This window comes from Aequoribacter sp. (genome assembly GCF_965659035.1).
GTDB lineage: Bacteria > Pseudomonadota > Gammaproteobacteria > Pseudomonadales > Halieaceae > Aequoribacter.
The window spans coordinates 1-57671 of sequence record NZ_CBFHWH010000005.1 but is presented as its reverse complement, the minus strand read 5'-3'; the positions used below and the strand labels follow the sequence as shown (position 1 = coordinate 57671).

Below are 57671 nucleotides of genomic sequence, written 5' to 3'. Positions count from 1 at the left end.
TGTTGTTGCCTGGCGAATACACCATTTTAGTCGCAGCAGCAGGATTTCAGACCGCAGAAATTGCCTACACGGCAACACGAGACGACAGCCAACAGCTTCAGGTCGAGCTAAAAGCACTCCCTGGTAGAATCACCCTTAACCTGAGCCCGACCAACGCGACAGTGCAGCTCAATGGCGAGCCAATCACCGAAACAACGCTGGAGCTCGAACCGGCCACCTATGAGGCACTCGTTCAAGCTGACCGCTATCAAGATAAAAACGTGAGCATTGAGGTCGAGGGCAAAGGCATAACCCAAGAGTTCGCCATCTCTTTAGATCCCAATTGGGCTGCCATTACCATTCACTCAGAACCGGCGAACGCCGAGGTTTACCTGAACAATATCCGCCTTGGTACCACACCTCTTACGGCTGATATTCTTGCGGGCCAACATGAGCTGCGTTTGGAGAAACAAAGTTATCAACCAACAACACAAACGCTAGAAGTTTATGCTGGCGCCGACAAGAGTTTACCAAAGATCGTACTCGATGAAGCCAACGGTCAATTCAAAATCGAATCAGACCCAATCGGTGCTACCGTCATGCTCGATGGTCGCTACAAAGGCCTTACACCGGTTTCGTTAACACTTGAACCGGGGCAAGAGCACAAAATCGCATTGACAAAACCGGGCTTTCAGGCAACGGAAGTCATACGCAAACTTGCGGCCGGTGGCTCTGCTAAAGAAATGTTTAACCTGAAACCCATGCTTGGCCGAGTTACTTTTGCCATTAGCCCTGCAGATGCCTCAATTACGGCTAACGGTCGCAAAATAGGACAGGGATCGACCACCCTTGATCTTCCACAAGTCGAGCAGACGGTCGTTATCAGCAAGCCGGGATATGAGCCTTTTTCCACGGTCATCACGCCTCGGAATGGGATCGCACAAACGGTTACGGCAACATTGATGACTGAAGCGGCGGCCCGCAAAGCGCGACTTCAACCTATCGCCAAAGACCCCACAGGCGCAGAGATGGTTTTAATTGACCCTGCCGGCAAGGGGGCCTTTACTATGGGCAGCTCAAGACGAGACTCAGGCCGACGTGCCAACGAAACAGAGCGAAGTGTGCAGCTAACGCGCGCGTTTTACATGGCCAAGCAGGAAACCACCAATGCGCAATTTCGATTGTTTGAAGCGTCCCACGATTCCGGAGTCACGGCGGGCAACTCCCTAAACCGGCAAACCCAACCGGCTGTTAAGGTCAGCTGGCAACAAGCGGCGCAATTTTGCAACTGGCTCAGCCGTCGAGAAGGTCTACCCCTGTTTTACAAAGAGCAAAACGGGATTATTGTTGGCTTTAATCCACAAGCGTCAGGTTACCGACTCCCCAGTGAAGCCGAGTGGGAATTTGTGACCCGCGTGACCGAAGCCGGTGAACGTCGATTCCTTTGGGGCGAGACCTTCCCTCCCGCCAATAACACGGAAAACTTCGCGGATGCCAGCAGCGCCCACGTCACCGGACGCATTGTCGCTAATTATCAAGACGGCTACGTGGCTACCGCTCCCGTGGCTAGCTTCAATCCAGGCCCTTACGGCTTGTTCGACTTAGCGGGCAACGTGGCAGAGTGGGCACACGACGTGTATGAAATTCGTACGCCATCTGAACAAACAGAGACCAACCCACTGGGTAAACAGGTAGGCGACAACTACGTAATAAAAGGCGCAAGCTGGTCACTTTCTAAGCTGACCGAGCTGCGGTTAAGCTACCGCGATTACGGCGCGCGAGGTCGCGACGATGTGGGGTTCAGGGTGGCGCGTTATGCCGAATAAAACCTATAGTTTGCTTGCCTGCGGTTTAGCGGCGACTGTTCTGGGCATAACAACGGCGCTTGCTCAGACGGACGCTCCGCAGACAACAGACTCGGCGTCGACTCAGACTGAGGCGCCCGCAGCCAGCGATGTAACGACAAATCCCAGACCATCGCAAGCAGAAGCCGCACCCAAACAGGCTCAGCCTTCGCCTAGCACAAAAACCGTACTAGACTACGAAGCTTCCGAACAGATTTCAGAAGACTTTTCCGTCTCGTTCCCAATAGACATATAGGACACCTCATGCATTGGTTTACTCGCAATGAATTTTTGTTCCAGTTGGCCTCTCTTTTGATAGCCGTCATTCTCGTGCACGGGGTCTACGTGGGTTTGGTCAGGCCTAATGCCGATGCCCACTTAGCGGCACAAGCCGCACTGCAGGCCGCCAGCGGCGACTTCACACCCACACGCAGTCTGTATGTCGTCATCCGAGATTATGAGCAGGAAGCGTGCTTTATTTTGTTGTTGTGGGCCCTAGCGATCATGGGGTTCAAACTGAAACGTAATCTTGCGGAGCGCGCTCTGACCCAGAAAGGTTTGATTGCGATCCCAGAAGGCACCAGTGTATTGCCCAGTGACGCTCGCGCCTACAGCCGCCCCTTGGAGGCCCTACCCGAAGAGCAACAAGATTATTTGGTCGCCAGGACCTTAGCCGCGGCGTTACAACGCTACGCAACAACCGCCAGCATTCCCGCTGTTGCAGACACCGTGCGCGAGCAATGTGAAACGGAGGCGGACCGCTTAGACTCAGAGTTATCGATGGTTCGTTACATTGCTTGGGCGATTCCCTCAATCGGCTTTATTGGCACTGTGCGCGGCATCGGTGATGCTTTGGGACAAGCTTACAAAGCCGTCGAAGGTGACATCTCTGGCGTAACAGTGAGTCTTGGTGTGGCATTTAACAGTACCTTTGTCGCCCTCGTATTGAGCATTGTTATTATGTTCTGTTTGCATCAGTTACAGCACTCGCAAGAACGTTTGGTACTCGAGTGTCAGCGTTACACCGATAAAAACCTGCTTCGATTTCTGGTAACACCCTAGCTATGACTTTACACCTACTCGACATCAACGATTGCAAACTAGGCTTTGGCACGAGCCAACAGCAAGACTTTCACCCGGGAATTGCCTACTGGGACGGCAACAACTACATCTTTGGCGAGCCCGCGAGGCCAAAACTCAAGCGCTGCCCGACCGATATGCTACACCGCTACTGGATGCAACCCGCGCTAGAACCTTTGACACCACCCTTGGGGCACGCACGCCACAACGCCGACTTGGTTCACGCGCAAATCGACCAGATTACTCAAGGCCATGTCGCCGAGACTTTGATTGCTGTACCGGGTCACTACAGCGACGAACAACTCAGTTTGATATTGGGCATTTTGCAAGCGACGAAACTCGAACCTGTGCGCCTGATTCACCGAAGCATTGGCATTAGCTACTCCCAAGCAAAAGCGCCAAGAGTTTTACACCTCGAACTCCAACTACACCAATTGGCAGCTACTGAGCTGCATATCGTTGACCGCGAACTGACGGTAAAACGCACAACGACAGTCGCTGGACAGGGTTTATTTGCGTTGCGCGACCGTTTGCTACAGGTCATTAATTCCGTGTTTATCGATCAAGCTCGATTTGACGCATTACGCTCGGGCAAAGACGAGCAAGACCTCGCAGATCAAATCGACAAATTGCTAGCGGCAAACCCTACTTTCGAGGCCGAGTATTATTTTCACTGCCAGGGGCATACCGTCGCTTTAGATCACGAACAGCTTCGCCCTGCCTACCAGCCGATTATTGACGCCATTACTCGTTTTGGCCCCGCCCAGGCGCAATGCCTCATTGAAGACCACAACTTTAAGGTGAGTCACTTTTGCCCAACCGCTTGGACAACCGAAACGGTGGATTCACGTACTTTATTTGACCAGCTTACGGCGTGGGTTGAACTCACGCCAAACAACGATGCATTTACCCTAATCGACACACTGCCCTGTGAGCCTCAAGAAGAACAAGCTCAGGTTACACCTTCAGGTAGCGTTCAGACCCTGCCTTTTGGCTTATCGAACTATAAAGCCATACCTCTAAAACAGTGGCTAAAACATCAAGCCCCCAGCGCCTCCTTGGATGGATGGGCCCTGACACTCAGCAGCAATGCACCTGAGTTAATTACGGTCAACGGCCGCTTAGTGAGCCGCCAACAAAAACTCACACCGGGTGACACCATCAATATTAACGGGTCGGTCATGACGCTGATCGAGATCGGCGGGTAGGCAATGGCCAGGGCACGGCGCCGCTTTACCACCTTTAACCTAAGCTTCTTAGATATTATGTCGTGCGGCTTTGGCGCAGTTGTCCTGGTGTTTTTAATTATTGATCATGCCATCGAGCGAGAGGCAGATGCGATTAATGCGGATCTGCTATCCGAAGTTAGCCTGTTAGAGGAAGATATCCGCGAAGGGCAAGCGGGCCTGGTCAAACTCAAAAATACGCTCGACACGGTGAGCTTAGACGTGGTTACCGCCGAGGGTCGCGCTGATCGAATTCGCAAGGAAATAGATGAAATCAACGCTCTGTTAGCAGCCCTTGATGAGGATGGCGCCAGCAAGGAGTCAATCATCGATACCCTCAAAGGCGAGTTGAGCCAACTAGAATCAGAGGTTGAACGACTGCGTGCCACGGCAGAGAAGAACGCGGGCAAAAGTGCTCGTGACTACGTTGGCGATGGAAATCGCCAGTATTTAACGGGTATGAATTTGGGTGGACGACGAATTCTGATTCTGCTCGATGCTTCTGCCAGCATGCTAGACCATCGCATCGTCAACATTATCCGCTTACGCAACATGTCAGAACAAGTGCAAGCGCAAGCGCCCAAATGGCGTCGCGCAACCAATACAGTGCGCTGGCTGACCGCTCAGTTACCACCATCCTCTCAATACCAAGTGGTGTACTTTAATACCGAGGCAAAGGCCGCCCTCCCTGAAACCGAGGGCCAATGGCTTGATGTCTCAAACCGCAGTCAATTGGAAGCGGTCGGTGACGCGGTGACAAAACTCTTACCCAGCGGGGGCAGTAGCTTACACGCCGCCTTTGACGCCATGGATAAACTACCCCTGCGCCCTGATAATATTTTTATTATTACCGACGGCCTGCCCACGCAAGGCGACAAAAAACCCAAGGCGACCACCATCTCTGGAGCCGACCGAGAAAAACTGTTTCGCGAGGCCGTCAAGAAGCTACCCAAGGGTGTGCCCATAAACACCATTTTGGCACCCATGGAGGGTGACCCAATGGCCGCAGCTTACTACTGGCAGTTGGCCTTAGGCACTCAGGGGTCTTTTATCAGCCCATCAAAGGATTGGCCGTAATGAGACGACAACGCCGCGAGGCAGAGGGATTTTCTTTATCGTTTTTGGATGTGATCTGCTGCGGTTTTGGCGCTGTGATTTTGTTGCTGATGATCACCAAAACCGTACAGCCCCAAATTCTTGAGCAAAGCACAGTCAATCTAGAAGGACGTATTGCCGCCCTACAAAAACAGCTGTTTGAATTGCGTGGTGAAACCGCAATATTCAATCGTGATTTAAACGCCAAGCAAGAACAATTGTCAGAGTATAAAGAACGCATCGCTCGCTTATCCGGTCAACTCGCTGCCTTGCGCAGTCGATTCGAGGAAGAGCAGGTTGCTAGTACAGGCGACAGCATCATCGTTGAGCAACTCGCCGAAGCCAAACAACGCCTCACCGAGGAGATGCAGCGCCTGTTGGGTTTACAGTATCAAGCCAAGAATAATTTAATTGCTGGCATACCGGTCGACAGCGAATATATCATTTTTGTGATCGATACCTCGGGCTCGATGTTCTCTTACGCTTGGCCGAGGATGCTGCAAGAAATGGAGGCTACGTTAAGCATCTACCCCGAAGTAAAGGGCATTCAAGTCATGAATGACATGGGCAACTACTTATTTTCTCGATACCGAGGCGAATGGATTCCCGATACCCCAGGGCGGCGGAAAATCATCCTAGATAACCTGCGTACTTGGAATCCATTTAGTAACTCAAGTCCGGTAGAGGGGATAACACAAGCTATTCGGGGCTTTTATGATCCACAAAAAAAGATTAGCGTATACGTATTAGGTGATGAGTTTTCTGGGGACTCAATCGCCTCGGTAGTTGATACCGTAGACACGATCAATGCCGAGGCAGCGGATGGCTCGCGTAAGGTTCGCATTCACGCCATCGGCTTCCCTGTACAATTCTCGCCAGATGCATACACTAACGTAACGGGTATACGGTTTGCCACGCTCATGCGTGAACTGACCTACCGAAACGGAGGCACATTTGTTGGGCTCAACGACTATCGATAAGCAGGATTCACAGCTCAGAGCAACAGCTCTAGCGTTATGCTTATTGTTTCTGTCGGCCTGCGGTGCCAACCAAGTCATTGTCGAGAGCCAGTTCCCACAACCCGCGCTTGATCCTATCCCGATGACAGTAGGGGTTTACTTCAGCGAAGACTTCAAAACGCACACCTTTGTTGATGAACCCGAGGCGGAGACCGAGCGAGGCTGGGTGGTCGAGACCGGCGCTGCACAAATGAGTCTGTGGCAAACCATTCTAAACGCCATGTTCGAAAAGGTCGTTTACTTGGAAGAGGCACCATCGACAGAGACACCCAATACCAAGGTCCAATCCGTATTAATACCCACCATCAGCGACTTGCAATATGCAATCCCAGCACACACCAATACTAAAGTGTTCGAGCTGTGGCTGAAGTATGACATCGCCTTGACCGATCATACGGGCGACTCACTTGCCGAATGGTCGATGACAGCTTACGGCAAGACCCCCGAAGCTTTTATGCAAAGCAATCAAGAGGCCGTCGGTGCAGCAGCCACTGTTGCGCTGCGCGATGCCGGCGCCAATTTTGCGGTGAATTTCCCCAAAGTACCCGCCGTGAGCGAATGGTTGCAGCGAGCTAGAGATGGCATATCTTCACGGGAGGCTACGCCATGAACACCTCCAAAATAACTCAAGTCATCTGTCTGACGGCGCTGACATTGTTAGTGCAAGGTTGCGTCACGGCCAAAGTCGATGAAATGACCTATAACCCGCCAGAGGCGGGGGTTGGTGCATCATCGGTTGTGCTGCTAGGCCGTCGCCATGCCAGCAACTACGACACCGAGCGCGACTTTGTACAATGTGTCAGGAGCCATATTCAAGGTAAAGACGACACCATTGAAATTATTGAGGAATCACAATTTTTGGACGCGCTCTACCCCTGGTTTGAGCCCAGAACGGCACCCATGCACCCCGGTGCTATTCGCGAGTTACTCTCCCAACCCGCCGTCGCCAGCAAAATCCAAGCGCTGGACACGCAGTACATGATCTGGATTGACGGCAACACCGAACGCACCGGCGCCTCTGGCTCTATGACCTGCGGGGTGGGTCCCACCGGTGCAGGCTGTTTTGGCTTCGGTACTTGGAGCGACGAATCGAACTACGAAGCGGTAATCTGGGATTTTAGCAATCAGGCGGAGGTAGGACGCATCAACACCAGCACTAGCGGTCAGTCTTATATGCCCGCTGTCGTAGTACCCATCCCTATCATCGCCCCAGTGCAAGGCACAGCCTGCGACGGCATTGGCGAACAATTACTGCAATTTTTATCGGCTAAGTACTAAAACCATGCCTTATTTTGTTGCTTTACTGACGTTAACTGCGGCACTGATCATAACGGGCTGTTCAAGCAACCCAGCCACAGGTGGCAGTAGCGTCGTATTTACCAGCGCCAGCAAAGAAAAAGAAATTGGCCAAACAATGTACGAGCAGTTAAAAGAGCAAGGCGGATTTTACGAGGATCCCGAACTTCAGGCGTATATCAATCGAGTTGGGCAAAAACTGGTCGCTGTGAGTGACATGCCAGACCTAGATTTTACCTTTACGGTCATCGACAACCCAGCAATCAACGCGTATGCCACGCCAGGAGGCTATGTATACGTCAACCGCGGATTGCTCGCCTATCTCGACACCGAAGACGAACTAGCAGGCGTTATGGCGCACGAGATTGGTCACGTTACCGCTCGCCATTCAGCCCGCCAAAAAACCGCACAAACCACCAGTAAAGTTCTGGCCGTCACGACCTACATCTTGACCGGGAGCGGCGACCTCGCTGGCGCTGCTGATACCTATGGCGCTCAACTTATCTCGGGCTACGGCCGTGAAATGGAACTTGAAGCCGACAGTTTAGGGGCAAGATATATGCACAAAGCGGGCTACGATACCGATGCCCTGCTCGCTGTTATTGGCGTCCTCAAAGACCAAGAGCGCTACCAGAGAGCCAAAGCCGCTGGCAAGGCAACAGGGTCTTACCATGGACTTTATTCCACCCATCCACGCAACGATAAACGCTTGCAGCAGGTCATCCGCACCGCGAGCCAGCTCGATGATGTCCAAAACCGCTCGCTCGAACCACCAGAACCTTTGCGCAAACATTTGCAGGGCCTTGTGTGGGGCGAGAGCATTCAGAGTAAGCGCGAGGACAACCGTTTTTACCACAACAAACTGGGCTTTACCTTCGCACACCCAGAAGGCTGGAACGTAAGCACCAATGCCGATAAGATTATCGCCAGCGACGCCTCTAAATCCATGACCTTGACGCTCACGCTTTCGCGCGAACCTAAAGATCAGGCGCCGCAGGCATTTTTAGAATCGCAGGTTAGCGGCGCGCTGTCTGCCAGCAAAGCCTTGGAACAGGCTGGCTTACAGGGCTACACCAGTATCGTGAGCGCCCAAGGCATCAGCAAACGCGTCGCGGTCATTTATTATAACGGCCTGGCGTATCGCTTCGAGGGTGAGGCCGAAGATTTTAATAGTGGTGACGCCTTGATTTTGCCGATGATCGAGAGCTTTCGACCGATCCATCCCACCGAGAAAGCAGTGGGAGATGGTCAATTCATCGAGTTTACCCAGTTCCCCCGCGGAGCTACGTTGGCATCTCTTGCCGAGCAAATAGATATTCCTGATGCGGAAAATCAGTTGCGTCTAATCAATGGACTTTACCCCAGTGGTGAACCTCGAGTGGGTGATTGGATTAAAATTATTCGTTAAGCCTCGCACGTTAATAACTAAAATAACGAGATTACAATGCACCGTATTCGTACCCATTTACTATTACCCTTGCTGTTGGCGACACTTCCAGCACAAGCCTTAGACCTCGCCATTATTGGCGGCCGCGTGATCGACCCCGAAACACACACCGATAAGGTGCTGAATGTGGGTGTTCAAGATGGCCGCATTGTCGCTCTGACAACTGATTCGCTTGAGGCTGACCGAGTGATCAATGCACAAGGTCGCGTTGTAGCCCCCGGGTTTATCGATATCCACTCCCACACACCGACCCCTTTTGGTATTCGATTGAACATTTTGGATGGCATTACCACTGCGCTTGACACCGAAGCAGGCGCCTACCCCGTCTACGAATACGGCGACGCAATTAAAGATAATGCGCTTGTGAATTTTGGTGCCTCAGTTGGGCATTTCGCAGCAAGAATTCAAGTCATCGAAGGAAAATATCAACCTTATTTCTTTCACAAAGACACCTTCGCCGGCATGAGCTCTGCAGCTTTTGAGCAACCCGCTACGGACGAAGAAATCGAGGAAATCCGCCAGCATTTAAACCAAGGGATTGCGCAAGGGGGTTTGGGGATTGGCCTGCTACTCGACTACATGCGCGATGCCGTTACCGATAAAGAGCTGCGCATGATTTTTGAAGTCGCGGCCGATCACGACGTACCGGTATTCACGCATGTGCGGCGCAACCTCCCGGGTGATCCCAGCGGTTTAATCGAGATTTTAGGGCTAGCCAAGTCGACTGGCGCTGCGGTATTTATTTGCCACATTACGCACAATGCCATGGGTTCGGTAGGCGACTGGCTCGACACCATTGACCAAGCCCGCGCAGATGGCGTTCGCGTGACCACCGAGACATTAAGTTATCTAGCCGGCGGCACTTCGATTTCTGCCGACGTCTTTCGTAAACGCGACTGGCAAGCCATCTTTGATATCACCTACGAAGACGTCCAGTGGGTCGCAACCGGTGAATGGCTGACCGAAGAAACCTGGAATTACTATGCCAAGCATGAGGGCTCGGGCGCCGTGAATCATCATTACGTAAAAGAACCTTGGCTGCACACGGCGCTTCGCTGGCCCGATATGATGATTTCAACCGATGCCTTACCCGCTTTCACGCATGAGCAATTCAGCAACCCTAATATTGCGGGCACTTTCTCGCTGGTTTTGGGTCGCTACGTACGTGAGCAAGGTATTCTTACCTTGTCAGATGCGCTCTCGCGTATGAGTCTGAAGCAAGCGCAATGGCTCGAGCCATTTGCGCCGGCCTTCAAACGCAAAGGTCGCATCCAGCTAGGGATGGATGCCGACATCGTAATATTCGATGCAGATACCGTAGCGGCCACAGCGGATTACGGCAAACCCTATGACGCACCCACTGGCATTCACTGGGTCATTGTGAACGGCCAAGTGGCGGTCGTTGATGGAACCATCCAAACGTCTATAGCGGCCGGTAAGCGGCTGACGACTCTCGCAGATTAAGAGACGCCATCGCATGAAAACCTTATTGACCGCGACCTTTGCTCTACTTTTTTCTTTGGCGAGCTACGCCTCTGAGATCACAATTTATACCGCCCAATCCATCATAACCATGGAGCCATCGCAGCCGCGCGCCACGGCTGTGGCGGTCCAGAACGGTCTGATTGTTGGAGTTGGCACCGAAGCCAGCCTAATGCCATGGGTCGACCGCTTTGGGGGTAAGATTGACCGACAATTAGAAGACATGACCGTGATGCCGGGCTTCATCGACCCTCACGTTCACCCCAGTCTGCCCGCGATTTTAACACAACTCCCCTTCTTGGCTCCTGATGACTGGAGCTTGCCCACTGGCGAATTCCCCGGCGCCCTGACACCCGAGGATTACAAAAGCAAACTGATCGCGCTAGAAGCCAACCACGCTGACAGATCCAAACCCTTTGGCTCCTGGGGCTACCACGAGCTTTGGCACGGTCATGTCCGCCGCGCGGAACTCGATGCTTGGTTTGGAGACCGCCCCGTGTTTATCTGGCAACGATCTTTTCATGAAGTCATCTTTAATACCGCAGCACTTGACCACTTTGGTATTACCCAAGCCGATGCAGAAGCGGCACACGGCGAAGCCAATTGGGACGAGGGGCATTTTTGGGAAAACGGCCTGTTCGCAGTATTTCGCAACTTGGGCTATTTAATCGAGCCGCACAACTACATGCGCGGCACCCAAAACTTTCTGGACATGGCGCATCAAGGTGGTGTGACGACCGCGGTTGATATGGGTCTGGGAATTTCCAGCGACCCCGACATCGAACTGCAATTGCTGAGTGGCATGGTGCAGCAGGCCAAAGCGCCTCTGCGGTTAGTGATGACTCCCATAATTTCGAAGTTTATGCAGTCAGGAAAAACACCCGAACAAGCCCTAGAGCAGGTCAAACAATGGCAGCAAACTTACACCGGTCAAGTGTCGGTGCGAGATCATTTCAAGCTTATGGTGGATGGCGCCATTTTCTCGGCACTGGCGCAATTTAAAGCGCCGGGCTATTTAGACGGACACGAAGGCGTCTGGCTCGTGCCCGAAGCCGCACTTAAGGAATATGCCGAGGTATTTTGGCGCGCAGGCTTTCAGCTTCACGCCCATTCCAATGGCGACGCCGCGACCGAACGCACTTTGGATCTGGTAGAGTCACTGCTAACACACTTCCCGCGCCGAGATCACCGCTTTGCCATCGAGCATTTCGCGTATGCGACCTCGGACCAAGCTAAGCGAATAAAAGCCCTAGGCGTGATCGTATCAGCCAACCCCTACTACCATTACATTCTGTCTGACAGTTACGGCGAGCATGAAATCGGGCCATCACGCGCCGAGCAAATGGTGCGCTTGGGTACCTTAGAACGTTTGGGCGTGCCCTTTACCCTGCATTCGGATACACCCATGGCACCACTCAAACCGCTAACGCTCGCTTGGAATGCGAGCAATAGACAAACCATTAATGGCCATCTGACTGGGCAAAATGAACGCGTATCACTGGACGCCGCACTGCGGGCAATTACCATAGATGCCGCTTGGGCTGTGGGCATGGAGACAGAGATCGGCAGTATAGCGGTCGGCAAAAAAGCGGACTTCACGGTTTTGGCGCAAGATCCCTATGAAGTCGGTGCATCTGGCCTAAAAGATATTGAGATACGAGGCACTATATTCGAGGGTCGCTTCGCCCCCGTCCACTAAGCCAAGTTTTTGTGCTGCACCAAGATCCACGGTGCTGCGACCGTCACCCAAAGCGTTTGATCGTTTTCGTACCACACAAGCGCCTGCTCGTCGGTCGCGGGTGCGATGAAACCTTGCTCTATCCAAGCGGCAAACTGAGCGGAGTTATCCAAACCTAACTGCACCGCCACTGCAATCAAATCGAGCTCTGCGGACACAACAATCACACTGCCGCGAGCGTAATAGGTTTGCATCTCGCGCCAAGGCATTTTTGCCGTTTGCTTTAAAAACTCGGTTTGCAGCAGTTGCTCGCGCTCGGAGGTAGTCAGGCTCGCCAGATCGACATCCGGCACATCAAAAGAGGGCTTATCAGACACCGAACTTACCCGTAGCGCGAATCAGCAACGAAAGGGTTCGTCTGACGCTCTTGCCCAAACGTGGACGTTGGCCCGTGACCCGGTACAAAGGTAATGTCATCGCCCAGCGGAAATAACTTGTCTCGGATAGAGTGGATAAGATCATCGTGCTTGCTCATTGGGAAATCAGTGCGACCGATTGAGCCCTGAAAAATCACGTCGCCCACCCAAGCAATACGGTTTTCGTCACTCACAAAAACCACATGTCCTGGTGTATGCCCCGGACAGTGGATAACCTGCAGTTCGACCTCACCCACTTTTACCGTGTCACCGTCGTGTAGCCAGCGATCAGGCGTAAATGCATCGGCATGAGGAAAGCCCGCCATTTTGCAATATTCGGGCAGTTGATCAATCCAGAACTTGTCGGCGGCTTCTGGCCCCTCGATAGGTACTTCGAGTTTATCGCGCAGCTCAGCGGATACACCGCAATGATCCAAATGCCCATGGGTTAAGATAATTTTTTCGATCGTGGCACCCATTTGCTCGGCCGCTGACAAAATACGATCGATATCACCACCTGGGTCAACAACTGCGGCTTTACCGGTCGCTTGACACTGAATAATCGAGCAGTTTTGTTGGTAAGGGGTTACCGGCACCACCGAGACTTTAATCGACATAGTTACTAACCTTGTTGTTCATACTAAGCTTCACGAGCGTCTAGCGTGTCTGCAGATGCGTGGTAAATTTCCTGATCGAGCTGACCCTCAGATTTTGCCACAACCACACTCGCCACCGCATCACCCGTGACATTAATTACGGTTCGAATCATGTCCAACAAACGATCTACCCCAATAATTAGGGCAATACCCTCTACCGGCAAACCGGCCTGCTCAAGCACGAGTGCAAGAGTGATCAAACCCACGCCGGGTACGCCTGCTGTGCCAATCGAGGCCAAGATAGCAGTGACCACAACGCCAAAAAGGGCCGCCATCGACAAATCGATACCATACACTTGAGCAATGAATATAGTGGCCACGCCTTGCATGATGGCTGTGCCATCCATGTTTATCGTGGCTCCCAGCGGGACCGTAAAACCTGCAACCGAGTTATGCACACCCAAACGGTGCTCGACTGTGCGCAGTGTCACGGGGATGGTCGCACCCGACGATGAAGTACTGAACGCAAAAGCCCATACTGGGCGCATTTTCTGCAGCAACACAACGGGAGAAAGCCCCGCAAGTACACGCAGAAGCGTTGGGTAAACCACCAGACCATGAAATACAAGTATGGCGGCTAGAGTAAAGAAGTAACCCGCTAAATCCAGAATCGCGGAAGCCCCCATGCCGGCAAACAGCTTACTCAAGAGAGCAAAGACACCGTAGGGCGCCACTTCCATCAAGATCGACACCATGCGCATCACTACGGCTTCGGCATCGCGGAAAAAACCTGTTAACCGCCGACCTGGCTCACCGGCGTGTGACATGGCGTAACCGAATAACAGAGCAAATACGATAATCTGCAACATGTTCGCTTCGGCCATGGCTTTGACCGGGTTGGTTGGAAAAATATTCACAATCACATCGGTCAGTGGCGGCGCAGGTTTAGGCACAAACTCCGCACTCGTTTGCAAATTCATACCCTCGCCCGGCGCTACGATCGATGCGACCAGCAAAGCAATGGTCACCGCCAAGCCGGTGGTAAATAAGTAAAACGCGATGGTTTTACCGGCAATAGGCCCCATGCGCGCGCTGTCGCCTAAGGCACTAGCACCACAGATCAGGGAGACAAGGACTAAAGGGACAACCAAAAGCTTTAGAGAGGCGACAAAAATTCGTCCCAGAACATCAAATACGCCATCTACTAAATAGGTTTGTATTGCCGCACCAAAACTTGTCCCCAACGCATTGGTACTCAACAGTAAATTCAGCAGTGATCCCATGGCGATGCCCAAAACCATCGCCAGTAAAATTCTATTGGTTAAACTCATAGTCCATCCTTTTTTTGTGCCCCATTGCAACCCTTGCATCGCCAGATTGCAAGCCCTGGATCGGCTTTAGCTGTTGTCGCCTACTGCTTTGGATAAGCGAGGACAACAAAACAGCCGCGTAATGACATCGTCAAGGTCATCCGTCAGCGTAATCAAATCGAGATCCAAGGGACCGATATAGTGCTGACGTACCATCTGATCACGGACGAACTGTAATAGGGGGTCAAAGAATTCAGTGCCCACGAGGATAATCGGACGCTTATCCAGCTTACCCGTCTGCATCAGAGTTAATAACTCGAATAACTCATCGGTTGTACCAAACCCGCCCGGAAAAGCCACAAAGCCCAACGCATAGCGAATCAGTAGAAATTTTCGGGTAAAAAAATAGCGAAACTCCAAACCCATACTCAAGTAAGGTTTGGGGTGCTGCTCTTTGGGCAGCGTAATATTTAAACCCACACTCAAGCCACCCGCCTCAAGCGCACCGCGATTAGCGGCCTCCATCACACCGGGACCACCTCCGGTAATCACGCCAACACCCCGCTCTGCCAAAGTTTTGCCAAGTGCGTAAGCGCTAACATACTCCCATGACTGCACCGATGAGCGCGCCGAGCCAAATACCGTAACAGCAGGGCCAATTGACTGCAGTTCGCGGATACCGTGCTCTAATTCTGCCTCAATGCGATCGAGTCGCTGACGCTCGTCGTCACTGAAATGATGTTGGGGGTCGACAAAATCGATCGGGCTCATGGTGTATTGCGTCCAAAGGCCCGTTTGCGGCCTTCTATATCAGGGATTTTTTGCCATTATCGCGCATCCACGCTTCGAATGCATCGACCGGCAAAGGTCGAGAAAAATAATACCCCTGAATGTAATCGCAACCGAGCGCTTTCAGAAGATCGCAGGTGGCACGATCTTCAACGCCCTCGGCCACCACTGTAAGACCGAACTGATGAGCAATGTAAATCATGATCTTCACCAGCTCGAGGTCATGACCACCATCGATCAAATGATCGATAAATGACTTGTCAATTTTAAGCTCATCAGCGGGAATGTGCTTAAAGTAGGACAGCGAGGAGTAGCCTGTACCAAAGTCATCAATGGATAACGTCGTACCCAGTTCACGCAACTTTAGCAAATTATCAAAACCAGACTCTTTGTCCTCGATGAAGCCGCCTTCGGTAATCTCAAGTGCAAAACGATCTGAGCTAACGCCCCATATGGCTAGGGAGTCTTTAACTAAGCCATGCAAATCGGGGTTCGCGACCAAACTTGCTTGAACATTCACGGCGAGTTGAACATCCATGCTGGACTGCCACTCTTTTGCCTGGCGCATCGCGCGATGAATAACCCACTTTGCTAAGGCGTAACCGCGCCCCGAGGATTCCGCGAGGTTGACCGCATACTCTGGTGAAATAAAGGTACCATCGTCTAACTGCCAACGCAGTAACGCCTCGGCCGCATCGGGACGACCGGTATGCAGATTAATCTTGGGCTGGTAATACAACTGGAAAGCGTTGTTATGCAGACTTTCGTAAAATAAACGCTCTAACTCCACGTCTTGCTCAGAAGGCAACTCGGTGCCAAGCAAATCCTCAAGATTACGCTCTTTACCCTGTTTCGCCGCCGACAGCGAAACCTCGGCCGCAGCCAGCATGTCCATCACCGGCAAGACACAACCTTTGTTGACAACCACGCCCTGCTTAATAATGATCGGCATGATGCCGTCACCTAGCATGAGTGCCTCTTCGAGAATCGTCTGCACTCGGTTCATCGCCAGCGCAATAAACGCAGGGTTATTTAAACCCGGTAGAATATAGGCGAATTGACGACCACCTATCCGAAAGACCGTATCGGGCAGCTTTGTCACCCCCAGCAGAGCCTGCTTGGCTTCTCTTAACACCGCATCGCCACGGTCAAACCCGTAAGAGTGGTTAATACGAGCTAGATTGCTCAAATCAATCAGCAAAAGACCCACATTATCTTTGTTGCGATACCCCTCTTTTACCGCGAGGTCCAGTGCAGCGACAAATCGCTCTCGCTCGATCGGGGCAACGGAAGCAGACATAACTACAGTTGAATTCCCGCCATGTCGATGCCGTAAGCATCAGGCTCGAGGGAATTGACAATATCCAAAGGCTGACCGTCCTCGGTATGAGTCATCTCCAACAAGTTGATGGTCTGCACGTCCATAACCGGATTTTTATTGGCGTCTAACAAAATCATCACTTTGGGCCGTAAGCGTCGAGTTCGATACTCCGACAACACAACACCCACTTGACCCGATGACAACTCAACCAAGGTCCCAGCCGGATAAATGCCAACCGCCTGAATAAATTCTTCCACCAACTCTGCCTGGAAATCGATGTCTCGCCACTCGTATAACATTTTAATAGCCATCGAGGGAGGTAAGGCTTTGGCGTAACTGCGGTGACTGGTAATAGCGTCATAACAATCTACAATGGCTGCTATTCGAGCGAAAATGGGGATCTGATCGCCTTTCAGGCCTTTGGGGTAACCCGAACCATCGTGGCGCTCGTGGTGGTACTCGATCATCTCAAGCACATCTTTGTTCATCAGTCCGCTTTTTTTAACAGCCTCTAAACCAAGGTTGACGTGACTTTGCACCGTCTGAAATTCGTGGTCGGTTAGCTTACGCTTAGCGTCGATCAGCTCTTTATCGACCTGTAACTTACCCACATCAAATAGCAGCCCGCCAATCGCCAAAGACCGCAAATCAGGTTTGGGAAGACCCAGCTGACGACCAAGCGCCACCGCCCAAATAGAGCAGCCAATGGAGTGCTGATAGGTATAGGTATCAGCTTGTTTCATGCGCGCCAGCCAAATACACGCATCGGGGTTACGGGTGATACTCTCAACCATAGGTTCAACTGAACGCTTCACTTTGACAACGTCCAGGCCACTGCCTTTACTGACGCTGTCAAAAATATTCGTCACCCCAGTCGTTAGGGTAGTTATTGCCTGACGCGCCTTGGGGTACTCATCGCCAAATTGGCCGGCATCGCGGTAATCGCTAAGACTGCGGTTAGGAAATAGCTCTTGTCTGGTTTTGCGAGGGCGTGAGACCGGTGCTGAACGCTTTTTTGTTGTTTGCTCGGCCACTTCGCTTTTTTCAAAATCGACGTAGACGAACTCGCAGAACTTGCTGATTTTGTCGATATCGCGCTGCGACTTCAGCAAAAAACCTTGCAGAGCGAAGGGAGTCTCCAGCCACGGTCTGTCCAGACTGGAGACGTACATCCCAATCTTTAAATTGTCGACGGTAACTTTGCGGATTTGAATCATTAGCGACTAGGCACAACTATAAAAACACAATGCATAGTATACCCCACACAAACGGAAAACGACTTTATTTACAAAATTTTCTACCGAAAAATTGATGCGAGCCATCGCAATATCTGAGTTTTCTCTTATTCTCGTGAACGGCCGAACATCCAATAAAATGAATCGTTTTGATTTAAATAATTCAATTTATAAAAGATCTGTGACCTCATAAGATGAGGCAGATCAAAGACAGGCGCTCCGACCGATAAATAGGCGTGCCCAAAGTAGATTATTACGTAGTATCAAAGGACCAAAGCGGTACGGCAGCCAATAGGAAAAACGGCCCTTTACGCTAACGAACCAGGACGACTAGGAGAGCAAAATGAACATTAATATTGGAATTAAAGAGACTGACCGTCAGGCAATCGTACAAGGTTTAAGCGTGTTACTTGCTAACACCTACACGCTGTACCTCAAAACCCACAACTACCACTGGAATGTCACAGGCCCCATGTTCAACACCCTGCATTTGATGTTCGAGCAACAGTATACCGAGCTGGCCACTGCGGTCGATGAAATTGCCGAACGGATTCGTGCTTTGGGCGAGTTCGCTCCCGGGTCATACAGCGCTTATGCGGCGCTCACCTCAATTCCGGAAGATAGCTATATCCCATGCGCGGAAGATATGATTAAAAATCTGGTTGAGGCTCAAGAAACCATTGCTCGCCAAGCGCGCGAAGTGATTGCTATTGCCAGCGAGGTCAGCGATGAACCCAGTGCCGATTTGCTGACGCAACGCATGCAAGTACACGAAAAAACCGCCTGGATGTTGAGAAGCCTGATTGCCTAGTATCACAGCCGGGCGCACCGCAGCCTAGGCAGCACAAATCGAAGACGCTAGACTGGCCGTTATTCAAAAGCGAGTGTAACCATGGCCGAGTTCAAGATCTTATTCGTGTGCCTAGGCAACATCTGCCGCTCACCCGCGGCAGAAAACATATTCCGGGACTTTATCGACAGCGAAAAACGGCCTTTTACCGTGCACATCGACTCGTGTGGCACCGCCTCTTATCATGTTGGCGAGCCGCCCGACCAACGCATGCAAGATCGACTCAGAGCATACAACCACAGCTATCAGGGGTGTGCGCGCCAATTCGAACGGGGGGACTTCGATCGGTTCGATCTCATCGTCGCGATGGATCGCAACAACCTTACCGACCTGCAAGCGCTTATCCGTCAACCCGCGGACTCGGCTAAGCTACGCTTGTTCTCGGACTTTTTACCCAACAGAGCACCCAAAGACGTGCCCGATCCTTACTACGGGGGCACCAAGGGCTTTGACACGGTGATTACTATGCTCGAGGATGGCTGTGGTGGTATTCTGCATGCGCTGTGCAAAAATCCTGAAATAGAATAACTAGGAGCAGACTATGGGCCAGAAAATCGTCGACTTATCCATCTATCTAGAGAACGACGTCATCTCTGACCCCCCGGGACATCAACCGCAAATCCAGTACATTAAGCACTCCGATTCAGCTCAGGATATCGCCAATATTTTCCCCGGCCTTGCCCCAGAGGATCTGCCCGATGCCGAGGGCTGGGCAATCGAGCAAATTAACCTAAATACCCACAACGGCACACACCTTGACGCCCCCTACCACTTTGCAAGCACTATGAACCAAGGGGAACGCGCTTGGACCATCGACGAGGTCCCGCTAGAATGGTGCTTTCAACCGGGGGTAAAGCTTGATTTTCGCCATCTTCCCGATGGTCATGTTGTGAGTGCCGATGAGGTCGAAGCAGAACTTGCACGGATAAACCATAGGCTGTCGCCCCTTGAAATTGTACTAGTAAATACCCGCGCGGGCTCTCGTTACGGGCATGATGACTATGTCTCGAGTGGCTGCGGCATGGGTTACGAAGCAACCCGCTATCTGCTAGATAGAGGCATTCGTGTGACCGGAACCGATGGCTGGAGCTGGGACGCACCCTTTGTGCACACCGCGCAACGGTTTAACGAAACTCAAGATCCCAGCATTATCTGGGAGGGCCACAAGGCGGGGCGCCACACCGGCTACTGCCATCTCGAGAAACTGCACAATCTCGAAGCGCTACCGAGCACCGGGTTTACGGTGTCGTGCTTCCCCTTCAAAATTCGTGCGGCCTCGGCCGGCTGGACTCGAGCGGTGGCGATTCTTAACGATTAAGCCTTGGTTTAAGATAGGCGTAACGAAGGTTCTGTATCGTCTTCGCCGCGTATTAAGGTCAATGGAAACAGCAATGAACGAACCTCAAGTCATTAAGCGTACCGGTATCGCTCGCCTGATATTTACGATAGTGAATTCTGGCAAAGGCCTATTATGGCTGTTAAAGCACGAAGAAGCCTTCCAGCTTGAATTCGTTTTAGCACTTATCTTAATTCCAGCGTCATTCTTTATTGGCACAACGACCGGCGAAGTTAGCCTGATGATCGTCGCCACGTTATTCGTGCTGGTGGTTGAGACTTTAAACACCGCAGTCGAGGCGACCATCGATCGCATCAGCAGCGACTACCACCAACTCTCCGGCTTAGCAAAAGACCTCGGGTCTCTTGCCGTAACCTTTTCGTTGATTATATGGCTGGTCATTTGGTCACCCATTGTGTGGCGGTTCTTTACAGGTTAGATTGTTACTACTGTCAATTGCGACATCACAATAATAAGGACATAACATGATCGAAATTATTATCTACGCCCTAGCACTAGCTTTGTTTCAGCTTTGGCTTTTACCCGCAAGCACCCGTCTGGACAAACTCGACTGGCTGCTGTCGAGTCGCGACGAACCTCTTGACGTATCGATCATTCAAGGTCGCATTCAACGAGCGGGCAACAACCTGCAAGAGAGCCTTGCGCCCTTCCTGGCCTTAGCAATTATTGCGCACGTGCAGAACGCGCAACTAGAGACCGTCGCGTGGATGTGGCTCGTCGCACGCGTTGCCTATGTCCCCTGCTACGTATTCAATATCAAATACGTCCGCTCTATCATTTGGACCGTGTCGCTTGGCGCGCTTATTTGCATGGCGTATCGCTTAATATAGGAGCCCCCATGTCTGACCCAATCGTTACCACGATAGACCACCTGCCCGGTTATCAAGTCGACTCGGTACTCGGCTTGGCCAGGGGCTCGACCGTTAGAGCGAAACACATAGGCCGCGATATTACAGCGGCCTTGAAGAATATCGTAGGCGGCGAAATCAAAGGCTACACGGAACTCTTAGCTGAGGGGCGCGAAGAAGCTATTTATCGAATGTTAGAAGATGCCAAGTCACTTCAAGCAGACGCCGTTATTGGTTTCCGTTTTACCACGTCTATGGTGTCGCAGGCGGCGGTAGAAATTATGGCCTATGGCACCGCTGTGACAATTAAGGCGAATGACGCATGATTGAATGGCTGATTTGGGGTGGGCTGGCTGCCGGCATCATCTACTTCATTGTGGTTCGCCAAAAAGAAAAGCGCGAGGAGAAGTTCGAAAAGCGGCGCTGGTAATTAGGCGGCAAGCCCTTGTACCTTTGACCGCTTGGAACGAGTCACAATTAACAGTGCGGCAATGACGATCGACATCCATTGCATTGCCGTGAAGATGTTCAAATAAGATTGCATCGCAGCCTGGCGCGTAATTTCCATATTTAAAACCCAAGCGCCCTGCACGGAATCAAGCGGCAGCAAGGCGGGCCAGCCCGCCACAAATGTCGTGGGCGTAATCGCCTCAACCAAATGTGCATGAAAAAATTGGTTGTCGCGTGTGAAGACAGCAAAAACACCCGAAATAGCAAAGCCTCCGACCAAGTTTCTGATCAAACCACCAGAGCTCGCGGCGTCAGTTTGATATTTTGACTCCAAAGTCAGATACATCAGCACGTTGGTGGGCATAAACACGAATGAGGTACCAATACCCTGCAATACCGTGCTCCAGGCGATATACGTCGAATCTATGTGTACGTTGAAGTTGGTCATTAACCAGAGCGACAGTGCTTGAAGCATAAAGCCAAAGGCAATGTAGGGGCGCGGGTTTTGAGCAACGGGCAGGCGACTCAGTATCATCAGAGCAAAGAACATACCTAACCCCCGGGGCATCATCAGCAAACCTGCATCAATAACGGGGTAGCGCATCACCCCCTGCAAATAACCCGGAAGAATGGCCGAGGTCCCATAAATCACGATACTGGTGACCGACGCGAAAACTAGGCCCGCTAAAAAGTTAGCATCTTTGAAGCATTCAAGCTGAATAAACGGATGCTTGCGCCCCACCGTGTGTATCAAAAAGATACAGAAGAACATAACCGAGAATATCGCTTCTAGTCGAATTTCCCATGAATCGAACCAGTCTTCGCCCTCGCCGCGGTCAATCATCAACTGCAATAATCCAATCGCGAGCCCCAGATACAGAAAGCCCTTCAAATCAATACGACGGTCAGGATTCTTAGGGCAGTGCGGTGACACAATTAACAGGCCAATCACTAGAACGACACCAATAGGGAAGTTAATCAAAAACACCCAGTGCCAAGACAGCATCTCGGTCAAATAGCCGCCTATTGTTGGACCCAAAATTGGCCCGATAATGATGCCCATGCTCCAGATACCAATCGCCTTTGCGTAGTTTGCCTTAGTATGGATATCGAGCAGTATCGATTGCGTCACCGGCATCAAAAATGCGCCACTCGCCCCTTGCAAGGCCCTAGCGATAACTAACTGCTCCAGATTCTGAGAGATTCCGCACAAGAAGCTGGTAAAGACAAATCCTATGACCGACGCGATCAGGACTTCTCTCTTACCAAAACGATCGGCCAAAAAGCCGGTAAGCGGCATAAAAATGGCGTTAAACAGGATATAAGAGGTAAGGATCCAACCCAGCTGACTATTGGTCAGGTTAAGGTCATTTTGGATGCGCGGCAGTGCGATATTTGCGATTGTTGTGTCCAGTGTAATCAACAACACTGCCATCGACGACAGAACCACATTCCAGGTTCGAATGACGGGAGAGACTTCGACCAGCGGCTTGTCGATCATTCTGTTAGCTATTTTTGTTGAGAGGGAAACACAACAACCTCAGCCGTCATTCCCTTCCTTAACACGGTGTCAGCATTTGACGAGTCCAACTCTACACGCACAGGAATTCGCTGCGTAATTTTCACCCAGTTACCGGTAGCGTTTTGCGGAGGTAAAATTGCAAACTCAGCACCCGTCGCTGGGCTGAGACTTGCCACCCGCCCCTTCCAAACTTTGTCAGGATACGTGTCGATATGCACTTGCGCGAGTAAGCCAGGTGTTAAACGAGCGACATCCGTCTCTAAAAAATTGGCCTCTACCCACAGATTATCCACGTCTACCACCGACGTAATGGGCCGACCGCGTTCGGCATGCGTTCCCAATACCGGCTTCTCAATTAACATCCCAGTAATAGGTGAGCGCACAACGGTATTTGTAACGTCGCGCTTGGCCTGATCGAGCTGGCTTTGCAGCGCCTTGTACGTCGGGTGATCTTCGACCGCCAAATCGGCCTGACCTAAGAGCTCCGATAAGGCGGTGGTAATGTCAGCTTCAATCACGGTAATGGATCGCTCGGCACGTTGCAGGTCATGCTGTTTGACCGCCAAGTCATGCTCGGCATTTAGTCCTTTAGCCGTCAGATCTTTCTCACGCTGCCATTCCTCTCGGGCATAGCGTAGGTCCTCCAGCAGCAGCGCTTTTTGCGCCTCGAGCTCATTCAAAGCGCTTTTTTTGCGCGTAATATCGATTGCAAAGGCATGCTGCTCGGCCTCAATTTGCTGCACTCTTAACTCATAAGGTGCAGGATCAACAACGAAAATAATATCGCCGGCCTGAAGCATTTGATGCTGCTCAGCCTTAACATCAATAATCGCCCCACTTACTTGAGCATTGACGTACACATGCTGTGACTTTAAGTACGCGTTATCAGTGCTCAACACGTCGGTTTGCTGGTAATACAAAAAGCCAATGACTGCGAAAGCGATCGCAATCACACCCACCATAGCCCCCTGTTTTTTACCTCTCGACACGCTACCCCCTAACTCGTTTGGTCTAAATTGTTTTTGATGCGCTCAAGCGTGCCCAATAACTGTGCTAACTCTGCCTCAGATATGCCCTGATTCGCTCGGCTCAAGACCTCCTGCGACGCCGCCTTAGCGACTTCTAAAATTGGATCGCACCGAGAGGTCAAATATAAACGGTGGGCCCTTCGGTCATTCGGACAGGGCGCACGGTTAACCCACCCCCCTTTAACCATTCGATCGAGCAAGCGCGCGATACTTATTGGCTGAACGTCTAAGGCATCAGAAAGCTCACGCTGAGTGCAACCTTCGCGCGTTGCCATAATTAGAAGCGCGCGCCACTGCGCTTGCGTCAAACCATGCTCGGCCATCTTGATATCAAAATGGCGACGAAACGTACGCGAGATGTCATTGAGCAAAAAGCCCAAGCTTGACGGCACAAAATTTACTGTAGATCTAGGCATACGCATATTATAAGCATGCTTAGTAGTTTTCCCAAGAAAAAGCCCCGAAGGGCTTTAGTCCAACTCAGTTAATATCAGTCCGGATTATTCACCAAGGTCATTTCGTCCAGCAGATGCTCGGCGCCATCAATATACTTCATGGCCCAAAGCATATAGGGACTCGATACGTGAATCGTGCGATTCATGCTCGGGTCATAGCTCCAGTCTCCGATAACCGATTCGTATACTGAATCAAAGGCCAGACCCACAAATTCGGCCCTCGAATTTAAGGTTGGCGAACCGCTATTACCGCCGGTAATGTCCACGGTCGTCAAATAATTAATAGCGATTGAGTTGAGTGTTGGATCCGCATATTCATGATAATCGCGCGCTGCAATTGCGCGACGCATAGACTCAGGCAAATCGAATTCATCGTCACCAGGGATATACTTGGCTAACATGCCCTCGGCGGTAGTGAAGGGTACAGCAACCAGCCCATCTTGAGGGGAATAACCCGTGACCGTGCCGTAGGTGATGCGAAGCGAACTGTTCGCATCGGCGTAGACAGGCTCGCCCAAACTTTGTTTATACGCCAGTATCGCCTGCATCCACAGCGGGCGTGCTTTTAATAACTCACCCGCGAGCGCTTTGTTCTTTTGCTCAATTTGATCGCTGTATGACCATAGCGCTTGAGCAAATTCAATATAAGGATCATCCGAGGCCTCAAACTCTGCAAGGCTGGCCTCCATCCATTGCAAGCGCACATCCGCTTTATTCAGTTGGGTCCTGGCGTGCATCGACTGCAACCTTTCTTGCAAAGCCTCGCGATCTTTCTGGCCATTCAAACCAAAAAACTCGTCGAGCTCAACAACGCGCTCCGCAGCCGGCAAACGCTCATAAAGACTAAAAAAATGCAGTAATACTGCGATGTCGACTTCGGAGTCGTAGCGCCGGTCAACACTCTGCAGTCCTTGGGCAAATCGCGCCATGTCGCGCTCTTGATAACCCGAATCACGCTCTAGATCAGGCTTTTGGCGTTCATGAGCTAATTTCAGTAACCGCGCGGCCACAGACCACATATTGGTCCTTCCCATATAGGCCAACAGCAAATCGCGCTCTTGGTGCTTTAACTCTTCGGTGAGAAGAAGCTCCAAATTGTCGTAAGCCATTCCGAAACGCTGTTTGCGCGCCTCGTCTCGATCAATCCAAGCTAGGACATCGCGTTCTAGAGTTTGTTTGTCTTGTAACAAGGACCCCTTCCGATAAGAGGTGATCATCGAGCCATAGTTTTTTGCGTAGTTGGCCAAACCGGCAATTGTATTTTCATACTTTAACCGAGCTTCGCTACCCGGAGTGGCCACAGATTTGATGGCTTCGATATAGTCCTCGCGGTACTGTTTCGCCGTGGGATAGGTCCAATCAAATTGGTTTTGCACTTCTAGGGCGGTTCGATAACGATTGGTGCGCCCTGGATACCCAAGCACCATCACGAAATCATCTTCCGCCAACCCGTCCTTGTTCACCGAAAAATGCGCCGCGGGTGTGTAGGGCTTATTGGCCTGGTCGTAATCAGCGGGCAGCCCGTCTGCTCCCACATAGGCTCGATAAAAACCCCAATCTCCCGTGTGGCGGGGCCACATCCAATTATCGGTATCACCACCAAATTTACCAATACTGGACGGAGGCGCATAAACTAATCGCACATCCCTTATCGCCAAATAGCGAATCAAGAAGTAACTCGCGCCACCGTGAAAAGTATAAACCTCGCAGCGATAATCTTGGCTGGTCTCGCAGGCAGCGACCAAACGCTTTTTGTTTTGCTCGATGGCTTGATAGTAAGCGTCACCCTGTTGTGCGTCGTTTGCAACGTCCAGTACTGTGTCGGTTACCTCTGTGACCTCCTCAGTAACATACACGCGAGTCCCCGGCGAGGCGGGAATCTCTTTGGATTTGTCCGCGGCAACAAAACCATCTTGCAACAAATTTTGTTCGGGCGTTGAGTTGTAAGCAATCGAACCGTAAATGCAGTGATGATTGGTCACAATTAAGCCTTCTGGCGAGACGAAAGAGGCCGTACAGCCACCTAAACTGATAATGGCATTCATTGGAAACTGATCCAATCGCTGCATCGACGCGGGGTCAATCTTGAGGCCCGCCGCTTGCAACTGCTTGGAAATTTTGGGCAGCTGATGCGGTTGCCACATACCTTCATCAGCATGCGCTAGTGGTAGTGCCAGCGCCAACAAAAACAGACCGAAAGAACGCATCGGGGTTTTACTCCTTAGTCTTTTTTGTACAGGGACTGTTTGGGTGCCGCAAAGACTTTGCGCACCATAGGCTCAAAAAAGCTCAACGGGTACGTTTCGCCGTCTGGGTCAAAAGCTGGTGCATCGTACTTGTCAATGAACTCCTTGGTATAGTCAAAATACTCGTGCCCCTCGTACTGCTTGTAGAGCTCACGATCTAGACCTAAGTGATGAAAAAAGTAGTAGCCTTGGAAAATAGCGTGGTGCTTCACCATCCAGTGATTTTTTTCCGAGATAAAGGGCTGCAAGTAAGTCGCCGCGATATCTGCATGATTGTAGGGCCCGAGTATATCGCCTATATCATGCAGCAAAGCGCACACAACGTATTCTTCGTCTTTGCCATCTTTGTGGGCTAGGGTCGCCGTTTGCAAACAGTGGGTTAAGCGGTCAACAATAAAACCACCGCAGTCTCCCTCGAGAGCACGTAATTGATCTAACATTCGATCAGCCAAACCCGCCGAGTAATGTCGCATCTCGCCCATGATCAGCTGCCAATCTTCGTAAGTTGAGTCCTTCATGTGTTTAAACGTGGCGCGTGTCGGTGCGTTCATAGTGAATCCTTTGTTATTTATATTCATTCATCACAAGGATAACGCAAGTTCGGAATCGGCATAAAGCGGTATTTCGTGTCAATAAAACTTGACACGCCGAGCAAAGACGGACAAGATGTAAACAAAACTTGACACGGAGTTACTATGCAAACCAACAATCGCATTGCTCAATTGGCAACCTGGACCGGTCTATGGGTCATCTCACAGGCCGTCGCCGCATTCGGTCCCCTATTTCTCTGGGGCGAACAGTCGGTTTTTACCGTAATCGCCATTATCGCAACCTTGCTCTTTGGACTGGGTATGATCCGCGCTAACATCAAACACCTGCGCTCGCTCGACGAGCTACAGCAGAAAATTCACCTGGAAGCCATGGGCTTAACGTTAGGCTTGGTTCTTGTCTTTGGTCTATCGTATTCTCTGTTAGATACCACCAACCTAATCCCCTTTGACGCCGAGATTAGTGTCGTCGTTATTTTCATGGGCTTAACCTACTTGGCAGCGGTGATGGTGAACAACTGGCGTTATTTATGATCAATAATATCCGCGAGAAGCGACAAGAGCTCGGACTGACGCAGCAAGACCTTGCTCGCCTTGTCGGTGTGTCCCGACAAACGATCAATGCCATCGAAACGGGTAAGTTCGACCCGAGTTTGTCGCTCGCCTTCAAGTTATCTGGGGTATTTAAAGAACCCGTAGAAGCTCTGTTTAAACCGACTCAAACGAATCCATCCTGACGCCGGGTTAAACAGTCAGCTAGAGCTTGTGCCGCAGGCGACAGTGGCCGCACGGTGCGGCGCACCAGGTACCATTTGGACTCGATCGGAAACCCATCGACATCAAGCACTGCCAAACCCTCTCTCCCACCATAGTTAAGTGTGTGCTCACTAACAACAGAGACACCCAGGTTTGACATTACCGCATGGCGAATCGCTTCGTTACTCTCGATAATCATTCTGGGCACAAAGCTCATGCCCCGCTTTGCCAGAAATTGCTCGATGGCATGCCGAGTACCACTACCCGATTCACGTGATAAAAACGGCTCTTGTAAAAATCTTGCCAGGCTGACGTTATCGGTTTGAGCCAGTGGGTGCGTGGGGCAAACCACAGGCCAAAGCTTATTCGATAAAAACGGAGTCAACTCTAAACCCTGATCACTTGGCGGGTGACTGAACACATAAAAATCATCTTCGTCACTCATTACACGTTCGATGATTTCCGCTCGGTTACCAATTTTTAAGCTCAGCTCCACACCTGGGTGATCCTCGGCAAACGGCCCGATCAAATGTGGAATAAAGTATTTAGCCGTCGTCACCAGACCCAAACTCACCGACCCAGTTTGGGTGCCTTTTAGTTGCTCTAGAGTCAATGCAAGATAGTCGTATTCCCGCAAAATGGCGCGTGCATGCGTCACAACGCGTTTACCCACTTCGGTAAAAACAAGCCGTTTGGCGTGCACGTAATACAGGGGCAAACCGATGTTATCGGTTAGCTTTGCTAACTGCATGGATACCGTTGGCTGAGTCAGGAACAGGGTCTTAGCTGCCTCGGACAGACTTTTGTGCTCGTAAACCGCAAGCAGTATTTCCAACTGCCTTGCAGTACCAATTCGTGCGTGCGTACGGTGTTTCATACTGATCCAGAAACCGGCAAAATATATAGATAAAATTCTATACTAATAATAAATATTATCTAGTTTTATCTATTCCTGTTCACCCCCATAATCGCCCCGTCGTTTAGGGAGGTCACTATGAACAGAAGCTATTGGTTTGGAATCTTGGTGGGCATGCTCATTGCTGCGCTTGGTTTTATCGGCTGGAGCGCACAGCTAATTGCGCCGTATTTGATGATTACGGGATTAAGCCTCGTCGTACTGAACAGCCTGGCCCACCCTCAAATTCGATTACTGCAGAAAATCAAAACGGCAGCTCGCCACTAGGTCCGCAATAGCATGCAATTAGATATTGTTGTCGCATTTTTTCTGCTCGGCGCAGTCGCAACACTCAGCCGCGCTAGCTTTGAGGTACCTAAGGCAATCTACCGAGGCTGTACTTTATTTCTGCTGCTTGCCATCGGCATCAAAGGTGGCATGGCTTTTACCGCCTACCCTCTCGGTGTTCTGATCCCTCAGGCACTCATCATTATCGCCTTTGGGTTGATCTTACCTTTCATTGCTTTCCCCATCTTATACAAGATTGGTGGGTGGACTCGCGAAGATGCAGCCAGCACTGCTGCACATTATGGATCGGTTTCTGTCGCTACCTATGCCGTCTCTGTGGCCGTACTCGAAGCTCAGGGCATAACTTACGAAGCGTATTTCCCTCTGTTTGTTGCCCTGCTTGAAATTCCCGCAATTCTCGCCGGTTTATTCATCGCCAAGCCAAAAATCTTCATGTCAAAAGCCTTCCCCAGAGCCTTACACGAAATGTTTTTTAATGAGGGCGTTTTGCTATTAATTGGCGGACTGATCATAGGCGCCTGGGGCGGAGACAGGACTGAGCGGCTGATGCCCTTCTTCGGTGATCTTTTCCACGGCGTACTCGCGCTGTTCTTACTGGAGCTCGGACGTCAGGCCGCAACGCGAATCAATGACATCAAACGACAAGGCCCCTTCTTGGCCTCCTTCTCAATCGCTATGCCCTTGTTGGCGGCCAGCCTTGGATACTTACTCGCTGTGTATGTTCTAAATTTGAGCGCAGGCGGTGTGTTCCTGCTGATGGTACTGGCGAGCAGCGCCTCCTATATTGCTGTACCTGCAGCCATGCGCAGCGCCTTACCCGAAGCCAATAACGCCTTGGCAATTACCGCGTCGCTGGCAATCACATTTCCCTTTAACGTGCTTGTTGCAATACCACTTTACTTAAGCCTAACTCAATTGGGGAGTTAATATGGACACTTTACCCGCTGCTCGCGTCACCATCGTTATGGGTTCACAATCCGACTGGCCCACCCTACAGGAAGCTACCACCATCTTGGGACAGTTGAACGTAGATCATGCCTGCGGCATTGTCTCGGCGCATCGCACGCCAGATCGCTTATACGAATTTGCACGCGGCGCCGAAAAAAATGGGGTCGAGATCATCATCGCTGGCGCGGGCGGGTCGGCTCATTTGCCCGGCATGATTGCATCCATGACATCTGTACCCGTAATCGCCGTCCCAGTAGAAAGTAAATTTAACCAGGGACTCGACTCACTCCTATCCATTGTACAAATGCCGCGCGGAGTTGCCGTGGCAACGCAAGCAGTGGGCGGAGCAGGCGCATTTAACGCCGGCGTAATGGCTGTTCAAATGTTGGCCATCTACGATCATCCTCTTCGCGCCCGATTTAAAGAATGGCGCCTCAACCGCAGCGCAGAAGTTGCTGTCGAGATACAATCATGAAAGTTGCCATTTATGGCTGCGGACAACTTGCCCGCATGATGGCTGAAGCCGCCCACACCCTGGGCGTCAGCGTATGCTTTTTGGCGGAGCCGAATGAGGATACGCGATGCGTGGAGCATCTGGGCACGGTAATCCGCATCGACCCTAGCAATCCCAGAGCATCACTTCTTAGTGTGCCAGACATTGATGTCATTACGGTGGAACGAGAACAAATCGATCTCGCTGTCCTCCAAGTTTTAAATGAAGAAGCGCCTATTTATCCACCGGTCGAGGCACTGGCCAAGACTCAGCATAGACTGCGCGAAAAATCTCTATTGAACGATTTAAAGTTACCCACCTCAACTTGGGTGAGCAGCTGTGTGGATGGGTCGGTTATTGAAAAAAGTCTGAAGTTTCCGGTGGTGATCAAGCACCCAACCCAAGGCTACGACGGCAAGAGCCAATGGCATGCAAAGACACTCGATGAGGTCACCCACATTACATCCAAGCTGACTGATACCGCCGTGTTGATCGAGGAGCGAATTGACTTCGAGTTTGAAGTGTCGATCATCGCCGCGCGCGATCAGTTTGGCGATATCGTTTGCTACCCCGTTGTGGAAAACCAACACCAAAATAGCATTTTATTATCCTCAATCGCGCCGGCACCCCTAATTAGCGCAGAGCAACAACAAACTCTAGAACGCTACGCCAGCACTTTATTGCAAGAGTTGAATTACGTTGGCGTTTTGACCGTCGAATGTTTCGTGACGCAAAACGGCATTTTGATTAACGAGATTGCACCTCGGGTCCATAACAGCGGACACTGGACCCTACAAAGTGGCTTATGTTCTCAGTTTGAACAGCACATTCGTGCGATAACGGGCATGTCGCTAGTACACCAATCATTCCCGCAGGTTTATGGCTTGGTCAATATTCTGGGACCTGTTGAAAAAGATCAGATCCCGGCGAACAATCAATTTGAGCCGGTCTGGTACGGCAAAGAGAACCGACCAAAGCGCAAACTCGGACACATTGCTTTGTGGGCAGCCACCGAGACTGAATTGTTGCGCGAGCAAGATAAACTACTCTCGCAACTGTACCCCAGGGAGGCGCTGCGTACAGCTTCACTCAGCAGCGACAAAGCCCTTCCAGGTGCTCATGTAATCGATAAAGGGCTTACCCAAACCCTCGGACGCTAAATACTCGCGTGACACGGGCGGCTTAGTGGGCGTGAAACTCGCATCTGCCAGAATCCGAGCAGGCGCATCGTGGTGCAGAATCGCGGTGCGTCCCAGCACGACAAAGTCCAAACCCGCATCTATCGCTTTGGCACAATCCTGGGCTGAGAAAATCTTGCCTGCTGCACCCAAGGCAACACCGTCACGCGGTAAGGCACAAAAATGCTCAAGCAAAGACTTGCCTTTAAAAGGCTCCTCTTCTGGCTCTTTGAAGCTATCCCACAGCGACATGTCTAGGTAGTCCAAGCGCTCATCTTTTAACAATCGACCCGCCAAATCTAAAGCCTCGGCCATTTGAATACCGAAACGCTCCGGCGACAGCCGCACACCGATACTGAACTCAGGCCCACAAGCTTTAGCGATACCGTCTATGATCTCGAACAAAAAACGCTCGCGATTTTCAATCGAACCACCGTACTCGTCGGTGCGCTGATTAATCTCGCCACTTAAGAACTGCGCGACCAAGTAACCGTGGGCGCCGTGGACTTCAACACCGCTAAAGCCCGCTTTTTGGCTGCGAACAGCAGCGTCAATAAAATCTTGAATCGTGGCTTTCACTTCTTCGTGAGTCATTGCCCGAGCACCCGTTTCTTCGTTGTCAGAAGGGCACAATGGCGCATGGCCAACCACATCGGCCATCGTTCGCATTCCAGCATGATGCAGCTGCACTACAGACAAACTACCCTCTTTATTTAAAGCTTCTGCGAGCCGAGTAAGGCCCTCGATGTGATCATCCGAGTAAACCCCAAGTTGGCCGGGAAACCCAAGACCTGCGTACTGAACCGATGCTGCGCAAGTCATGGTTAAGCCAAAACCACCCTGTGCCCGCATACTCAGCCACGTAAACTCGTCATCGCCTAAACGGCCATCGGTGTGACTCTGAAGGTTGGTCAAAGGTGCCAACATGAACCGATTTTTAAGCGTGTGGCCGCTGCGAAGTGTTAAAACTTTTGACAAACTCATTGTTAATACCTTTTTGTTGAGTAGACGCGAAGAGTAGCAAGGCAGCGGCGCTTATAACAACCACTGATACAAGGCGGTGCCTACCAAGGTACCTAAAGCGTAACCCAACACCCCCACCAAAACGCCAGGGGTAATCAAATGCTGCCAACCCTTGGCGGCCGCCAGAGCGGGCGCCGTTGTCGCACCCAAAATGGCCGCATTAGAGGCGACGATTAACTCAGGTAAACTCAGCTTAAACAAGCGCCCAAGCAGTAATAGACTCACACCGTGTACCAGCAGCAAAACCCCCGTAAACACAATCAAGATGGGAGCTAACGTGATGACAGCTTGCACGTTGGCACCCGCGGCAATAGCCGCAAAAAAGACCATACTTAATGCGACGCCGAGTTCAAAACTCCCTTCCAATTTGGCCGCAAGCGCCGGAAAAGTCGTGGCAATCGTTACCGTGACGATGGTAATGACCGCGTAGCGGTACATTGACCAATCGAGCCACGCCACCACGGCATCCGAGCACGCGACGATAACTAGGGCTAAAGCCAATGAATACGTCAGACTCTGCGCTGTCACTGCGGATTTGCTATCGGGTACAGAATCGACAATGACTTCGCTGCTATCAGGCGAAAATCGCTGCGCTAACCAACGCCAAGCCGGCAAAATGGCCAGAACCGACAAGTACAACGCGCTGTACAAATTGTCGACTGCGGTCGCGGCACTAAAAAATGACGCCTCGCGAATTAGGCCCGTGACCTCGCCCAAAGCGGCATAATTTACCGAACCGCCAATATACGTAGAGGCGAACAGACCGGCGATAGCCGCTTCAGTTTCTTGCGCACTGCGGTTTCCGACCACAAGTTGCGAGACATCCACAAGAGTAATGGCGACCAAGACACCAATCACCGTTGCTACAGTCGCCAATAAAAAAGCGCCCGATAAACGCGAAGCCTCGGTCGCCATTTGACGCAAATTCGCCTTGAATAAAAATAACGGAATAATCACTGGCACGACGTAAGAGAACACAAAATCATAGGCGATAGAGTTATGGGGAATAAGCCCGATGTTGGCGGCAACAATGGCCAACAAAATAACCACCACCGTACTGGTTAGGCTTCGACCCAGCCGAGTCCTTTCGCTTAAAAAGCCAATTGCACTCAAACCAAATAAAATTGCCATGACCCAAACGGGGTTATTTACGGCCATTTTCTGCTCCTTCTTATCTTCCACCCTAGGCACTGCGACTGCTATTTGGTAGCGTTGGAGCACAATAACACAAGGACTCTATCCATGGCGTATTCCAATCCTAAAACCTGCCTCGCGGTAGCATGCATTGCACTGCTCAGTGCCTGCCAGCAAGAAGCTGCTATGCCACCACTAAAATACGATGCGGAAATTACCCGAACCGAATTTGGCATACCACACATTCGTGCCAACGATTACGCAAGTCTAGGCTATGGTGAGGCTTATGCCGCAGCAGAAGATCACGTTTGCAACATGGCGGTGGCACTGACCACAGCTCAAGGCACCGCCGCGGAGCATTTGGGGGCCGGACACAACAATAGCAACGTCTACAGCGACATGGTCATGCAAGCGCTGGATATGCCATCCAAGGGTAAAATGGCACTTGCGCAGCAGCCGCCAAGAATACGCGAATGGATAGAAGGTTACGCGGCCGGTTACAACCGTTACTTGGCCGATACCCAAGGCAATTATGGTTCGTGGTGCGACCAAACGGACTGGGTTAAACCAGCGTCGGCTGAAGACTTTATGACGCAATACGTTGCGCTCGTTCACACCATCACCCGAATGGCAGGTGCGGTGGCGGCGGCACAACCACCCCAAGATCAAGCGCAATTCACGGTGCATGAGGGAGCTCAGATTGCAGCTCTAGATGCAATTAAACTGGAAGGAATGGGTTCTAATGGCTGGGCCTTTGGCTCCGAAGCGACCGAGTCTGGCAAGGGTGCTCTGCTGGCGAACCCGCACTACCCTTGGTATGGCACCAGCCGGTTCTGGGAAAAACATCTGACCATTCCAGGCGAGCTAGACGTCTACGGCGCAGGGCTTATTGGCACACCTGGGGTAGCTATCGGCTTTAATGATGCCGTTGCATGGACGCATACGGTATCCGACTCTAAGCGCGTCACACTGTATCGACTAACCTTGAACCCAGAAAACCCAACCCAGTATCGCTATGAGGATGAATGGCGTGACCTGACTTCGGTACCGGTATCAGTCAAAATCAAAACGGACTCCGGGCTTACCGAACAGTCAGGCTCCATTTGGTTTAGCCATCACGGACCCATGGTACAAATGCCCGGTTTAACTTGGAGTTCTACAACAGCCTACGCCGCACGGGATGCAAACAGCGAAAACACCCAAGTTCTCGGGCAGTGGCTGGCCATGGGACAAGCACAATCTATGGACGAGTTTATCGAGGCACACCGTACGTTTAACGCAATGCCCTGGGTAAATACCATATCGACCAGCGCCGAAGGGCGTGCGGTTTACTTTGACAACACCAACGTGGGGCATCTAAGCCAAGAGACGATTGCGGCCTGGCAGACAAGTCTCGAACAAGCCCCACAGCTAAAACAGCTGTTCCTAACCAAGGGCTTAGTGATTTTAGATGGCAGCTCAGCGCGCGATGAATGGCTTATTGAGGATGGCGTGCCCATTGCAGGCACCACACCCTTTGACCAGCGCCCACTCATAGAAAGTCGCAATACTGTCTTTAACTCAAACGACAGCTACTGGTTGAGCGACCCTGACAATCCAAGAACGGGTTATTCACCGCTGTACGGCGCCACAGAAACACCGCGCAGCATTCGCACCCGAATGAATATACATTTGCTTAAGGGTCTGAATGGTTTTGAGTTTCGCGGCGATGACGGCAAATTCTCTATCGAAGAAATTCAGCAGGCTTTATTCGACAACTCTGGACTCACTGCCCACCTCTTAATGGACGACCTCCTAACCGCCTGTGTTGCGCAACCCGAAGCGCAGCTCAATGGCTCCGCGGTGTCACTCAAAGAGGCCTGCACCATCTTGTCCCAGTGGGATAAGCGCTATAACAACGACAGCCGCGGTGCTGTGCTGTTCCGCGAGTGGCTGACCCGCTACGACTACACCGCGACCCAATTTTCTGGGCCCTTATTCAAAGGGGACTTTGACCCATCAAATCCAGCGACCACGCCCGTAGGTCTGGCTGACTCTGATCGCGCACTGACGGCTTTAGCGGAAGCCGTTAATTTGCTGACAGCCAACACCATACCGTTAGATGCCCCCTTAGGTGAGCTGCAGCTCGCTCATCGTGCTGGTAAGGCACTACCCGTGCATGGCGGTAATCGCTTTGAAGGTATTGCCAACCTTCAGGTCACAGGTGAACACATCGACTCTCCCATTTTTTCAGGCACAAACGATCGAGTTGGCGACAGTAAAACGCTCAGCTCTAGCGGTTATAACATTGCTCACGGCTCCAGCTTTATTATGGCCATGAGCTTTACGGACCAAGGCCCAAAAGCCCAGGCAATCTTGTCTTACAGCGAATCCGGCGCACCACAGTCCGCGCACTTTACTGATCAGACCGAGCGCTACGGCAACAAGGCGTGGCGAGATATTTTGTTTACCCACAGTGACATCGATTCCGCAAAGGTGAGCCACAAAGTTTTACAAGAATAAGCCCAAAATTTAGCAACCAACCATTCGCGCTGCACCCGTGGCGCGATCAACTAACCCCACCGAAATAGCAACCTAACACATTCGTAATGTTCAAAATGGGGTTTGCTTAACTTCGCGCTTTGAACACTTTGCTATTTTGTGTAGTCTTAAAAGAGTCTATGCATAATGCGGAGGGCCGCATGTCAAAACAGTGGCTTTTAGAGGGGTACGTTGGCGACTCGGATCGCATTCAACGCGTGGCAATCACGCAGTTCCCTTGCATCGTAGGGCGCGTCAACGAATCGGGCTTCCCGGTACCAAAAGGCGATGTATCCCGTAAACATGCCGAAATCATTGCCAGCGGCGACACACTGATTGTTAACGACTTAGGGAGCACCAACGGTACCTTTGTAAACCGCAATCGGATCTCCGGACCCACTGTGGTTGACCACGGCGACGTTCTGCATTTCGGCTCTAACGAATATCGCCTGATTGCCGAGGGCGACGCTGACGCAGACGATAACGAGGAAGAGACTACCACCTTTGCCGCAGTAGAAAATTTGTCGGACCGTTTACCGACCGGGTTGCGCGAGCTGCAACAAATGATTGATCAGCGGGCTGTGACAGCGCATTTCCAACCTATTACCCGAGTCACGGGCACACCCGTCGCTTACGAAATACTGGGGCGAGGTGCTTTCGATGGCCTACCGCCAGCACCCTGGCCACTGTTTCAAATTGCAGAGAGCGGTGGCTTGGACGTTACCCTGAGTGAGCTGTTCAGAGACATCGGTATACAAGAAGCCGTCGCGCAAGCACCCGGGGCTACTATTTTTGTGAACACCCACCCCGCCGAACTCAAGGACATGCGCCGCTTGATGATGGGGCTTGAAAAGACCATGAGCACATTGCGACCGCACAAACTGGTATTGGAAATTCACGAAGACGGCGTTTCGAATCTGAAGGCAATGCAAGCGCTGCACATGGATCTAAAAGCGCTGAACATAGGTCTAGCCTATGATGACTTCGGAGCGGGCCAATCGCGCCTGCAAGAAATGGTGGATGTGCCACCCGATTACGTCAAATTTGATATGAGCCTCATACGAGATATCGACACAGCGACGGCAGCCAAGCGGGAGATGATTCAATCTTTGGTGACCTTCTCGAAGAATACCGGCATCATCACTTTGGCCGAAGGCGTCGAGACACAAGCTGAGTTAGACACCTGCGCCGATATAGGCTTTGAGCTAATCCAAGGTTGGATTTTTGGGAAGCCCAAACCCAACATTTACGACTAAGGCAAAGTTCCAGCCCGCGTGGAAACGCCGTCTGCACTGCTTGTTAAAGCAGGAAGACTGCTGCTATCGCTGCAACGAGCACTGCTATGACGATAGCCAACAAACCGATTTTATTGACACCCGATTCCGTGTCCTTTGGCCTGCTGGATGAGATTTTCGATGCCCGGCTCGGCCCAAAAAACACCAACCGTGCCCGGCCTAATCCAATGACATCGCCGTCACTTAAAAAAGCGGACAACCGTTTTTCGCCGTTCACGACAATGCCATTCGATGAAATTAAATTTACGATGCGCCACTTGCCGCCTTCACATACCAATTGCGCGTGTCGGGTCGAGACGGTCGATTCAGCAAGTTGCACATCACATTGGTCGCCACGACCAATTTCCCACTGCTGATTATCTGAATCGCCGAGCTCCAGTCCTAGCGCCTCGGCAATACCGCCTTCGTCATCCAGTAAAATCACGTGTGGTTCAAGACTCTGCCGCACGACTTGAACCCCTTGTTCTGCGGATTGCTCGGGGCTTAAAAACTGCGTACTTTCAGCGGTCTCTGACTCAACCCAACTACCGGGCACATTACTCAAATCGGGGCCCGGAGCTCCAATGACTGTCGCGTCATCGCCCACTGCACCTATCACCGTGGCCTCATCGGCTTCCTCCAGCTCTGCGCCATCGACAACGACCCTAAACGACAAGTGCTCGATAGATACTGTATCACCATGGGCTAAAGGTGTCTCTGCTTGAATCTTCGCTCCATTCACCGATGTCCCATTTGAGGACCCTAAATCCTCAATCGCAAGCGCACCACCATCAAGCTTAAATTTAGCGTGTTGACGGCTCACTTTGGGGTCTGCGATGACGATGTCGACAGCCTCAACTCGGCCTATGACGGCACCATCAGTGACTGTGTATTCCGTACCATCGGATGCCTTCAGCACAACTTCCACTTCAAATTTCTCCATTCGTTAGCCTAAGGTTATGAACAGCAACATCGCCAATGCTATACAGGCCAATACAATGCTCTTCCCCCACGGCACTTGAGCAGGTTTACTTGGCTCAACCAAAGCGCGCTCCGTCAGTTTACCGCTCAACTCCTGCTCTTGCGAGATAGGCGCGAGCCTTCTCACCTTTGAGGAGACGAGGACCCGATCTTCGCGATGGTAAGTGTACACATTTTTCTCAGGATCATAGGTATGTACGACCTGTGCATGCTCATCGGGCTCATCCGATGTCACTGGTGCGTCAACTACGTCCACTACAATCGCCGTTATATTGTCACGTCCTTGTCCTTCTAGCGCATGCGCAACAAGCGTTTCACACGCTTCACAGGTATCGTCGATCGAATTAAGCACCTCAGAAATACGCTTAGGTCCGACAATATCAGTCAAACCGTCACTGCACAGCAAAAAGCGCGTGCCCGATCGTAATACTCCCCCATTTTGACCGACATTGATATTGGCATCTCCGCCACCCAGCGCGGCCAATATGATATTTTTCTTAGGGTGATTCTGCGCCTGATCTAAATCAATTTCGCCACTCGCTAACAGCGTTTCAACCATAGAGTGATCGCGAGAGAGCAACTTAAGATGTCCATCCCAAACATAAACGCGACTGTCGCCCAACCAGGCCACCTCGTACAAATCATTCCTGACCAGCAGGGCGACCACAGTACTCGCCATACCGGGCTTACCCTCACCCTTACTGATTGCATTAGCAATCGCAAAATGCGCCTCTTGCGCCGCATCAGCCATAGCAACACCGGCGCGAATTCGCTCGGGCAAAACTTGGCAGACGATATTTGAGGCAATTTCACCGGCGTCTTGGCCCCCTACGCCGTCGGCGACGACATAAAGCCCTAGCTCGTCATCAACGAAAAACGCGTCTTCGTTATGCGATCGTTTTCCGCAATGCGTTGCTCCGCACCCGGAGACCACCGAGGTACTCATTTGAAAGCTCCCAACACCGTTCCCGCAACCTTAGCAAATAGGTTGGCATCAAACCTATTCTCGTCCGCCATCGTCGCATACCAGAGGTCGAGCTCCTTGGCCGCCAAAGCAGAGTCTCCCCCCGCAATCGACAAGGTTTCGACGCCCAGAAAAGACTGCTCAGCCGCATTGTAGTACGAAAACTCCCCTTCACGCGCCGCTTGAAGAAGATGCTCCCTCAGTAACACGATTTCCTCGTTAACGTAGTTTCTATCTGCCAGCTCAAGGTCGAGGCCACTCAGGACCTTAGCAAGTGTAACTGCCTGCTTCTGTACATCATCCTTACCTTTCATGGATGCACTGTGCAATTCGTTAAGCCCACCAAGAATCGTGTTAGCCGCACTGGGATTTATCACCTCCATCGCGACAATAAAGACTTGCAGAGCGCCATCATTCAAACGGACCGAGCCCGAAGGCAAACTCGCTGCGTACTTCGAGTCGACTCGCCATTGATTACCGTCCATGGGCCGGTGACACGTATGACATTCGTACAACGCCAACTCAGGCATTAAGGAAGTACTTGGGAAAACCGGCCCTGCCATTAATTCCAGTGTCAGACGACTTTGAGTTGCAAGGCCCGAGAGCCATGTTTGTACATCGTCATACGTCGCTTTGCGGTACCGATAATCCTCGTCAACCGCGTAGTGAAAAGGTTGATTCACGCCAAACGCCAGCAAATCAAAACTCAACCGCGGATGCCCAGCACCCATAATCTCGTGATTCGCGAACTTAGCCTCGGTCCCTAAATGACACGACAAACAAAGCTGGGAGCGTGCCGGCAGCACATCACTGGGATACAGCCCCTGCACAATATTTCTCTCGTGCGTCGCTGCCTTTTCTGTGTGTGTTTTTAACCAGTTTTCAGAGCCGCCATGGCAAGCTTCGCACCCGACGCCATCCTCAATTCTAAATTTTTCTCCACGCTGAGCCACGGGCACATAGTCGGCGTGACACGCTAAACACTCGGGAGCCTCATGCGCATTGAGTAGCCCCAACTTCGTGGCGATGGCTTGCGATTGCTCATTCAACAACAATTTATAAGCGCCCGAGTGCTTATCTTCACGCAGCCATATTCGGTATTCATTGAGCCACACCGTTGCACTGGCATCGGGTTCAACTCGGCCATGACATATACTGGACGCGCAGCTGGCTACCCCTTCATGGACTAAGCCATCGGACTCCGGTAGCGGGGCGGCTTCAACAAGTACAGCAAATAAAAAGGCTATTGCTGCGACGGCTGATTTTCGACAAACCATGGCTTTCCATCCTTATCTATGTACATGCGGCGCATTTCCTCGTGATTAAGAGGGCGTGACCCGACCCGACCGAACACCGCTATTTGCCCTCCAGTTTCATCGACGCCACGATCCCGCTCTAAGGGGCGCGACAGAGACAATACGGGAGATTTCGTCGGATAATGCGCAATCAACTCTGGCTTTGGCGCAGGACTAAACCCATAAAATTTAGGCTGACTGCTTGGCGAAGTCAGCTGCACAATTTTCAGACCCTCCGCACCGTCAGCCACGTAAGCAAAGATCGATGCATTGGTCGCCGCTACCGTGACATCCCGCGCGTCCGCAATACCATCAGAGAACAATTGATACAGCTGCATCTGTGTCGGTTTTTTGATATCTACAATTGCCAAACCCTCAGACCCGGAGGCAACATAGGCATACGTTCTGGCGAGATGCAGCCGCTGCGCCTGCTGCAGAGGAATAACATTGTCAGGTGTCAATCGCGGGGTTTCTGGGTTGGTAATATCGATAACTTTTAAGCCATCGACATCGGTGACAAACAGATATCGAAACTGCAACGCAACAGAATGGGGACGATTCAGCGCCAAGCGGGTCACAAGTTTGGGTTCCAGCGGGGTATTTATATTGACGACAACCAACTCCTGATCGGTCAGTATGTAAGCATAGTAACCACCCAGCACCATGTGCCTAGCGCCCTTCAGTGCACCATCGGCGTCCCAAGTTAACGCGCGTTCGAGGAAGTTGTTTCGAGGCTCGCCATCGGCCAAGGTTGTTAGATCTACTAAAATCAGCCCCTCTTCCGAGTCGGTAATATAAGCGTAGTTATATAGGGGATGGAAAGGCTGCTCCAAGTTCACCTTTCGCATCAATTCACCGGTGTTACGACTGGGATCAATCGGCTGTGTCGTTGGCAGAACCACACAGGTTGCGTTGGCAGTCTCTACCCGGGTGTCATGCCCGAGCGCGCTAAACGGTGCAGTAATAAATCGCTGCGAAAACCCTTTATTGGCAACGTTTGCGATATCGTAAACATGAAAGCCCTTCGAGCCCTCTGCCACATAAAGGTACTCACCACGCATCTGAACACAGGCCGCTCGCTCGCTACTGTGCGCAAATCCTTTTTCTAGAACCTTATCGCGCGCCTGGTGAGCTTGGTAAAAATCGGGGTACGCATATTTTTGCAAGTAAGACCCAATAACCGCTTGCGGTTCATCCCATTCGGTTACTTCAACACCGGTAATATGTTCCTCTCCACCCAGCCACGCATAATGCCCAAGGAAATTAACAAAACCGGTTCCGTGCATTAGCAGCTGAGCCATGATGGCATTGTTGTCACCACTTTTAGCGACATGGCAATCTTCGCAATCCTTAGTCTCAGTCTTTCTGACCGTGTGGGCAAAATGGGGGTTGAATGCCTGCGAACTGTAGCCGCTAGACGCGATAGGCGGTTGTTGGATGTAGATCTTCTCGCGATTGGCGTTGGTAGAGGACAGCACCAGCGCAGACGTAGAACGTACCGGTGCAATCTTGCCGCCCTTAGCCGTTTCACGCCGACCCAACAAAAACATCTGATCACGCGAGACCTGAGGGTTATACGTCGCATAGTTACGCGTTTCGCCGCCCTCGTAATGATGCCGCTCCGTTTTATGGTTTGCTTCAATGGGCAAATGACACCCGGCGCACGAGGTCGTCCAGGACGTGTGGCAGGCGTAACATTCCATCTCATCGTATGAGTGAGCCAGATCAGTTTCTGCGATATCCGCCCCCCAGGCCTGCGTCTGAGTATCTTTACTCATTAACTTGGCGCGTGCCGCCTTTTCGTTATAGTGTGCGCTTCCCTCAGTTACGCTGTCTTTTACTAAACTCACTTCCCACTCTAAACCGGGAGTTAGCACAGAGCGTTGAATCAAAGTATCACCCAGCCACTCAAAACGGAGTTGCCCGTCAGGATTTCTAATCAGCGATAAATCTTGGCCTCCGTCAAGAGCAGCGGGCCCTGAGGTGAACAAATTCGGGTAGGCTTTCGAGGTACCGTGACAATCTTTACAGTCAATTTCTACCGCCGCGGCGACCTCACCATACAGATGACCGTTGCCGTGACTGTCCTGACCGTAGTGACAATCAACACAATGCATACCCACATCTAGGTGAATCGACGACATGTGCACAGCCTTTTGGAATTTGTCAGGGTCTGTATCGCTGACCTGGTTACCCTCAGCGTCGAGCAAGTTGCCCTCGCGATCGCGCTTAAAGATCGCCCTGAAATTCCAGCCATGGCCGTGATAATCGGCAAATTGCGTATCGTTCAACGTCGGATTAAGCTCTGATACGGCTTTGGTAAACTCTATATCTGCCCATTTACCGCGGGCAGCGGCGCCCTCTGGATTACGGTCGTAAACCTCGCGAATCTCTTCATGTGAGGGATACTGTTGCTCTTCTGGCCACATTGCCGGCGCATCCGATTCATAGTCCCACATCGTGTAGCCTAAGTAGGAATTGAGGAACATATTGGGTTGGTGCATATGACACGACATACACTGACTGGTCGGTATCGCTCGGGTGAATTCATGCTTCAGTGGGTGCCCTTCTTCGTTTTGAGGAATCGTAGGGTCTGCGGTTTGCGTTTTACCCGTATGCCCAAACTGAGCATAGGGACCGGAGTGTCGAGGATCTCGGTCGTTCGCATAAACGACATGGCAAGAGGCACAGCCGGAGCTGCGGTAATCGCCAGGTTGATCGTTTGTCCCCAAAAACCAAGTATGAGGGTCGTTCAACCGGGTCTTGGTAATGTTGATCACAGGCACAGAAATGCGAGCGCCCGTGCCAGGACCCCGGTTCGATTGTCGAATGTCAGGCTTGCCAGGTTCTTCAATTCGCTGCAATTGCCCCAACGAATTCGGCAGTCCCGTTTCTGGGAACAAGTTAGTGATATTGCGGCCACCGCGCTCAAACACTCGAAAGATATCACCCGGTTTAATCGTCTCCCATGCCGGCAAAGGAAAGACCTCGGGCAAAATAGAGTGTTGCAACAATGCCTCTGAGTCGGGCACAACAGGCCCTTTAATCGCTGCCGGCTCTCCCTCGCGTGTATACGATTCGCCGAGGTTATAGCGTTTATAAGGCAAGATACCATTATTGTAGGCAGCGCCACCCCACAACATTGTCGAGGTTGCCATCAAACTGCGTTTAGCGGCTTCGATGGTCGGCAAATGGCAGGCGCCACACGCTTCCTCGGCAATACGATAATCGGAGGGGTTGATAAAGCGAATAAACTCAGGGCTTTCTCGGTTAAGCAGAGTATATGTTTGCTTGGGGTTTGCACTCGAAGGGTAGTGCCAGTCGTCCGGATACTGCGGTAAAACGTGAGCGGCCTCCATCGCTTTTATATAGAGGACACTGTTCTTGTCGTTCTCGCCTGCCGCGAGATGTACCGTGGCGTCCCCTCCATGACAATCCGTGCAACCGAGTTTCACCGCAGGATTGGCGTGCATCGTCGCTTTGTCTGTCTTTGTATGGCAGGACCGGCATCCTGCCGATTTTGCGTCCATTTGCGCTTGTGTCTGGCTTGAAGGTGCAGATGGCGTAAACACATAATCTCGCTCGACTTTTTGCGAACCACCAGCGGACCAGGCCAAGCCCGCATACACGAGCACAACAATCATAGAAAATAGTCGTAATGTACTGGGCTTTAAATAGTTCATCAGAAAGTCAACACCGCATTTAAAAGCACCGACACAGGGTCGTCGTCGCCAAATAATTGTTGGTAACCATTGCCACTCAAGAGCTGAGCGTAAGACAGCCGAACTACAACATTCTGCGTCATGAAAGGTCGGTATGTGAGTGAGGCAGACAGGTCATAACCAATATGCCGGTCAATGCCCGCTTGCGCCCGAGCCACTTCGAGCACTGAGGTATCGGCAAACGCCAAATAATTGGCATTCAATGACAACCGCAACTCCGGCAAAATATCCATATCGGTACCCAAGCCAGCGAGCAGCACACCCGGGTTAGTAAAGTTGGACTGGCCGTGCTCTTTTGATGAACGTAGCGAGTTCAAAATGCCATTACGTTGAGAAAGTGCAACGCGTCCTCCTCCAATTAGAGGCACACCCTGACGTATCCAATAGCTGGTGTCAGCACCAGCGAATTGCGGATTCTCGAAAATGGCATCAAAGCCCTGACTTTTACCGTCATAGGGGTCATCATCGCCGGAGCCGTACAACAAAGAGCCACGCACCCGTATCCAGTCAAAATCAATCGAAGGCTCCGCTGCAATAAAATAGGCCTCTATATCCGATACACTGTTCGTGAAGACACTATCTTGCTCTTCACCAAAGGCCAAATACAGCGACGTCGTTAAGTTAAGTCGACCAAAGTGCCCATCACCGGAGTAACCCAAGTAATACACATCGTAATCACGTAGCCGTTCTTGTCCAAGTGAGGCAGGGCGTTGAATAAACTGATTGGTGTCGTAAAAGGGCTTTTCACTTTCTCGGTTACGATTGTAGATTAACGAGAACTGCGAGAAAAAACCTAAGCGTGGTTTATCTTGCAGATAGACATTAGCCACAAACACATCATCGTCGCGCCATGATTCACTCAGATCATTCAAACCACTATTAGTGTCTTTTTCTAAACGCCGAAACCAGGCGAGATTGTACTGATACTTGTTGTTGTTCCTATTGCCAAACAAGCGCACACCAAATGGCACGTCCTGGAATAAAAACCCCCTAAAGTCACTGGAAAATGGCTGTATCCCTACGCGCACACTGTCAAAGTCATACCGGTCTGATACGTTGCGGAGGTGGCGGTCAACAAACAGAGTCTGAATACCCACGTGGTTGTCCTCACGTAAACGCCCTACGGCTGGGTTGGCATTAGTTCCCAGCGTTTCGCCCAAACGGACCGCGTTGTAGTTAAAAACAGGAATAAAGCGATATTCCCAATCGGGCGGCCTAAATACGGTATCGCCCTTGTAATACACGAACTCTACCGCCGTATTCTGGTTCCAAAACCCCTGCTGTACATTACCCAGCACATCCAAAGAACCCGCGGCATCGGTTGTTTGGCCGCCTACTGGTGTTGGCACGTCTCGAAATTCATACACCGTATCCGAGATTGCGGTGATATTAAAAAACCAATCGTCGTGAATTGGCTTATCGCCTTTTATGGTGTTTTGATTGTAGGGGTCCCACCAATTATCTTCATACCCTAAAGCGTCCACAATACGCCAGCGATCGGGAATAGGCACTGCCGCAACAAATTGCTCGACACTGGGTTTGGGTACCGGCGAGAAGCGTCTCGCCACGTACTCTTTGACACCACTACCCGCGTCCTTCACAACGGTTTGCGTGCGCACCGACGATCCAGTGCCGGGTGCGACCGGCTCAGACTGACGCGTCGCGCCCGAATAGACCTGATCGTACGTCGGTCGACATTCTTGCGCGACCCCGGGCCGGCGACGTTTCGGCTGGGCATGTTCAGCGCGTATCACGCCGGGTCGGCAATCTTGGCGGGCCGCAGCACCTGCATCATCGGGGTGAGGATGAGCAAACACGCTGGCAGACAAAAAAACCGAAACGCTCGCTATAGTGAAAGTAGGGTGGAATTGTTTCATCATTTACCCTCACATACACGTTGCTCGTCTGAGTCAATAAAAGGCGTCTGCGGGCATTGAATGTAGCGCAAACGCTCGCCTTGTGGACTCAGATTATCTGCCCGAATTTCCGGTGGTGCGTTATTAATTGCGCCGTCCAAAGCCAAGCCAGCATGGTGAACCCCTAAAAAGCTGATCATGTCATCTTGCTCGATGCCATCACCAGACACGCCAATTCCGCCAATGAGGGTATCGCCCCGGTAGATCGGTACACTGCCCGGAAAAATCTGAGCACCGTTCGCTAAACGTTGCCCCGGAGCTTCGACACAGCCAGTCACTGCATCGTTTGCCGAAGCCCCAACCGCAAATATCACGTGCGTTAACAGCTGGTTCATAACTAAGTCGGATTGCAGCCCGGTAGAGAAAGGACTCCATTCATTATTCGCAAACGATTTCGAAAAAGGCCCGTGCGGATTCCCGCGAATACCGTCTGGATAGAAGGGTCTCGACAAGTTACCTCCCGCGCGATCGGAAAACGCCGTGCCATCCGACAGCGCTTGAGGCCCGATAAACAGCCGCGCCGCCTCGACATAATCACCGAGGTTGACCTCTGCTTTCAGCGACAAATCAGGATTTAAGTATCTTGTAGGTGTCGCTATCGCCTGCAAATAATCGCCGGCATCTCTCGATGAAAAGAAGGTCGCTGTTCGTGCCTTTTGCAAAGATACATCGGCTCCGAATACAGGGCCGTCCTCGGTTCGAGCCATACCCAAAATAGCGCCATTAGTATCCACAATGCTGACGGTCACTCGAGCTGAAGTGCCCAAGGGACGACGAATTTGCGCTCGAGATTTATTCGCTATCGTCAGCGCCTCCCGTAAGAGCGTTTCTACTTCGGTCGCAATCAGACGGCGGTCTCCCAGAGATGCGTCGTCGGTCCCATCCATTGGCGGATAACGAACTTGACCCGATTGGTTGTAAAAGGTGTAAGCATTCAGATCATCAAATAAGTCGTAGGGTGCAATGCCAGACTCTATCGCGCCGAAGCGAACGCCCGCTAAGATTTCGCCGCCACCGTATCCCGGAACGTCCACCAATGCACCACTTGTCAAACTGTCATAACTCGGCGCATTCTCGGGCGACACCGTCAAATCCGAAAACCCAACATCACTGAATCGAAACGTTTTACCCTCTACGGTAATTCGATCAGCACGTCGGTCATTGGGTGCGGCAAACCCAAAGGTGCCAGCAAGTGCGATGAGCTCGTCAACATCACGGTCGACGTCAAGGATGTTTTTATCAATAGAGTAAAGCCCATCCGCAATGACACCAATGCCTCCCACTGGCGTTCCATCTTTGTATAATGGAAACCCACCGGGGTCAGCGGCTAATCCAAGAGGAGAACGCTGTGGCCCAACTTGCGAGCCTGGTGACGCACCGGACAGCGAAAAATCAGAACAGGCAAGTTGGCTGAACTGAACCCCGAACAGCGGGCCAGCTGGCTGATTTCGTTCGCCAGGATTAAAGTGTTCTTGCACAATTTGGTTGGCTGTCCGGGTAGTGAAGGCATTGCCCTCGCTCGACAAATACGCCCCTGTCAGCGCTTTCGCAATGGCTGCGATCGCATCCCCCGCGGCTCCTTCAGGAAGGATCAATCCTTCAAGACCCGTGGACACGAGCACAGGCTGACTTGTAGCAATTTCTATCGAAGGTGCTATAGCCGCCATACGATGCACAGCCAGCACATTTCCCACCCGGTCGACCACCGCAATGGTGGCATCAACGCCAAGCGCCTGCGCCTGATCGATGGCTTGCGCTAACACCTGCTCAACGTCATCCACGCTCAAAACGTCGGCCGTTTGCGCACACTGCCCATCACACAGAATTTCCGACGCTGATTCAACGACGGCCTGAGCGGGAGCGCTCGCACCGCCACCTCCCCCACCACAAGCGGAGAGCAGGGTCAGTAATGTCATCAGATATAAAGACTTCGTCATTTTTCTAACCACTTAAATACCCAAGCATCGGCGTTGGGATTGACTCCTCTGCGATCGCCTCGCGCAAGAACGGAAGAAACGCCCTCATCCGGATGAAACCAATGACAACTCACGCACTCTGAACCCTCAGCTTGAACGTCGGCATTGTGACAGTCGAAGCACAGATCAATACCGGGCATGAGTACATCGTTGGCCGAAACTGAAGTCGTAGCCTCGTGACAGTCCCCGCAGACGTCATTACCTACGCGGCCATCAATCACCTCATGGGGTCGGTGATCAAATTTTGCGTACATAAACCAATCCTCGGTTTGATGCACCGAACTCACTTCATAACGTTTGGCAATATCTTGGCTGTTATTGTCATTGACTTCGTGGCAGGTCACACACCCTGTGTCTTCAAACTGGTATCGAGCTTCGCGCTTTGCCTCCCACTGCGCACAGGTGTAAGGGGCATCGATACACACAGTTCGATATTCACTGGGCGAGCCCAGCCGTCTTCGATCAGGTACTTGCGCACTATTAGCAGCGCCCAGAAACGTTCGCAAATAGTGACCCTCAATGACCGTATACACTTCGCGAGCACTCGCGTGAGGTAGTTCAAAGTCTGGGGTTACCGGGTCAAATGCCAAAGAGTGGCATGCTTCGCAATGCGCCTGCATGTTGACCGGCTCGAAACTCCTTCGGTCTGGTGTCAATGTATGACAACTGCCGCATTCAAGTGCAACACCGGAATCCTTATCCGCAACTTTATCACTATCTAAATGCACCTCGTGATTGAACTTAAGACCGGAGTTGTCTACGGCCCCACCACTAAACAGCGGTTGACGTGTCCATTGGGACCCAACGGGCGATTCTGTTTGATCCAAGACTGCCACTTTAAATTGAGGATGCTGATCAGGAGCAAAGGCAGACACAGGAATGACAGGCTGCCCCTCGGCAGCAGTCCAAGACTCTGAATCAACATGGCAATCCGTACACAGACTATCTGTCTGAGCGATTAGGGTAGCGGGCTCATTGTGCTCACGGTGACAGCTCGCGCAGCGCATAGCTTCTAAGCCAAGGTCAGCATGAAAATTCACATCAGCGTGCTCATTGAGCGTTTTGTGACAGGCAAGACACGCGTCATCTTGTGTCATTACAAAGGGTTGAACATGACAGGCATCGCACTGCTCAGCGACACCCGCCGCATTATGCACACTCGACAGAGGACCGCTAGACCAATGAACATCACTCGGCCAGCCAGCAGATGTCACTACTTCCTCAAAGTTTGGTTCTTTCAACGCGTAATACGGCACGACAAAGCACAACAGAGTGACAGCACACATTAAGAACCAAGACATGCGACGCATGGACCAAGGTATTGGGGGCTTACCCATGATGGTTGCGAGGTTATCGACTGGGTCGATTGAACCACTTAGCAAAACCCCAAGATCAAATCCGGATGGCGGCAAGAACAAGGACAGAGTCAAGCCCGAAATTTCAAGCGTATCGCCGTGACTCAAAAGTACACGTTTCTTCAATACCCCGTCGACGAGTAAGTTACGTGAACCGGAGCGCACCAGTACCGATTCGGGATCGTTTGCAACGATCGAAACCGAAGACTTTAAACCTGGCAGTAAGACGTCATCTTTTGCTGCGGGCCCGAGAGTCAACCGTTTAGCGGTGATACCACTATCGACGGTCTCTCCGTTATCGCCTCCGATGGTTTGACGTACTAAAAACTCCATAGCGCTACCAGTAAAAGAAAACAACAACGATGTGGATGGACAGCGCGACCAAGAGAGCTAGCGTCATCGGCACATGAAAAAACAGCCATATTTTTAGGTGGGCACTCAAGCGCAAATCTTCGCGCATTCGACTCAAAAGAACCCTCCTGCGCCCAAATAAATCCATTAAGTCGTTAAGTACCTCAGCTTCTCGCCGTGTGCGCGCGTTGGGAATATGTCTTGCTAGATAGTCGATCACAGCCTCTTGGTCTGCATTCGAAACCAAGCCTTGCTTTGGGAGATTGACTCGAGATCGGTCAAGACCCCACAACTGCGCCCAAATTGACTCCCCTATAGCGGTTAAGCTCTGAGCGCTTAAACCCATTGTCTGGGTATCAGCATCGGCTTTTGCGGCCACCGACTGAATATCTGTATCAATCGAACGCAACTCATCAATCCACGCATCACGATCTTTTCCTGCTCGGTTATGAGCCTGCGCTTGCGGCAAGCGCAGATACACAAACAAGCCGTACAACCCTGAACCTATGACCCCGCACATCAAAGCATAAGCTAAAGTGTGTACATTCCATCCAAACTGCCAAGCACAATGGAGAGTGGCCACCAATAACAGCGCCAAACCCAAATAGACGTGCGCCGAAGCCCAACCGGCGACCGTACCAATTCGACTGCTGTATCGACGTTTGCGAATGCCCAGCAAACTCAGCCAAACAATTAAACAAGCCCCAATAGTGCCCAAGGTATAACCCTGCCAAGTGCCACCATTAGGAGGCTGCAAACCGGTAGGCGCTTGAGTGTAATACAGAGCCAAGCTCACCACCGATAACAGCACTGCCCACCAAAGGTAGCGCCGACCGCCATGCGTTAGTAAGCCTTTACTTTGCATCACATGGCCTCCACATAATCAACGAACTGATCTGGGGTCAGCCGTGTTATTGCACTGGCAGGACAGGCTCGAACACAGGCTGGACCACCCTTTACGGTCCTGCAGGCGTCGCATTTTGTGGCTTTCTTGCGATTATCCTCGCCCTCTGCTTTCAAACCTGAGTCGCCGGGCCCTGTGCCTGCTCCGAACAACAGCCAAGACAACAAGCCAGGCTTACTGGGCGGATCGTAGCGCAAAGTTATCGCATCATACGGGCAATTTGTCTCGCAGTTGCCGCATCCAATACAGTTATCGGTAATGTAAACTTCGCCGTCCGCAGAGCGTCTAATGGCGTCTGTAGGGCAATCTTTCATGCAGTGAGGTAATTCACAGTGACGACAATTGATCGGCACATGCAAACCATCAAGCGAAGCACCTTGTTTTCGATTGAGGCGGGAAATACCACCGTGCGTCTCGGCGCAGGCTTTTTCACAATTATCACAGCCGACACAGAGATTTTCGTTAATCAAAAGTGCGCTGGTAGCCTCGCCCATGCCTTCATCCATCAAAAACCCAATCGCCCGTGCAGATTCCGACTTCGAAGCAAGGTTATTGACTTTGGTTAAAACTGAGCTCAAGCGATCTTGCAGCACGGGCAAATAATCGGCCGATCCACCGATCAACTGCAAAAATTGCGTCTGCCGAATGGGCAGAGTTTCGGTCCTAACCGAGGCCATGGCCGTTTCTCGGCGCCGCGGCGCCCCCATTAACGCCATTTGCCCAACCAGTTCACCCGAGTAATGCTGATTCACAACCTGAGCCGTACCATCCCGAGTTAACGCTACACGCCCCCGACGAATCAAGTGAAGACAATCGCCTTCTTCTCCTTGATGAAACAGCGCTTCCCCCGCTTCGTAAGTAGCAGGCTGTATAGAATCAGCAATCTTTGTGAGCTGAGCCATCGACAGATTCGCGCGAAAGGCGGCCATCAGGGCGCGCACTTTAAAGATTTGATCAATACCGTCGCGAATCTCCTCGTTCGAGTTCATCAATTTGACCATGACACGCCGCGGCGTCTCGATCACGATGCTATCGCGCTTGACAATGGCAGAACCTTCGCGCGGACGGCCCGAAATCAAACTGGTCTCACCAAAAAACTGACCCTGCTCAATGGTCTGCCATGGTCCATCTTGTTCTAACTGAAGCTCAACTTCACCTTCAACTAGGGTATAGAACGTTGTGCTGAATTCACCGTGCTTATACAGAACATGACCCGGTGGTAGCAGCTGGGTATGACGATCGAGCGGTATACTCGGTTTCTTGACCTCATCCGAGCAGTAGACAATCCGGCTCTCGATAATCAACTCACGGAAGGCGAGCGCATTCATCCGCCGGAACATCGGAACGCGCTTTTGATACAGTGACAACACCTCCTCAGCATCCATAACATAAGGTAGTCCAGCGAACTGACTGGCTATCAGGGGATAATCAGCGGGGCGCGTCTCTTTGCCGTGAATGAAGTCGACAACATCATAGCCCTGGTTCATCGCCTGCTTGATGAGAGGATATCCACCCAAAGCACCTATAATATAAAGGCCTGGCACACTGCTTTGGTATTTTTGGTCCAAATCCGGTATGGCGTCTGCATGGGGGCTGGATATGGTTATACCCGCATCTTCGACAAATTTTCGAGGAGGAATCGTACCTAAGCGAGCGATGATACGATGACAAGGTATACGTTCCTCGCCGTTTGGACCTACAAGAGTAATGGCGCCCATGCCACCATCTTCAGCAGGATGTTCTAACGAGCCAACATTACTTTCGTAAGCACAGCGCAGTGACACGTTATCATTGTTAATAGCGGCAAGAATAGCGTTCAAATTGCCTTCTTTCGCGCGACTGAATTCTGATCGACGATTCACGATCACAACAGTGTTTTGCTTTGCTAACCCAATGGCATTCTCAATCGCCGCATCGCCTGCACCAACAACTACAATTGTCTCACCTGAAAACTCTTCGGGATCGTCAAGCGTGTATTGCACAAAATCACTCTCGGCGTCACCCGGCACACCTAAGGCACGCGGATTACCTTGCGTACCAATCGCCAACACCACGTATTCAGCCCGAACCACCGACCCCGAGGCCAACTGCAAGATGAAGTCGCCTTGCTGCCCCGATATTTTGGTAACCTCTGCATCGTACTGCACATTGATTGCGTTTGCGTGGATGCTTTCATCCCACGAGCCCAAAATGGCTTCTCGCTTGCCAGCGGAAAAGGGTACCGGCGAGCGCAAATCCAAAAAACCAGGCTCATCCATAACGTGCTTGCCTTTTTGGTATTTTTGAATGGTCTTAGCAAAGGTACTAAAACCCTCCAGCAAGACATGGGTTGGGGCACTCATCCCAGACTCTTTATCGTATTGCGCCGCTCTTGCTGCGGCGCTGAGGCCTGCTGGCCCCCCGCCAATAACGGCGATTTGGTACTTCGTCATTTTGATCGTCCCCCCGTTTCCAAGACCCAAGTCCTTGAAACTTGATCAGAAAAACCTTCGGCCACGTGATCGCGGCTCTCTCGTCCACCGGCCCATCAAAAGGGACCTTACACTATGAAGCTGCCTCAAAAAGTTTCGTCGGCAATAGCCGTTTTATCCCAAACGACATCCATGTTTTAAATAGCACCTAAAAAGGCTTGTCCCAACGAATGCCAACCGAATACCCCTCTCGGGTGTAGCCTCGGTAATCCTGATAGAACTGGTAACTCACAAAACCAGAAATACCCATCACAAACTGACCCGACACGTTCACCGAAATATCGTAGTAACCCTCATCATCTTTTTGATTCGTAATCGCAAAGCGTGAGGTGCCATCCGCAAAGTTATCCCCATTCGCTAATCGCACAACAACGGTGTCATCCGAGCCTTCTTTCTCGCGTACGTAGGCTGCTCTAATGCCAGGAATAAGCACGCCCCAGTCGGTCGACCATGAGTAGTCCATTTGTAAACCTGCACTCATACGAGTCGACTGGATCGTCTGCTCACCCACTTCAAAGGCCCAAGCATCGGACCCTTTGATGGCACGCTCTTTAAACCCATCGATCGTGCCATCCGAGTAGAAGAACGAGAGTATGGGCCCAAAGCGGAAGCCATTTTTGTTATACATATAGCCCGTATTGATACCGTACGATAACTGGGTTCCCGCGGTATCACCCCGTTGCGTTGCCGAGAAGTCACCGGTATTTAGCGTGTACTCAATGTTACGCAAAGTCGAGTAATCTGAGCTACCGTACGAGATCAAACCATCAACATACCACGCCTCAGTAATTTGCCATCCACCGTATACCGACATACCCCAGTTTTCGATCGTCGACTCGTCGCCCCGCGTATCGTAGGTGACATCGGTTTGGCCAAAGTTAAAAGCTAGACCGCCATACAAGTTGTCTTTAAAGCGGTAGTCACCCCCGATGGTCAGGTTCCAACTATCCGATTCGTAACCCATTTGCGTATCGGTTGCGTCTCGATCACCAAAGTCCAAATCACCCTGGATAAAGATGCCAAGCTTACCAAAGTCGATAAAGCTCTCTTCGCTATCACCCTCGCCCGCTGCGAAGCCCAACAATGCGTTCACAGCTTCTTGCAACGCTATAGTCGGGATCGACTGCTTACCATAACGAATGTTCAGACCATCAACCGAGACCGAGCCGCCGCCACCACCGGTATTGACGACCTGCATGCGCTGGCCTACTGCTTGAGTCTGATTGCTAGTCGTTGCAATAGCCGTATCGGATAGGGTACCGACCTCTTCGTAATTAATTTCTTCTACCGCTTCTTTTACCTGCTCCGAGCTATTTTCACCCGACTTCAGACTCTGACAAGCGCTACCCAAAGAAGATTGCTGGCCACTCGACACACCCTGGCCGATCGAGCTGTTACAGTCAGTGTTCACGGTAGCCGCCAGGGACTTGGTCTCTTGTTGTACGACTTCGACCTGAGCAACCTCTTCAACATCATCCTCGATGTCACGGAAGTCTTCGACTTCTTCCTCGATTTGTTCTTCGGAGCAACCGTTCTCGTCAACATCTTGACCTGCGGGTGTGCTCGGGCAGTTGTCAGCCGTATTGGGCACGCCATCACCATCAAAGTCATCGGCTTCTTGCGTGGCACACCCCGTTCCATCCACTTTTGAACCAGGATCAGTGTTAACGCACTGGTCAATCGAGTCCAAATAGCCGTCACCGTCTGAGTCGCCATCAATATCCAATGTGACTTGGTAGTTTCTAGAATTTAACTGGCCATCGGTCACGTAAAAGAAGAAGGTATCAGTGCCCACAAACCCAGGTTCGGGCTTGTAGGTAAAGCGCCCATTGCCATCCACATTGGCAAAACCGTCTTTAGGCGCAATCGCTAACACATAACGAATTGGGTCGAGTTCAGCATCCGTAGCCGCTGGCAACAAACTCGCGAGAGCCTGATCGGTGGTGACTTTGTACTGGGCGGAGGCAGCCACCGGCGCGGTGTTTGTCGCCTTAGCCGCGACAATGTTGATGGTCGCAGTCGCCGACGCTGTACCACCACTACCGTCACTGACCTGATACGTTATGGTTGCCGTGCCTGTAAACCCGGGGGCAGCGACGTAGTCAATGGTGTTGTCATCACTGACCGTTGCGGTACCGCTGTCCGCGGTAGCTGAGGTCAATATCAGTAAATCACCGTCTGCATCCGTATCGTTCGCCAACACATCGATGTCTTTAGCGCGCCCGCCCTCAACTACTGTGAACGGACCATCAGCAACCGCTACCGGCGCGCGATTAGTAATAGTGGCGGGGCCCGTAACTGTCGCTTTACCATTACCAATACCGCCTTTGCCGTCTGTAATTGTATAGCGGATGGTATCTGAACCGTCGAACGCCGAGGGCTTGGTGTACACAATCGTACCGTCCGGTTTAGCCGAAATGCGGCCATCATCTGCCGAGGCATTCAGCAACTCAATGGGGTCGCCATCGGGGTCAACGTCATTAGTCAGGACGTTGAAAGTAATTTGGGTCTCCTCTAAGGCAATAGTGAAAGGACCATCGGGCAGAGCACGAGGGGCAGTGTTCGTCAGCCCAGCGCTTACCATTACCGTGAATATCGCCGAATCGCGGCCACCCTCGCCGTCTGACACCGTATAAGTCACAACATCATTACCCGAGAAGCCAGCTCCTGGGGTGTAGTTCAGGCTTGAATCCGAGTTAATCGTGACCGACCCGTATTGAGCGCTTGCTTGAATCACAGTCAAGGCACTGCCATCGGGGTCGGTGTCGTTCGCCAACACATTGATATTTGCAATCGGCGTCTCAAACGGTGTTGTTAACGAGGGGTCGTCATTAGCCGACGGAATCTCATTACTTGGGCCTTCATCGACACTGACTACGGTAACAATTACCACCGCCGAGTCTCGTGCACCGCGCCCGTCGTCAACTGTATACGTAATCACGTCGTCACCAATGAAGCCCGAGTTCGGTGTGTACGACAATGTCCCGTCTGCATTTACCGTAACAGACCCATTTGGGGCGGTGGCAGATACGATGGTCAGGGCATCTCCGTCGGCATCGGTATCATTAGCCAACACATCGCCGGTCGTTGCAACCTCACCCTCAAAAATCGTGACCGCGGCATCGTCATTGGCAATGGGCGCAAAGTTATCAGGAATCACCTCGATAGTAACCGTCGCAGTAGCGGTCTGCCCTAGGGTATCTTGAATGGTGTAGGTGACTTGTACCGAAGTCGCTGGCGTATCTTTTGGTACCGTTAATGACAAGCTCGTAGGTGAACTCACCGTCACAGTGCCCTCGGTAGTGGTCGCGCTAACGAGAGTGATCTCGTCGCCATCCAAATCGCTGTCGTTGCTCAAGATACGATCTAGAACAATCGTTGTGCCCGCTTCCATAACGAGCCCAGTATCATCAACAGCTGTTGGCGGGCTGTTAGACTGCAATACCGTGACGCTAGCAGTTCCCGTCGCAGTTAAGCCGCTGGGATCGCTAATAACGTAAGTTACCGTCGCCTGTCCACTAAACCCGCTATTTGGCGTGAAGGTGATGGTCTGATCAGCATTCAACACAGCTTGTCCGTTTGCACTGCTCGCCGAAGCGATGCTAATCACATCTCCATCGATATCGCTGTCGTTAGCCAGCACATTTTCGAGGGTAACGGCAGTTTCAAAAGGCGTAACATAACCGCTGTCATTAACCACCGTTGGTGGATCATTGACTGGTGCCACAACCACCTTAACCTGAGCGGTGCCTGTGCCGCCATTACCGTCCGAGACGGTATAGGTCACGGTGTCTGTGCCGTTAAAATCTTGGTTAGGCGTGTAAACGAGGTTGGCGCCACTCACGGCCACCGACCCGGATATCGCAGTAGCTGACACCAAGCTCAGCGTATCGCTGTCGACATCGGTGTCGTTACTTAACACCCCAGTAATTGTGACTGTTTCATCTTCTAAGGTATTTTCATCGGGATCATTGTTAGCTACCGGCGCGTCGTTGACGTTACTCACTGTGATACTCACCACCGCCGTCGCAGCACCTCCTTCGCCGTCAGTCACCTCAACCGTAAAGCTGTCAGGACCAACGTAGCCCG

Annotated in this window: 49 protein-coding genes (1 of these 49 running past the window's edge); 25 read left to right on the top strand and 24 right to left on the bottom strand. The window is 51.6% G+C overall.

What is annotated here, in order from left to right:
- The 11 genes in view from ACTF5Z_RS01900 to ACTF5Z_RS01850 are tightly spaced (at most 36 nt apart) and all read left to right on the top strand, a layout consistent with a single transcriptional unit that may run on beyond the window.
- Positions 1-1805 carry the 3' portion of a PEGA domain-containing protein gene (locus ACTF5Z_RS01900; protein WP_438984291.1) on the top strand. 247 nt of this gene lie to the left of the window's left edge, so the window shows 1805 of its 2052 coding nt (coding positions 248-2052); its start codon lies beyond the left edge, outside the window; the stop codon is at positions 1803-1805.
- Positions 1795-2079, top strand: a complete 285-nt coding sequence (locus ACTF5Z_RS01895) for a hypothetical protein (RefSeq protein WP_438984290.1) — start codon at positions 1795-1797, stop codon at positions 2077-2079. Before ACTF5Z_RS01900 ends, ACTF5Z_RS01895 begins: the two co-directional genes overlap by 11 nt.
- A gap of 8 nt (positions 2080-2087) precedes the next feature.
- Positions 2088-2885: a MotA/TolQ/ExbB proton channel family protein gene (locus tag ACTF5Z_RS01890; RefSeq protein WP_423849034.1), complete on the top strand. Its 798-nt coding sequence runs from the start codon at positions 2088-2090 to the stop codon at positions 2883-2885.
- A gap of 2 nt (positions 2886-2887) precedes the next feature.
- Positions 2888-4111, top strand: coding sequence for a hypothetical protein (locus tag ACTF5Z_RS01885; protein ID WP_438984289.1), 1224 nt, complete (start codon positions 2888-2890; stop codon positions 4109-4111).
- A gap of 3 nt (positions 4112-4114) precedes the next feature.
- The gene (locus ACTF5Z_RS01880; protein WP_438984288.1) at positions 4115-5206 is read left to right on the top strand and encodes a VWA domain-containing protein; all 1092 of its coding nucleotides are present in this window, start codon (positions 4115-4117) and stop codon (positions 5204-5206) included.
- Positions 5206-6204 carry a VWA domain-containing protein gene (locus ACTF5Z_RS01875; protein WP_438984287.1) on the top strand — a complete coding sequence of 333 codons (999 nt, stop codon included), beginning with the start codon at positions 5206-5208 and terminating at the stop codon, positions 6202-6204. Before ACTF5Z_RS01880 ends, ACTF5Z_RS01875 begins: the two co-directional genes overlap by 1 nt.
- Positions 6179-6853, top strand: coding sequence for a hypothetical protein (locus tag ACTF5Z_RS01870; protein WP_438984286.1), 675 nt, complete (start codon positions 6179-6181; stop codon positions 6851-6853). Before ACTF5Z_RS01875 ends, ACTF5Z_RS01870 begins: the two co-directional genes overlap by 26 nt.
- Positions 6850-7521 (top strand): hypothetical protein, encoded by a 672-nt coding sequence (locus ACTF5Z_RS01865; protein WP_438984285.1) that lies wholly within the window; start codon positions 6850-6852, stop codon positions 7519-7521. The genes ACTF5Z_RS01870 and ACTF5Z_RS01865 overlap by 4 nt, the downstream gene beginning before the upstream one ends.
- Before the next feature lie 4 nt (positions 7522-7525).
- Positions 7526-8947, top strand: a complete 1422-nt coding sequence (locus ACTF5Z_RS01860; protein WP_438984284.1) for a M48 family metalloprotease — start codon at positions 7526-7528, stop codon at positions 8945-8947.
- Between the two features lie 36 nt (positions 8948-8983).
- Positions 8984-10450, top strand: coding sequence for an amidohydrolase family protein (locus ACTF5Z_RS01855; RefSeq protein WP_438984283.1), 1467 nt, complete (start codon positions 8984-8986; stop codon positions 10448-10450).
- Positions 10451-10463: 13 nt separating this feature from the next.
- The gene (locus tag ACTF5Z_RS01850; RefSeq protein WP_438984282.1) at positions 10464-12167 is read left to right on the top strand and encodes an amidohydrolase; all 1704 of its coding nucleotides are present in this window, start codon (positions 10464-10466) and stop codon (positions 12165-12167) included.
- On the opposite strand, the gene ACTF5Z_RS01845 is transcribed toward ACTF5Z_RS01850, so the two are convergent.
- The 6 genes from ACTF5Z_RS01845 to ACTF5Z_RS01820 all read right to left on the bottom strand — a co-directional run bounded on the left by ACTF5Z_RS01845 (position 12164) and on the right by ACTF5Z_RS01820 (position 17795).
- The gene (locus ACTF5Z_RS01845) at positions 12164-12523 is read right to left on the bottom strand and encodes a DUF2288 domain-containing protein (protein WP_438984281.1); all 360 of its coding nucleotides are present in this window, start codon (positions 12521-12523) and stop codon (positions 12164-12166) included. The genes ACTF5Z_RS01850 and ACTF5Z_RS01845 overlap by 4 nt on opposite strands.
- 5 nt (positions 12524-12528) lie before the next feature.
- A complete protein-coding gene (locus tag ACTF5Z_RS01840; RefSeq protein ID WP_423849024.1) occupies positions 12529-13179 on the bottom strand; it encodes an MBL fold metallo-hydrolase in 651 nt (216 codons plus the stop codon).
- 23 nt (positions 13180-13202) lie between these two features.
- Positions 13203-14489: a dicarboxylate/amino acid:cation symporter gene (locus ACTF5Z_RS01835; protein ID WP_438984280.1), complete on the bottom strand. Its 1287-nt coding sequence runs from the start codon at positions 14487-14489 to the stop codon at positions 13203-13205.
- 66 nt (positions 14490-14555) lie between these two features.
- On the bottom strand, positions 14556-15239 hold the full coding sequence (locus tag ACTF5Z_RS01830) for a TIGR00730 family Rossman fold protein (protein WP_438984279.1): 684 nt from the start codon (positions 15237-15239) through the stop codon (positions 14556-14558).
- Positions 15240-15273: 34 nt separating this feature from the next.
- Positions 15274-16557 carry a putative bifunctional diguanylate cyclase/phosphodiesterase gene (locus ACTF5Z_RS01825; protein ID WP_438984278.1) on the bottom strand — a complete coding sequence of 428 codons (1284 nt, stop codon included), beginning with the start codon at positions 16555-16557 and terminating at the stop codon, positions 15274-15276.
- A gap of 2 nt (positions 16558-16559) precedes the next feature.
- Complete coding sequence (locus tag ACTF5Z_RS01820) at positions 16560-17795, bottom strand: HD-GYP domain-containing protein (protein WP_438984277.1); 1236 nt, start codon at positions 17793-17795, stop codon at positions 16560-16562.
- Positions 17796-18156: 361 nt separating this feature from the next.
- Between ACTF5Z_RS01820 and ACTF5Z_RS01815 the strand changes: the two genes are divergently transcribed.
- The 6 genes from ACTF5Z_RS01815 (at position 18157) to ACTF5Z_RS01790 (ending at position 21194) form a co-directional block, all read left to right on the top strand.
- Positions 18157-18624: a Dps family protein gene (locus ACTF5Z_RS01815; protein ID WP_423849019.1), complete on the top strand. Its 468-nt coding sequence runs from the start codon at positions 18157-18159 to the stop codon at positions 18622-18624.
- An 81-nt stretch (positions 18625-18705) separates the two neighbouring features.
- Positions 18706-19191: a low molecular weight protein-tyrosine-phosphatase gene (locus ACTF5Z_RS01810; protein ID WP_423849018.1), complete on the top strand. Its 486-nt coding sequence runs from the start codon at positions 18706-18708 to the stop codon at positions 19189-19191.
- 13 nt (positions 19192-19204) lie between these two features.
- A complete protein-coding gene (locus ACTF5Z_RS01805) occupies positions 19205-19981 on the top strand; it encodes a cyclase family protein (protein ID WP_438984276.1) in 777 nt (258 codons plus the stop codon).
- 73 nt (positions 19982-20054) lie between these two features.
- Entirely contained in the window at positions 20055-20438 is a 384-nt protein-coding gene (locus ACTF5Z_RS01800) for a diacylglycerol kinase (RefSeq protein WP_438984275.1), read from the top strand.
- A 46-nt stretch (positions 20439-20484) separates the two neighbouring features.
- Positions 20485-20850, top strand: a complete 366-nt coding sequence (locus ACTF5Z_RS01795) for an MAPEG family protein (protein WP_438984274.1) — start codon at positions 20485-20487, stop codon at positions 20848-20850.
- An 8-nt stretch (positions 20851-20858) separates the two neighbouring features.
- Complete coding sequence (locus ACTF5Z_RS01790) at positions 20859-21194, top strand: YbjQ family protein (RefSeq protein WP_438984273.1); 336 nt, start codon at positions 20859-20861, stop codon at positions 21192-21194.
- Positions 21195-21298: 104 nt separating this feature from the next.
- On the opposite strand, the gene ACTF5Z_RS01785 is transcribed toward ACTF5Z_RS01790, so the two are convergent.
- The 5 genes from ACTF5Z_RS01785 to ACTF5Z_RS01765 form a co-directional block, all read right to left on the bottom strand.
- Entirely contained in the window at positions 21299-22819 is a 1521-nt protein-coding gene (locus ACTF5Z_RS01785; protein WP_438984272.1) for a DHA2 family efflux MFS transporter permease subunit, read from the bottom strand.
- Positions 22820-22827: 8 nt separating this feature from the next.
- On the bottom strand, positions 22828-23829 hold the full coding sequence (locus tag ACTF5Z_RS01780) for an efflux RND transporter periplasmic adaptor subunit (protein ID WP_438984271.1): 1002 nt from the start codon (positions 23827-23829) through the stop codon (positions 22828-22830).
- Between the two features lie 8 nt (positions 23830-23837).
- Complete coding sequence (locus tag ACTF5Z_RS01775) at positions 23838-24284, bottom strand: MarR family winged helix-turn-helix transcriptional regulator (RefSeq protein ID WP_438984270.1); 447 nt, start codon at positions 24282-24284, stop codon at positions 23838-23840.
- A gap of 74 nt (positions 24285-24358) precedes the next feature.
- Positions 24359-26530, bottom strand: a complete 2172-nt coding sequence (locus tag ACTF5Z_RS01770; protein WP_438984269.1) for a S46 family peptidase — start codon at positions 26528-26530, stop codon at positions 24359-24361.
- A gap of 14 nt (positions 26531-26544) precedes the next feature.
- Positions 26545-27120 carry an HD domain-containing protein gene (locus tag ACTF5Z_RS01765; protein ID WP_438984268.1) on the bottom strand — a complete coding sequence of 192 codons (576 nt, stop codon included), beginning with the start codon at positions 27118-27120 and terminating at the stop codon, positions 26545-26547.
- Between the two features lie 144 nt (positions 27121-27264).
- Here ACTF5Z_RS01765 and ACTF5Z_RS01760 point away from each other — a divergent pair, with 144 nt between their 5' ends.
- Both ACTF5Z_RS01760 and ACTF5Z_RS01755 read left to right on the top strand, forming a co-directional pair.
- Positions 27265-27651 carry a hypothetical protein gene (locus ACTF5Z_RS01760; protein ID WP_438984267.1) on the top strand — a complete coding sequence of 129 codons (387 nt, stop codon included), beginning with the start codon at positions 27265-27267 and terminating at the stop codon, positions 27649-27651.
- Positions 27648-27854 carry a helix-turn-helix transcriptional regulator gene (locus tag ACTF5Z_RS01755; RefSeq protein ID WP_438984266.1) on the top strand — a complete coding sequence of 69 codons (207 nt, stop codon included), beginning with the start codon at positions 27648-27650 and terminating at the stop codon, positions 27852-27854. The genes ACTF5Z_RS01760 and ACTF5Z_RS01755 overlap by 4 nt, the downstream gene beginning before the upstream one ends.
- On the opposite strand, the gene ACTF5Z_RS01750 is transcribed toward ACTF5Z_RS01755, so the two are convergent.
- Positions 27836-28750 carry a LysR family transcriptional regulator gene (locus ACTF5Z_RS01750; RefSeq protein ID WP_438984265.1) on the bottom strand — a complete coding sequence of 305 codons (915 nt, stop codon included), beginning with the start codon at positions 28748-28750 and terminating at the stop codon, positions 27836-27838. The genes ACTF5Z_RS01755 and ACTF5Z_RS01750 overlap by 19 nt on opposite strands.
- A 117-nt stretch (positions 28751-28867) precedes the next feature.
- Between ACTF5Z_RS01750 and ACTF5Z_RS01745 the strand changes: the two genes are divergently transcribed.
- Genes ACTF5Z_RS01745 through ACTF5Z_RS01730 form a run of 4 tightly spaced genes read left to right on the top strand, consistent with a single transcriptional unit; the run spans position 28868 to position 31678 of the window.
- On the top strand, positions 28868-29056 hold the full coding sequence (locus ACTF5Z_RS01745; RefSeq protein ID WP_438984264.1) for a hypothetical protein: 189 nt from the start codon (positions 28868-28870) through the stop codon (positions 29054-29056).
- Between the two features lie 12 nt (positions 29057-29068).
- The gene (locus ACTF5Z_RS01740) at positions 29069-30004 is read left to right on the top strand and encodes a sodium-dependent bicarbonate transport family permease (protein WP_438984263.1); all 936 of its coding nucleotides are present in this window, start codon (positions 29069-29071) and stop codon (positions 30002-30004) included.
- Between the two features lies 1 nt (position 30005).
- Positions 30006-30500: a 5-(carboxyamino)imidazole ribonucleotide mutase gene (gene purE / locus ACTF5Z_RS01735; protein WP_438984262.1), complete on the top strand. Its 495-nt coding sequence runs from the start codon at positions 30006-30008 to the stop codon at positions 30498-30500.
- Positions 30497-31678, top strand: a complete 1182-nt coding sequence (locus tag ACTF5Z_RS01730) for a 5-(carboxyamino)imidazole ribonucleotide synthase (RefSeq protein WP_438984261.1) — start codon at positions 30497-30499, stop codon at positions 31676-31678. The genes purE and ACTF5Z_RS01730 overlap by 4 nt, the downstream gene beginning before the upstream one ends.
- Here ACTF5Z_RS01730 and ACTF5Z_RS01725 read toward each other — a convergent pair.
- Complete coding sequence (locus ACTF5Z_RS01725) at positions 31604-32680, bottom strand: NADH:flavin oxidoreductase (protein WP_438984260.1); 1077 nt, start codon at positions 32678-32680, stop codon at positions 31604-31606. The genes ACTF5Z_RS01730 and ACTF5Z_RS01725 overlap by 75 nt on opposite strands.
- A 51-nt stretch (positions 32681-32731) precedes the next feature.
- Positions 32732-33877: a DUF819 family protein gene (locus tag ACTF5Z_RS01720; protein ID WP_438984259.1), complete on the bottom strand. Its 1146-nt coding sequence runs from the start codon at positions 33875-33877 to the stop codon at positions 32732-32734.
- 84 nt (positions 33878-33961) lie between these two features.
- Between ACTF5Z_RS01720 and ACTF5Z_RS01715 the strand changes: the two genes are divergently transcribed.
- Together ACTF5Z_RS01715 and ACTF5Z_RS01710 are read left to right on the top strand one after the other, a co-directional pair.
- A complete protein-coding gene (locus ACTF5Z_RS01715) occupies positions 33962-36355 on the top strand; it encodes an acylase (protein WP_438984258.1) in 2394 nt (797 codons plus the stop codon).
- 179 nt (positions 36356-36534) lie between these two features.
- On the top strand, positions 36535-37629 hold the full coding sequence (locus tag ACTF5Z_RS01710) for an EAL domain-containing protein (RefSeq protein ID WP_438984257.1): 1095 nt from the start codon (positions 36535-36537) through the stop codon (positions 37627-37629).
- 43 nt (positions 37630-37672) lie between these two features.
- Here the strand turns inward: ACTF5Z_RS01710 and ACTF5Z_RS01705 are convergent, their stop codons facing one another.
- The 10 genes from ACTF5Z_RS01705 to ACTF5Z_RS01660 all read right to left on the bottom strand — a co-directional run.
- Positions 37673-38590 (bottom strand): FHA domain-containing protein, encoded by a 918-nt coding sequence (locus ACTF5Z_RS01705; protein WP_438984256.1) that lies wholly within the window; start codon positions 38588-38590, stop codon positions 37673-37675.
- 3 nt (positions 38591-38593) lie between these two features.
- On the bottom strand, positions 38594-39574 hold the full coding sequence (locus tag ACTF5Z_RS01700; RefSeq protein WP_438984255.1) for a PP2C family protein-serine/threonine phosphatase: 981 nt from the start codon (positions 39572-39574) through the stop codon (positions 38594-38596).
- Positions 39571-40869: a multiheme c-type cytochrome gene (locus ACTF5Z_RS01695; protein WP_438984254.1), complete on the bottom strand. Its 1299-nt coding sequence runs from the start codon at positions 40867-40869 to the stop codon at positions 39571-39573. Before ACTF5Z_RS01695 ends, ACTF5Z_RS01700 begins: the two co-directional genes overlap by 4 nt.
- Complete coding sequence (locus ACTF5Z_RS01690; RefSeq protein WP_438984253.1) at positions 40836-44531, bottom strand: hypothetical protein; 3696 nt, start codon at positions 44529-44531, stop codon at positions 40836-40838. Before ACTF5Z_RS01690 ends, ACTF5Z_RS01695 begins: the two co-directional genes overlap by 34 nt.
- Before the next feature lie 38 nt (positions 44532-44569).
- The gene (locus ACTF5Z_RS01685) at positions 44570-46489 is read right to left on the bottom strand and encodes a hypothetical protein (protein ID WP_438984252.1); all 1920 of its coding nucleotides are present in this window, start codon (positions 46487-46489) and stop codon (positions 44570-44572) included.
- Positions 46486-48462, bottom strand: a complete 1977-nt coding sequence (locus ACTF5Z_RS01680) for a heme-binding protein (protein ID WP_438984251.1) — start codon at positions 48460-48462, stop codon at positions 46486-46488. Before ACTF5Z_RS01680 ends, ACTF5Z_RS01685 begins: the two co-directional genes overlap by 4 nt.
- Positions 48459-50189: a cytochrome c3 family protein gene (locus ACTF5Z_RS01675; protein ID WP_438984250.1), complete on the bottom strand. Its 1731-nt coding sequence runs from the start codon at positions 50187-50189 to the stop codon at positions 48459-48461. The genes ACTF5Z_RS01680 and ACTF5Z_RS01675 overlap by 4 nt, the downstream gene beginning before the upstream one ends.
- Before the next feature lie 4 nt (positions 50190-50193).
- The gene (locus tag ACTF5Z_RS01670; protein WP_438984249.1) at positions 50194-51072 is read right to left on the bottom strand and encodes a hypothetical protein; all 879 of its coding nucleotides are present in this window, start codon (positions 51070-51072) and stop codon (positions 50194-50196) included.
- The gene (locus tag ACTF5Z_RS01665) at positions 51072-53543 is read right to left on the bottom strand and encodes a cyclic nucleotide-binding domain-containing protein (protein WP_438984248.1); all 2472 of its coding nucleotides are present in this window, start codon (positions 53541-53543) and stop codon (positions 51072-51074) included. The genes ACTF5Z_RS01670 and ACTF5Z_RS01665 overlap by 1 nt, the downstream gene beginning before the upstream one ends.
- 187 nt (positions 53544-53730) lie before the next feature.
- A partial coding sequence (locus tag ACTF5Z_RS01660; RefSeq protein WP_438984247.1) for an Ig-like domain-containing protein occupies positions 53731-57671 on the bottom strand: 3941 nt, incomplete at its 5' end.

Bases quoted from the DNA above. Each gene is read 5' to 3' on its own strand.
- ACTF5Z_RS01855 (WP_438984283.1), top strand. From the start codon at position 8,984: ATGCACCGTATTCGTACCCATTTACTATTACCCTTGCTGTTGGCGACA.
- ACTF5Z_RS01775 (WP_438984270.1), bottom strand. From the start codon at position 24,284: ATGCCTAGATCTACAGTAAATTTTGTGCCGTCAAGCTTGGGCTTTTTG.
- ACTF5Z_RS01665 (WP_438984248.1), bottom strand. From the start codon at position 53,543: ATGACGAAGTACCAAATCGCCGTTATTGGCGGGGGGCCAGCAGGCCTC.
- ACTF5Z_RS01865 (WP_438984285.1), top strand. From the start codon at position 6,850: ATGAACACCTCCAAAATAACTCAAGTCATCTGTCTGACGGCGCTGACA.
- ACTF5Z_RS01890 (WP_423849034.1), top strand. From the start codon at position 2,088: ATGCATTGGTTTACTCGCAATGAATTTTTGTTCCAGTTGGCCTCTCTT.
- ACTF5Z_RS01700 (WP_438984255.1), bottom strand. From the start codon at position 39,574: ATGAGTACCTCGGTGGTCTCCGGGTGCGGAGCAACGCATTGCGGAAAA.
- ACTF5Z_RS01715 (WP_438984258.1), top strand. From the start codon at position 33,962: ATGGCGTATTCCAATCCTAAAACCTGCCTCGCGGTAGCATGCATTGCA.
- ACTF5Z_RS01805 (WP_438984276.1), top strand. From the start codon at position 19,205: ATGGGCCAGAAAATCGTCGACTTATCCATCTATCTAGAGAACGACGTC.
- ACTF5Z_RS01875 (WP_438984287.1), top strand. From the start codon at position 5,206: ATGAGACGACAACGCCGCGAGGCAGAGGGATTTTCTTTATCGTTTTTG.
- ACTF5Z_RS01795 (WP_438984274.1), top strand. From the start codon at position 20,485: ATGATCGAAATTATTATCTACGCCCTAGCACTAGCTTTGTTTCAGCTT.
- ACTF5Z_RS01730 (WP_438984261.1), top strand. From the start codon at position 30,497: ATGAAAGTTGCCATTTATGGCTGCGGACAACTTGCCCGCATGATGGCT.
- ACTF5Z_RS01860 (WP_438984284.1), top strand. From the start codon at position 7,526: ATGCCTTATTTTGTTGCTTTACTGACGTTAACTGCGGCACTGATCATA.
- ACTF5Z_RS01880 (WP_438984288.1), top strand. From the start codon at position 4,115: ATGGCCAGGGCACGGCGCCGCTTTACCACCTTTAACCTAAGCTTCTTA.
- ACTF5Z_RS01850 (WP_438984282.1), top strand. From the start codon at position 10,464: ATGAAAACCTTATTGACCGCGACCTTTGCTCTACTTTTTTCTTTGGCG.
- ACTF5Z_RS01885 (WP_438984289.1), top strand. From the start codon at position 2,888: ATGACTTTACACCTACTCGACATCAACGATTGCAAACTAGGCTTTGGC.
- ACTF5Z_RS01695 (WP_438984254.1), bottom strand. From the start codon at position 40,869: ATGGTTTGTCGAAAATCAGCCGTCGCAGCAATAGCCTTTTTATTTGCT.
- ACTF5Z_RS01755 (WP_438984266.1), top strand. From the start codon at position 27,648: ATGATCAATAATATCCGCGAGAAGCGACAAGAGCTCGGACTGACGCAG.
- ACTF5Z_RS01810 (WP_423849018.1), top strand. From the start codon at position 18,706: ATGGCCGAGTTCAAGATCTTATTCGTGTGCCTAGGCAACATCTGCCGC.
- ACTF5Z_RS01770 (WP_438984269.1), bottom strand. From the start codon at position 26,530: ATGCGTTCTTTCGGTCTGTTTTTGTTGGCGCTGGCACTACCACTAGCG.
- ACTF5Z_RS01840 (WP_423849024.1), bottom strand. From the start codon at position 13,179: ATGTCGATTAAAGTCTCGGTGGTGCCGGTAACCCCTTACCAACAAAAC.
- purE (WP_438984262.1), top strand. From the start codon at position 30,006: ATGGACACTTTACCCGCTGCTCGCGTCACCATCGTTATGGGTTCACAA.
- ACTF5Z_RS01690 (WP_438984253.1), bottom strand. From the start codon at position 44,531: ATGATTGTTGTGCTCGTGTATGCGGGCTTGGCCTGGTCCGCTGGTGGT.
- ACTF5Z_RS01705 (WP_438984256.1), bottom strand. From the start codon at position 38,590: ATGGAGAAATTTGAAGTGGAAGTTGTGCTGAAGGCATCCGATGGTACG.
- ACTF5Z_RS01745 (WP_438984264.1), top strand. From the start codon at position 28,868: ATGAACAGAAGCTATTGGTTTGGAATCTTGGTGGGCATGCTCATTGCT.
- ACTF5Z_RS01815 (WP_423849019.1), top strand. From the start codon at position 18,157: ATGAACATTAATATTGGAATTAAAGAGACTGACCGTCAGGCAATCGTA.
- ACTF5Z_RS01680 (WP_438984251.1), bottom strand. From the start codon at position 48,462: ATGACGAAGTCTTTATATCTGATGACATTACTGACCCTGCTCTCCGCT.
- ACTF5Z_RS01720 (WP_438984259.1), bottom strand. From the start codon at position 33,877: ATGGCCGTAAATAACCCCGTTTGGGTCATGGCAATTTTATTTGGTTTG.
- ACTF5Z_RS01785 (WP_438984272.1), bottom strand. From the start codon at position 22,819: ATGATCGACAAGCCGCTGGTCGAAGTCTCTCCCGTCATTCGAACCTGG.
- ACTF5Z_RS01675 (WP_438984250.1), bottom strand. From the start codon at position 50,189: ATGGAGTTTTTAGTACGTCAAACCATCGGAGGCGATAACGGAGAGACC.
- ACTF5Z_RS01895 (WP_438984290.1), top strand. From the start codon at position 1,795: ATGCCGAATAAAACCTATAGTTTGCTTGCCTGCGGTTTAGCGGCGACT.
- ACTF5Z_RS01800 (WP_438984275.1), top strand. From the start codon at position 20,055: ATGAACGAACCTCAAGTCATTAAGCGTACCGGTATCGCTCGCCTGATA.
- ACTF5Z_RS01710 (WP_438984257.1), top strand. From the start codon at position 36,535: ATGTCAAAACAGTGGCTTTTAGAGGGGTACGTTGGCGACTCGGATCGC.
- ACTF5Z_RS01790 (WP_438984273.1), top strand. From the start codon at position 20,859: ATGTCTGACCCAATCGTTACCACGATAGACCACCTGCCCGGTTATCAA.
- ACTF5Z_RS01765 (WP_438984268.1), bottom strand. From the start codon at position 27,120: ATGAACGCACCGACACGCGCCACGTTTAAACACATGAAGGACTCAACT.
- ACTF5Z_RS01750 (WP_438984265.1), bottom strand. From the start codon at position 28,750: ATGAAACACCGTACGCACGCACGAATTGGTACTGCAAGGCAGTTGGAA.
- ACTF5Z_RS01685 (WP_438984252.1), bottom strand. From the start codon at position 46,489: ATGATGAAACAATTCCACCCTACTTTCACTATAGCGAGCGTTTCGGTT.
- ACTF5Z_RS01670 (WP_438984249.1), bottom strand. From the start codon at position 51,072: ATGCAAAGTAAAGGCTTACTAACGCATGGCGGTCGGCGCTACCTTTGG.
- ACTF5Z_RS01825 (WP_438984278.1), bottom strand. From the start codon at position 16,557: ATGTCTGCTTCCGTTGCCCCGATCGAGCGAGAGCGATTTGTCGCTGCA.
- ACTF5Z_RS01725 (WP_438984260.1), bottom strand. From the start codon at position 32,680: ATGAGTTTGTCAAAAGTTTTAACACTTCGCAGCGGCCACACGCTTAAA.
- ACTF5Z_RS01760 (WP_438984267.1), top strand. From the start codon at position 27,265: ATGCAAACCAACAATCGCATTGCTCAATTGGCAACCTGGACCGGTCTA.
- ACTF5Z_RS01835 (WP_438984280.1), bottom strand. From the start codon at position 14,489: ATGAGTTTAACCAATAGAATTTTACTGGCGATGGTTTTGGGCATCGCC.
- ACTF5Z_RS01820 (WP_438984277.1), bottom strand. From the start codon at position 17,795: ATGATTCAAATCCGCAAAGTTACCGTCGACAATTTAAAGATTGGGATG.
- ACTF5Z_RS01740 (WP_438984263.1), top strand. From the start codon at position 29,069: ATGCAATTAGATATTGTTGTCGCATTTTTTCTGCTCGGCGCAGTCGCA.
- ACTF5Z_RS01830 (WP_438984279.1), bottom strand. From the start codon at position 15,239: ATGAGCCCGATCGATTTTGTCGACCCCCAACATCATTTCAGTGACGAC.